At 43.8% G+C, this 57,671-nt stretch carries 51 protein-coding genes and 1 pseudogene (2 of these 52 only partly in view); 25 read left to right on the top strand and 27 right to left on the bottom strand.

Features of this window, described 5'->3' with window-relative positions; all coding sequences use genetic code 11:
• The 6 genes from CEW93_RS01635 to fumC form a co-directional block, all read right to left on the bottom strand.
• Positions 1-636, bottom strand: the beginning of a protein-coding gene (locus tag CEW93_RS01635; protein WP_089539694.1) for an FTR1 family protein. It extends 1,110 nt beyond the left edge of the window; 636 of the gene's 1,746 nt are visible here — the first part of the coding sequence; the start codon lies at positions 634-636; its stop codon lies off the left edge, out of view.
• A gap of 16 nt (positions 637-652) precedes the next feature.
• Positions 653-1,885: an iron uptake transporter deferrochelatase/peroxidase subunit gene (gene efeB / locus CEW93_RS01630; protein ID WP_089539693.1), complete on the bottom strand. Its 1,233-nt coding sequence runs from the start codon at positions 1,883-1,885 to the stop codon at positions 653-655.
• 55 nt (positions 1,886-1,940) lie between these two features.
• Entirely contained in the window at positions 1,941-2,828 is an 888-nt protein-coding gene (gene efeO / locus CEW93_RS01625; RefSeq protein WP_089539692.1) for an iron uptake system protein EfeO, read from the bottom strand.
• Positions 2,829-3,040: 212 nt separating this feature from the next.
• Positions 3,041-5,887: a lactoferrin/transferrin family TonB-dependent receptor gene (locus CEW93_RS01620; protein ID WP_089539691.1), complete on the bottom strand. Its 2,847-nt coding sequence runs from the start codon at positions 5,885-5,887 to the stop codon at positions 3,041-3,043.
• Positions 5,888-5,908: 21 nt separating this feature from the next.
• Complete coding sequence (locus CEW93_RS01615) at positions 5,909-7,738, bottom strand: transferrin-binding protein-like solute binding protein (RefSeq protein WP_186727863.1); 1,830 nt, start codon at positions 7,736-7,738, stop codon at positions 5,909-5,911.
• Between the two features lie 212 nt (positions 7,739-7,950).
• Positions 7,951-9,345 carry a class II fumarate hydratase gene (gene fumC, locus CEW93_RS01610; RefSeq protein ID WP_089539689.1) on the bottom strand — a complete coding sequence of 465 codons (1,395 nt, stop codon included), beginning with the start codon at positions 9,343-9,345 and terminating at the stop codon, positions 7,951-7,953.
• 176 nt (positions 9,346-9,521) lie between these two features.
• Here fumC and CEW93_RS01605 point away from each other — a divergent pair, with 176 nt between their 5' ends.
• Positions 9,522-10,106, top strand: a complete 585-nt coding sequence (locus tag CEW93_RS01605) for a 5-formyltetrahydrofolate cyclo-ligase (RefSeq protein WP_089539750.1) — start codon at positions 9,522-9,524, stop codon at positions 10,104-10,106.
• Between the two features lie 58 nt (positions 10,107-10,164).
• On the opposite strand, the gene CEW93_RS01600 is transcribed toward CEW93_RS01605, so the two are convergent.
• A complete protein-coding gene (locus tag CEW93_RS01600) occupies positions 10,165-11,526 on the bottom strand; it encodes a Na+/H+ antiporter family protein (protein ID WP_089539688.1) in 1,362 nt (453 codons plus the stop codon).
• A 149-nt stretch (positions 11,527-11,675) separates the two neighbouring features.
• Between CEW93_RS01600 and CEW93_RS01595 the strand changes: the two genes are divergently transcribed.
• On the top strand, positions 11,676-11,927 hold the full coding sequence (locus CEW93_RS01595) for a hypothetical protein (RefSeq protein ID WP_089539687.1): 252 nt from the start codon (positions 11,676-11,678) through the stop codon (positions 11,925-11,927).
• A gap of 139 nt (positions 11,928-12,066) precedes the next feature.
• Here the strand turns inward: CEW93_RS01595 and CEW93_RS01590 are convergent, their stop codons facing one another.
• The gene (locus CEW93_RS01590; protein WP_089539686.1) at positions 12,067-12,297 is read right to left on the bottom strand and encodes a helix-turn-helix transcriptional regulator; all 231 of its coding nucleotides are present in this window, start codon (positions 12,295-12,297) and stop codon (positions 12,067-12,069) included.
• 95 nt (positions 12,298-12,392) lie between these two features.
• Here CEW93_RS01590 and CEW93_RS01585 point away from each other — a divergent pair, with 95 nt between their 5' ends.
• The 3 genes from CEW93_RS01585 to CEW93_RS01575 all read left to right on the top strand — a co-directional run bounded on the left by CEW93_RS01585 (position 12,393) and on the right by CEW93_RS01575 (position 14,999).
• The gene (locus CEW93_RS01585) at positions 12,393-12,950 is read left to right on the top strand and encodes a hypothetical protein (RefSeq protein WP_089539685.1); all 558 of its coding nucleotides are present in this window, start codon (positions 12,393-12,395) and stop codon (positions 12,948-12,950) included.
• A gap of 93 nt (positions 12,951-13,043) precedes the next feature.
• Positions 13,044-14,135 (top strand): redox-regulated ATPase YchF, encoded by a 1,092-nt coding sequence (ychF, locus tag CEW93_RS01580; protein WP_089539684.1) that lies wholly within the window; start codon positions 13,044-13,046, stop codon positions 14,133-14,135.
• A 393-nt stretch (positions 14,136-14,528) separates the two neighbouring features.
• Complete coding sequence (locus CEW93_RS01575; protein ID WP_089539682.1) at positions 14,529-14,999, top strand: hypothetical protein; 471 nt, start codon at positions 14,529-14,531, stop codon at positions 14,997-14,999.
• Between the two features lie 113 nt (positions 15,000-15,112).
• Here CEW93_RS01575 and CEW93_RS01570 read toward each other — a convergent pair whose 3' ends face one another.
• Both CEW93_RS01570 and guaB read right to left on the bottom strand, forming a co-directional pair.
• Positions 15,113-15,322, bottom strand: coding sequence for a hypothetical protein (locus CEW93_RS01570; protein WP_089539681.1), 210 nt, complete (start codon positions 15,320-15,322; stop codon positions 15,113-15,115).
• Between the two features lie 221 nt (positions 15,323-15,543).
• Positions 15,544-17,010, bottom strand: a complete 1,467-nt coding sequence (gene guaB, locus CEW93_RS01565; RefSeq protein WP_089539680.1) for an IMP dehydrogenase — start codon at positions 17,008-17,010, stop codon at positions 15,544-15,546.
• Between the two features lie 256 nt (positions 17,011-17,266).
• Between guaB and CEW93_RS01560 the strand changes: the two genes are divergently transcribed.
• The 10 genes from CEW93_RS01560 (at position 17,267) to dapD (ending at position 25,073) form a co-directional block, all read left to right on the top strand.
• Entirely contained in the window at positions 17,267-17,719 is a 453-nt protein-coding gene (locus CEW93_RS01560; RefSeq protein ID WP_089539679.1) for an isoprenylcysteine carboxylmethyltransferase family protein, read from the top strand.
• 289 nt (positions 17,720-18,008) lie between these two features.
• Positions 18,009-18,305 carry a helix-turn-helix transcriptional regulator gene (locus CEW93_RS01555; protein WP_089539678.1) on the top strand — a complete coding sequence of 99 codons (297 nt, stop codon included), beginning with the start codon at positions 18,009-18,011 and terminating at the stop codon, positions 18,303-18,305.
• A 22-nt stretch (positions 18,306-18,327) separates the two neighbouring features.
• Positions 18,328-18,855: a rhodanese family protein gene (locus CEW93_RS01550; protein ID WP_089539677.1), complete on the top strand. Its 528-nt coding sequence runs from the start codon at positions 18,328-18,330 to the stop codon at positions 18,853-18,855.
• A gap of 8 nt (positions 18,856-18,863) precedes the next feature.
• A complete protein-coding gene (locus CEW93_RS01545; RefSeq protein WP_089539676.1) occupies positions 18,864-19,046 on the top strand; it encodes a DUF2892 domain-containing protein in 183 nt (60 codons plus the stop codon).
• Positions 19,047-19,396: 350 nt separating this feature from the next.
• Entirely contained in the window at positions 19,397-20,395 is a 999-nt protein-coding gene (locus CEW93_RS01540) for a class 1 fructose-bisphosphatase (protein ID WP_089539675.1), read from the top strand.
• Positions 20,396-20,499: 104 nt separating this feature from the next.
• Positions 20,500-21,072 (top strand): hypothetical protein, encoded by a 573-nt coding sequence (locus tag CEW93_RS01535; protein WP_089539674.1) that lies wholly within the window; start codon positions 20,500-20,502, stop codon positions 21,070-21,072.
• Positions 21,069-21,845: an RNA methyltransferase gene (locus CEW93_RS01530; RefSeq protein ID WP_089539673.1), complete on the top strand. Its 777-nt coding sequence runs from the start codon at positions 21,069-21,071 to the stop codon at positions 21,843-21,845. The genes CEW93_RS01535 and CEW93_RS01530 overlap by 4 nt, the downstream gene beginning before the upstream one ends.
• Positions 21,846-22,097: 252 nt before the next feature.
• Entirely contained in the window at positions 22,098-23,162 is a 1,065-nt protein-coding gene (gene lipA / locus CEW93_RS01525) for a lipoyl synthase (protein ID WP_089539672.1), read from the top strand.
• Between the two features lie 83 nt (positions 23,163-23,245).
• Entirely contained in the window at positions 23,246-24,178 is a 933-nt protein-coding gene (locus CEW93_RS01520; protein WP_089539671.1) for an alpha/beta fold hydrolase, read from the top strand.
• Positions 24,179-24,254: 76 nt separating this feature from the next.
• The gene (gene dapD / locus CEW93_RS01515; protein WP_089539670.1) at positions 24,255-25,073 is read left to right on the top strand and encodes a 2,3,4,5-tetrahydropyridine-2,6-dicarboxylate N-succinyltransferase; all 819 of its coding nucleotides are present in this window, start codon (positions 24,255-24,257) and stop codon (positions 25,071-25,073) included.
• A gap of 82 nt (positions 25,074-25,155) precedes the next feature.
• On the opposite strand, the gene truC is transcribed toward dapD, so the two are convergent.
• The 10 genes from truC to rsmG form a co-directional block, all read right to left on the bottom strand.
• On the bottom strand, positions 25,156-25,890 hold the full coding sequence (truC, locus tag CEW93_RS01510; RefSeq protein ID WP_089539749.1) for a tRNA pseudouridine(65) synthase TruC: 735 nt from the start codon (positions 25,888-25,890) through the stop codon (positions 25,156-25,158).
• A gap of 60 nt (positions 25,891-25,950) precedes the next feature.
• Entirely contained in the window at positions 25,951-26,964 is a 1,014-nt protein-coding gene (locus CEW93_RS01505; RefSeq protein WP_089539669.1) for a DNA polymerase III subunit delta', read from the bottom strand.
• 12 nt (positions 26,965-26,976) lie between these two features.
• Positions 26,977-27,753 carry a 3-deoxy-manno-octulosonate cytidylyltransferase gene (kdsB, locus tag CEW93_RS01500; protein ID WP_089539668.1) on the bottom strand — a complete coding sequence of 259 codons (777 nt, stop codon included), beginning with the start codon at positions 27,751-27,753 and terminating at the stop codon, positions 26,977-26,979.
• A 27-nt stretch (positions 27,754-27,780) separates the two neighbouring features.
• Positions 27,781-28,794: a tetraacyldisaccharide 4'-kinase gene (gene lpxK / locus CEW93_RS01495; RefSeq protein WP_089539667.1), complete on the bottom strand. Its 1,014-nt coding sequence runs from the start codon at positions 28,792-28,794 to the stop codon at positions 27,781-27,783.
• A complete protein-coding gene (gene msbA, locus CEW93_RS01490; protein ID WP_089539666.1) occupies positions 28,791-30,542 on the bottom strand; it encodes a lipid A export permease/ATP-binding protein MsbA in 1,752 nt (583 codons plus the stop codon). The genes lpxK and msbA overlap by 4 nt, the downstream gene beginning before the upstream one ends.
• Positions 30,542-30,967, bottom strand: coding sequence for a biopolymer transporter ExbD (locus CEW93_RS01485; protein WP_089539665.1), 426 nt, complete (start codon positions 30,965-30,967; stop codon positions 30,542-30,544). Before CEW93_RS01485 ends, msbA begins: the two co-directional genes overlap by 1 nt.
• A complete protein-coding gene (locus CEW93_RS01480) occupies positions 30,954-31,604 on the bottom strand; it encodes a MotA/TolQ/ExbB proton channel family protein (protein WP_089539664.1) in 651 nt (216 codons plus the stop codon). The genes CEW93_RS01485 and CEW93_RS01480 overlap by 14 nt, the downstream gene beginning before the upstream one ends.
• A gap of 71 nt (positions 31,605-31,675) precedes the next feature.
• The gene (locus tag CEW93_RS01475) at positions 31,676-32,614 is read right to left on the bottom strand and encodes a ParB/RepB/Spo0J family partition protein (RefSeq protein ID WP_089539663.1); all 939 of its coding nucleotides are present in this window, start codon (positions 32,612-32,614) and stop codon (positions 31,676-31,678) included.
• A 201-nt stretch (positions 32,615-32,815) separates the two neighbouring features.
• The gene (locus CEW93_RS01470) at positions 32,816-33,586 is read right to left on the bottom strand and encodes a ParA family protein (protein ID WP_089539662.1); all 771 of its coding nucleotides are present in this window, start codon (positions 33,584-33,586) and stop codon (positions 32,816-32,818) included.
• Positions 33,587-33,619: 33 nt separating this feature from the next.
• Positions 33,620-34,276: a 16S rRNA (guanine(527)-N(7))-methyltransferase RsmG gene (gene rsmG, locus CEW93_RS01465; protein WP_089539661.1), complete on the bottom strand. Its 657-nt coding sequence runs from the start codon at positions 34,274-34,276 to the stop codon at positions 33,620-33,622.
• Between the two features lie 223 nt (positions 34,277-34,499).
• Here rsmG and CEW93_RS01460 point away from each other — a divergent pair, with 223 nt between their 5' ends.
• Positions 34,500-36,887: an ATP-binding protein gene (locus tag CEW93_RS01460; RefSeq protein ID WP_089539660.1), complete on the top strand. Its 2,388-nt coding sequence runs from the start codon at positions 34,500-34,502 to the stop codon at positions 36,885-36,887.
• 359 nt (positions 36,888-37,246) lie between these two features.
• On the opposite strand, the gene CEW93_RS01455 is transcribed toward CEW93_RS01460, so the two are convergent.
• Positions 37,247-37,840: a 4'-phosphopantetheinyl transferase superfamily protein gene (locus CEW93_RS01455; protein ID WP_089539659.1), complete on the bottom strand. Its 594-nt coding sequence runs from the start codon at positions 37,838-37,840 to the stop codon at positions 37,247-37,249.
• A 152-nt stretch (positions 37,841-37,992) separates the two neighbouring features.
• Between CEW93_RS01455 and nth the strand changes: the two genes are divergently transcribed.
• Positions 37,993-38,640, top strand: a complete 648-nt coding sequence (gene nth, locus CEW93_RS01450; protein ID WP_089539747.1) for an endonuclease III — start codon at positions 37,993-37,995, stop codon at positions 38,638-38,640.
• 86 nt (positions 38,641-38,726) lie between these two features.
• On the opposite strand, the gene CEW93_RS01445 is transcribed toward nth, so the two are convergent.
• From CEW93_RS01445 to metH, 4 genes are all read right to left on the bottom strand, one after another.
• Entirely contained in the window at positions 38,727-39,395 is a 669-nt protein-coding gene (locus tag CEW93_RS01445; protein WP_089539658.1) for an SH3 domain-containing protein, read from the bottom strand.
• Positions 39,396-39,565: 170 nt separating this feature from the next.
• Positions 39,566-41,080 (bottom strand): aldehyde dehydrogenase family protein, encoded by a 1,515-nt coding sequence (locus CEW93_RS01440; RefSeq protein ID WP_089539657.1) that lies wholly within the window; start codon positions 41,078-41,080, stop codon positions 39,566-39,568.
• Positions 41,081-41,176: 96 nt separating this feature from the next.
• Positions 41,177-41,602: a surface-adhesin E family protein gene (locus CEW93_RS01435; RefSeq protein WP_089539656.1), complete on the bottom strand. Its 426-nt coding sequence runs from the start codon at positions 41,600-41,602 to the stop codon at positions 41,177-41,179.
• A gap of 68 nt (positions 41,603-41,670) precedes the next feature.
• Positions 41,671-45,450: a methionine synthase gene (metH, locus tag CEW93_RS01430; RefSeq protein WP_089539655.1), complete on the bottom strand. Its 3,780-nt coding sequence runs from the start codon at positions 45,448-45,450 to the stop codon at positions 41,671-41,673.
• 200 nt (positions 45,451-45,650) lie between these two features.
• Between metH and topA the strand changes: the two genes are divergently transcribed.
• Positions 45,651-48,302, top strand: a complete 2,652-nt coding sequence (gene topA, locus CEW93_RS01425) for a type I DNA topoisomerase (protein ID WP_089539654.1) — start codon at positions 45,651-45,653, stop codon at positions 48,300-48,302.
• Positions 48,303-48,630: 328 nt separating this feature from the next.
• On the opposite strand, the gene CEW93_RS01420 is transcribed toward topA, so the two are convergent.
• Positions 48,631-50,136: a sodium:alanine symporter family protein gene (locus tag CEW93_RS01420; RefSeq protein ID WP_089539653.1), complete on the bottom strand. Its 1,506-nt coding sequence runs from the start codon at positions 50,134-50,136 to the stop codon at positions 48,631-48,633.
• 335 nt (positions 50,137-50,471) lie between these two features.
• Here CEW93_RS01420 and CEW93_RS01415 point away from each other — a divergent pair, with 335 nt between their 5' ends.
• The 6 genes from CEW93_RS01415 to CEW93_RS01390 all read left to right on the top strand — a co-directional run bounded on the left by CEW93_RS01415 (position 50,472) and on the right by CEW93_RS01390 (position 55,272).
• Positions 50,472-51,116 carry a LemA family protein gene (locus CEW93_RS01415; RefSeq protein ID WP_089539745.1) on the top strand — a complete coding sequence of 215 codons (645 nt, stop codon included), beginning with the start codon at positions 50,472-50,474 and terminating at the stop codon, positions 51,114-51,116.
• Between the two features lie 9 nt (positions 51,117-51,125).
• The gene (locus CEW93_RS01410) at positions 51,126-52,160 is read left to right on the top strand and encodes a YgcG family protein (RefSeq protein WP_186727862.1); all 1,035 of its coding nucleotides are present in this window, start codon (positions 51,126-51,128) and stop codon (positions 52,158-52,160) included.
• Positions 52,161-52,223: 63 nt separating this feature from the next.
• On the top strand, positions 52,224-53,270 hold the full coding sequence (locus tag CEW93_RS01405; protein WP_089540930.1) for a TPM domain-containing protein: 1,047 nt from the start codon (positions 52,224-52,226) through the stop codon (positions 53,268-53,270).
• A 24-nt stretch (positions 53,271-53,294) separates the two neighbouring features.
• Positions 53,295-53,819, top strand: a complete 525-nt coding sequence (locus tag CEW93_RS01400; protein ID WP_089540932.1) for a TPM domain-containing protein — start codon at positions 53,295-53,297, stop codon at positions 53,817-53,819.
• 32 nt (positions 53,820-53,851) lie between these two features.
• Positions 53,852-54,859, top strand: coding sequence for a YgcG family protein (locus tag CEW93_RS01395; RefSeq protein WP_089540934.1), 1,008 nt, complete (start codon positions 53,852-53,854; stop codon positions 54,857-54,859).
• A gap of 20 nt (positions 54,860-54,879) precedes the next feature.
• Entirely contained in the window at positions 54,880-55,272 is a 393-nt protein-coding gene (locus CEW93_RS01390) for a hypothetical protein (RefSeq protein WP_089540936.1), read from the top strand.
• 27 nt (positions 55,273-55,299) lie between these two features.
• Here CEW93_RS01390 and trxB read toward each other — a convergent pair whose 3' ends face one another.
• Positions 55,300-56,241, bottom strand: a complete 942-nt coding sequence (gene trxB / locus CEW93_RS01385; RefSeq protein ID WP_146416624.1) for a thioredoxin-disulfide reductase — start codon at positions 56,239-56,241, stop codon at positions 55,300-55,302.
• A gap of 267 nt (positions 56,242-56,508) precedes the next feature.
• Between trxB and CEW93_RS01380 the strand changes: the two are divergent.
• Positions 56,509-57,671: pseudogene (locus CEW93_RS01380) on the top strand (DNA translocase FtsK 4TM domain-containing protein); its annotated part runs 1,501 nt beyond the window's last position; the annotation flags it as partial.

Genomic DNA, 57,671 nt, shown 5'->3' with positions numbered 1-57,671 from the left:
TTTATCCAGATTATCCTTGATACTTGTCAGATTTGGTGGCGTGCTTTCTATGCCCACTCGCATAAGTGCCATCGCCGTTTCTATTTTGCCATAATGTGCCATGCTGGTATTACGCACCACACGCTCGCCTGACACCCACGCACGATTAAAGCCATCATACGCCACTTTTAATTTGCCAATATCGCCATCTTGCTCAAAGTTATGAACCGTTTTGGTCAGCTTATCAAGAGCAGGGGTGATGTTTTTGGCAAATTTGGCACGCTTGGCAGTATAATCGGTGGGGTTTTGCTGTTTTTCCAAATCATACAAAGCCACAGACAGCACGGACAAAGTGTGATTGTTGGGGGTGGCAATGGCTTCTTTGAAGGCGGTCTGTGCTTTATCTTTTAGGGGACTATCGCCAATTTGCAAGGCGTTAAACTCATCATAAGCACTCTGCAAAAGTGGTATGGCTTCTTGTGCTTTATCTGTACGCACCTGCCCCATCGCATCAGACAGCTTGATAAAAATGGGACTAAAATTGGCTTTGGTGGTTGTAACAACAGCATCCTGAGTGTTGGTTTGTGCCCATGTGGGCGTACACACCCCCAGCCACAAACACCAAAACAGCATAAAAATTTTTATGGCAGACTTCATGGCAATCCCTTATTGGTTAGGATTCAAACAGTTTTTGCCCCAAATACTCGCCTTGTTTTATTCCACCAAAACAAGCAAACAAACCACTACCGATATGCGTGGTATATTCGGTCATCTTATCTGTATTACCAAAGGCGTTTTGAATGGCACTAAATTGCATGGGGTGTTTTTGAAAGGAGATGAACAAAAGCCCTGCGTTAAACTGCCCTGTTTTTGGGTCAATGCCACTACTGTACGAAAACGAACGGCGTAACAATTGCAAGCCCGTACGTTTGGCAATGCCAGCGTGTGTGGTCGTATCAATCACCAGATTGCCTTTATCATCGGTGGCATTAACATCAAGCTCATCAAACTCGCCTGATTGACCAATACCTGCCCCACTATCTCGGTGGCGACCAAAGGTGTCTTCTTGACCTTTTAGGCTGGTTCTGTCCCAAGTTTCAAGATGCATTTGGATAATGCGTGCCACCAAATAAGTACCATCTGCAAACCAGCCTTGATTGTCCGACCACAGCCATTTGTCGGTATCCTTTAAAGTGTCTTGGTTGGCAGTACCATCTTTGAAGGCAAATAGGTTGCGGGGGGTGTCTTTGCCATCATCAAAGGCATTAAACCCTGACTGCGACCATTTCATTGTGATTTTGTCTCGGGCTTGACGCACCAGCTGACGCACCGCATGAAACGCCACCTGTGGGTCTTCGCTACACGCTTGTATGCAAATATCACCCCCTGACAGCTCAGGACGAATTTGGTCGCGGGGAAATTTGGGCAATTCACTTAGCTCTGGTGGTTTTTTGTCTTGTAGCCCCAGTTTGTCAAAAAAAGATGGGCTGACCCCAAAAGTCAAGGTCAAACCATACGCCCCAAGGCTATCCGCTTCTCCTGTATCAATGGGGGGCACATGGGGATTGGTGTCATAGGCTTGGATATTTTCACCCTTCATCAAACGTTCTGAGTACTGTGTCCAATCTTTGAACATTTGGGCGATTTGGGCTTTGTCAGTATTATGCAAATCCACCACCAAAAAATAAATGTGCCTTTGAGCGGGCGTAACGATGCCTGACTGATGTTCACCATAAAACTCATGGCGAATGTCGGCAAAGCAGTTTTTGTTTTGTGGCGTGGGTGGTGGCGGATTTGTTTGAGCAGATTGTTTGTCGCACCCTACGACCAATGCGCCCACACCCAACGCAGACACCGCACCCATTTTGCCTAAAAATGCCCGACGGGTGTTTTTTATGTCTTTCATCACACACTCCTATGACACCAATCCAAAGACCATTTATTTAATGACAACTGATTTATTACAAAATCACGCCCATCTGTGCCAATGGCTCACCGAGTTTATTGACCGCTTCGGCAAGCTCTTTGGTGTTTTCGGCAGTCAAATCAGTATAAGGCTTATAATCCTTATCGCCCACTTTATATTTATCCAAAAGTCCATTGACATTTTTAAAGCTATCGTTGAGCGTTTTGACTAATTGGGGGTCTTTTTCTTGGATTTTTGGCGTTAAAATCTCAAAAATCTTTTGTGCCCCTTCAATATTGGCTTTAAAATCATACAAATCAGTTTTTGAAAAAATCTCTTCTTCGCCAGTGATTTTGGTGGTGGAAACTTCGTTCAGCAAATCTACCGAGCCTTGAATCATCAGCTCACCGGTTACTTCGGCGGTAGGGATTTTGGCACGCAACTCCTTGATGTCAGCGATAAGCTGGTCAGCCAACGCTTCGGTGCCTTTGGTGGTATTTTCTACCCAAAGGATTTTTTCAATGGCATGAAAACCTGTCCATTTCTCACCTTGCTCCAAGTCAGCTTCACGGTTATCAATGCGTGGGTCAAGGTCGCCAAAACTCTCAGCGATAGGCTCACTACGCTCAAAGTGCATACGCACCAAAGGATACAAGGCTTTGGCCTCATCAATTTTGCCTTCTTTTAACAGTGCGACAAACTTTTCGCTACCAGTAAGTAGCATATCAATCTCACCTTCTACCCATTTTTTATATTCGGCAGTTTCGGCAGATAAATCCACGCTGGTTTGGGCTGTATTTGCTTGTACTGTATCAGCTTTGGTGGTGTCGCTGGTTGGTGTTTTTGGGGTGTCGGTGGCTTTGTCCTCAGGTTTTTGGCAAGCACTCAAAGACAGTGCCAGTGCCAAAGCAACAAGTAGCGATTTTGGGGTGAAATTAGCCATATTTTCTCCTTTTTGTCATAAAGAAATAATAACCATTATTATAAATCATTTGGGGTAAAAATACAAAAACACGCCATCATTTTTATCATAAAAACAGCACCAAAAAGGCATTGGGTCAATGTTAATAAGATGGTTATGGCAAATCATGGTAATAAAAAATGCCAGCCGACATTTGTCATGCTAGCATTTTTATTCGTTTGGCTGTTTAATGTTTAAAACTTCATTTCAAGTGCCACACTAAAATTACGCCCCGGTGCGGCATAACGTGCCAAATTTTTGCTTTTGTCTTGATTGACGGCATTGGCAGACGACTGACGGATAGACTCCCAAGTGCTATACTTACGATTTAGGAGATTATAAGCCCCCGCACGCAAGGTAAAGTTTTGGTTGATGTTCCAAAAGCCTGTCAAATCGTAGGTGTACCAATGCTTACTGGCAACTTTGGTGGCAGCGACATCGCCACCATATCCGCCCCGTTTTTGTCCCAATAGCTCATCGGTGTTTTTAGCCTTAGAGTAGGTTGCCATCATATTAACCCCCCATTGACCATTGGGGTGGTCATAGCCCAAACCTGCCACATAGCGAGCTGGCTGCAAGGTGTCCAATAAAGGTGATGTGGTGTGCACAAACCCTGCTTTGGCAGAAGCATCTTTGACTTTGATTTTGTTATAAGCAAATGTGCTATACAAACCATCTGGCAGTTTTTCAGACACGCCGTACCAGTCAATCTTACTAATCAAGTTGATGCCATTTAGGGTGATGTCATGGACATTGTGATAACCATCATCTGTTGCTGGCTGGCTTAAATCTGGTCTGCGAGAAGCTGTCGTGATTAAGTCTTTGTATTTATTGTTAAAATGACTGACTTCCACATAACCAAACTGCCCCAAAAAGCCAATACCAATCTCTTGGTTGGTGGCTTTTTCTGGTTTTAGGTTGGAGACGTGCTGCTGCTCATGACTGATGGGGTTGCTTGAGTCAAATGAGCCACGTCTACCAAACAGCTCATAAAAGGCTGGCACACGAAAGGCATTAGAATAACGATAAGACACAGCAATATTATCAATCGGGTTGATGGTGATACCTGCATTATATGACCAGTTACCATATTTGCCTGTGCCTGTGTAGGGGTCATCTGACTTAAAATGATGTTTGTCGTAACGCACGCCCAAGCCCAGTTTGGCATATTTATTGATGTCAATGTGGTCTCTTAAAGCAACAAACTGGTTGTGCCCTGTGATGGTACGTGTACCACACAAAGCCAAACCCACACCGTCAGCTTTACAGTTATTGGTGGTAATCACTTCAATAGGCAAACGCTCATACACATCAGGGTCTTCATAAGTGCCACGACCATTTAAGCCTCGCCACTTAGCATCTGCGTTTTTGCTGATAAAATCCCCACGATACAAATTGGATTTAAAGTTATCCACGCCTGCCAATACATTGACTTTGTGAGTCATTTTGGCAACATCAAAACGCTTATCCGCCGACAACTGCCAAACGTTATGAATCTCTTCATAGGTGTTGCGATGTGAATAATAAGACGACCAAGGTTTATCAATGCTGGGCTGACAGTTTTTATCAAAATTAGGATAAGCAGAACAACGATGCTCATGCAAAAAGGTGTCCACCGAAATGTCTTGGCGGTCAAAACTCAAAGACAAGCTATCCACCAAGGCTTTGGTGTTGGGGCTGGTATATTTATAAATGGCACCATAGCGTGATTTGTCATGATGCTCATCATAATAAACACCACGTGTATAAATCGGTGTAATTCTTAGCGGATTTACATCAAGCACAATGCCTTCGTTGATGTTATTGCCCATGTATAAGCCACGAGCAAGCGAACCACGTTCGTTGTTTAATCTAAGGTCTGCCAAACTTAGATATGCTGGCTTGGTTTTGTCCTGCACGTCATATTCTTGCTTGGTACTTTCAAGCACCGCACCAAGATAATGACTGTCGGTCAAATGATAACCGCCTTTTAATAGCCAAGACTTAGACTGATATTCCATTGGGTCTGGCAAAACACGGTCATCGCCTGTATAATCTTCGCTACTTACCTGCTCAGTAATATGACTCATACTGTCATAGATTGCCTGCTCTTTTGGGGTGTAGGGTGGTTCAGTGCGAGGCGTATGACGTGTGTGTGGCTCTTGGGTGATTTCCGCTTTGGGTTTTGGTGTGCAGTTTGTCAAGGTTGGGCATTCTTCTTTTAAAATAAACCAACCTGCTCGCTTTTGTGTCTCTGGCTGACCTGAGGCATTCCAAGGGGCTGGTCTTAGCTCATATGGCGTAACAAATGCCCCTGCACGAGTGATGCTTTGAGAGATGTCCTTGACTGATTTATGAGCTTTTATCTCTTCACCCTTACGATGTGTAAACTGCATCAAGCCTTCAAACTTACCTGCCCTACCTGCCACGCCGACTGTATTGGCAAATTGTTTGTTTTTGCTGCTATAGGCACTTTTGACATCCACACCCCAGTCTTGACCGTCTTTGATGATGTCATCTGGCTCTTTGGTGCGAAAACTCACCGCCCCACCCAAAGCACCACTACCAAACTCGGCTGATGCTGAACCTTTACTTAGCTCAATGGAACGCACATTTTCGTACTCTATTTCATTGATGGCACCACCATTGGCATCTGAATGCTCAGTAATATAAGACTGGGTTTGCACCAAGCCATCTACCTGCAAGCCCACACGGTTTCTGTCCACGCCACGAATGGAATAGCCGCTACTTGCTCCACGTCCCTGCTCCACCACAGCAATACCAGGGTCATAACGCGTCAAATCTCGTATGCCCATAATCTGCTCTTTGTCAATGTCTTGGCTGTGCTTGACGATTTTGCCAAGCCCTGTTACTTCGGTGCTTTTTCGCCCCACACGTTTGGAGATGGTAACGGTCAATGCCTCTAGCTCAACATGGGGTTGGGCTTTGTTCTCTTCATCAGTCGTATCAGTTTGTGCATAGGCAGTTACGCTCAATGAAGCGGTTAAAATCGCCAAGTAGATTGTGCGCATTTGAAACTTGGCTGGCTGTTGTGTCATCATAAATCAATCCCCAAAAATAACTTACTGAGTGAGTACTTGTTTTTTTGCACCAAAGACGCCACCAATCTTATCTTTGCTTGCTTCATCGCTTTTAAAATAACCACCAAGCTCAATCGCTTCTGGCCCGTAAAAAGCCCCTGACACACTACCAAACACATGAGCAGCATCGCCTGTGGTTCTATCTAGCACAAATCCTGATGCACCACTTTCAAATTTGGCACTAAATCCATTACCACTAATCACCCCATCTTTGATGATGATAGCAGGCTTTGCGCCATTTTCTTGATACAAAGAGCCCGTTAATGTCTTGGCAGCAAAATCCACACCAAATTTTGCTCGGCTACCTGCCACACCCTGACTGGGACTGACACCACCAACCTTTTGACCTTGGGTTAAAACATTGGCTTCCCAAGTCCCCACATATTCATACTGTCCTGTGGTGAGCATTTGTGCCAGTGGCGTGCGTTCACCCGTCAAAAATAGATGGCCATCGCTTTTGCTGTCGCCTGTGCTAGTAAAATAGTTGCCAAATTTGACATAGCTTAGATTGCTACAACACGCATTGGTAACCAAACTGCTGCCATTTTTTAAATCATGGGTGTTGTGAGCAATAAACTGCTCCGCTGCATTGGCTGGTAACAATGAAAACGAGCGACCATTGATGACCAGTTTGGTGGCGTCGCCAAAGGTGTCCAAATCTCGTTTTCCAAAGCCATTTGTATTGATGGCAATTGCATCAAAAGCCCTGTCAGCTTTGGCAACATTATCGCCATCAACGTGCTTGCCATCTTTAAACTGACGCGCCCCAAACACACCAAACAGCGAATTATCATCTGTCAAAAACTTACCTGCCAGCTCTTCGGCATTAGCACCAAAAAATCCGCCTTCTAAGGTGCTTGAACTGGCACCAAAGTAAGCATCGCTAGTATTGGTTGATTTGGCGTTACCCCGAAAGCGGTTGCCATAAAGTTTGGCATCAATGTTATATCGGTCAATGCTGGTTGATGATTTGGTGGCTTTATCATATTTATTGTATTTTAAGGTGCCTGTCAGCGTTTTTTTGTCAAAATCCACTGTAAACTCACTGGTATGACTGTGTGGCTGACTGCCGTCTTTATGAATGCCTGCCTCGCGTAATCTGGCATCATTACTCACCGATTCATTATAAGAAAAAGCACTGTGATAATCCCCCGGATTGGTTGCCACCCCCTGATCCAGTTTAAATTCATCAGACTGTGGGCGAGATTTGACCACATTGGTAGCAAAATCCCAATCGCCTTTATAGGTAATCACCTGACCTATTGGCAAAGCGGTAGCAGGATTTTTACCCAAATAAAACACAATTCCATTGGGTCCACGATGGATTTGTCCATTTAAAAACACAGGTCTTGCCGTCAAATCCGCCACCCAACCTGACTTGACAAATTTCATATATTCACGATTGCGACTGGCAAAAAAACCACTTTGATGATCATGAGTACCAGAGATTTCGGCATACTCACGACCTTTTTTCGCTCTTAAACCTCTAATTTGACGTTCGGTGAGTTTATCAAACTCATCACCAATAACCACTATGTCATTGGCACTAAAAGATTTGTGCTCTTCGGCAGAATTTCTGCCTGTATCACGTTTAAGCAATGACACCTCCACCCCCAATGACGGCTCCATCATCGCATCTAGCTGCTCTTGGGTACGTGGCTCACTGGGTGCGTCTTGTAATTTTGGTTTATTATCTTGTGCTCTTGGCGGTGGCTCAACTTGGTTTAAGTCAAATCCACCTTTGTTGGAAGCACATGCCGTCATCAACACCGTTACAGCAATCGCCAAACTCGTTTTTGCAAAATTTGTCACAACAACACTCCGATAACGAATAAAAACACCAATAAAGTTGGTGTCAAGGTTAATTAAAATAATGAGATAACAAATAATAACTATTATCATTATATTAAATTTTATAAAAACCGTCAATAACTTTACTCACTAAAAACAAATCAGCAACAATAAAACATTTGTAAACAAAAAAACAAGCCCAAATTGGACTTGTTTTTATCAGCAAGTTTGCCTTATTTGGGTGATACCATCTCATTTGGTTTGACCCAGTCATCAAACTCATCGGCAGTCATCAAACCTAACTCCACCGCCACTTGTTTTAAGGTTTTGTTTTCTTTGTAGGCAGTTTTGGCGATTTTGGCGGCATTTTCATAGCCAACATGGCGATTGAGTGCCGTAACCAACATCAAAGAGTTGTGCAAAAAGTGGTCAATTTTTTCACGCACAGGCTCAATACCCACCGCACAATTGTCATTAAAGCTCACGCAAGCGTCCGCCAGCAGGCGAATGGACTGGAGCAAGTTATAGCCGATAACAGGCATAAAGACGTTGAGCTCAAAATTACCGCTTGCCCCTGCCATATTGATAGTAACGTCATTACCCATCACCTGAGCCACCACCATGGTCATCGCTTCTGACTGCGTGGGATTGACCTTACCTGGCATGATGGACGACCCCGGCTCGTTCTCTGGAATGGTCAGCTCACCCAAGCCACAGCGTGGACCACTTGCCAACCAACGCACGTCATTGGCGATTTTATTTAGGCTTGCCGCCAAAGTCTTTAACGCCCCCGAGGCAAACACTTCGGCATCACGAGCCGCCAAGGCTTCAAATTTATTGGGAGCAGTAACAAAAGGTAACCCTGTCAAATTGGCAAGCTCAGCGGCAGCTTTGACGGCATACTCAGGGTGGCTGTTAAGTCCTGTACCGACTGCCGTACCACCAAGGGGCAACTGATACAAACCCTGCAAAGCATTATCAATCCGTACCAACGCCAAATCTAGCTGTGCCACATAACCACTAAACTCTTGTCCCAACGTCAGTGGCGTGGCATCTTGTAAATGTGTCCGTCCGATTTTGACAATGTCAGCAAAGTCGGCAGATTTTGCCGCCAAAGTATCACGCAATTTTTGCACCGCAGGAATAAGCGATTGATTTATCTCGGTCGCTGCTGCCACACGAATGGCGGTGGGAAAGCTGTCATTGGTGGATTGGGCGTGATTGACATGGTCGTTGGGGTGCACAGGCTTATAAGTGCCTTTGGGGGCTCCTGCAATCTCGTTGGCTCGGTTGGCAATGACCTCGTTCATGTTCATATTAGACTGCGTGCCTGAGCCTGTCTGCCAAACAACAAGCGGAAACTCATTGCTAAGCTCGCCTTTGATGACCTCATCGCACGCCTGTACAATCAGCGTTTTTTGGTTATCATCAATACGTCCAAGACTGGCATTGGTGATGGCAGCGGCTTTTTTGACAGTTGCCATCGCACGAATCAAAGGGCGTGGCAAAGTCTCACCACCAATTTTAAAGTTTTCACGGCTACGCTGAGTTTGTGCCCCAAAATAGGCATCGCTAGGGACGGATACTTCACCCATGGTGTCTTTTTCAGTACGATAAGTTTGAGTCATGATAATTTCCTTGTATGACCTTTAAATCAATGGTTGCAAACCTTAAAATTTGCGTTAAAGTAACTCATCAAGCATAGCATGATTTTTATCATCTTTCAATGAAAACGATTATCATTTTTATAAAATGGATGTTTTCAAAAAACAATACAAACACACCGACAAGATTTCAAAATATTATGCCAACCCTAGCCCAATCTCAAAACCATACTTTACGCCAAACCATTCGCCACCAACGCAAAAAACTATCTGTAAAACAACGCCAATATCACGCATTTTTAGCCAGTTTACACTTGCCTAAACTGTTACCCCTACTACCCAAAAATGCCCTTATTGGTTTGTATTTGGATGGATTTGGTGAGCTGCCCACCGCACCGATTTTGGCGTTTTGTCAAAAGCATGATTTGACGCCCTTTTTGCCAATCACTTGCAAAGATAAGCCTTTATGGTTTGCACCTTGTTTTTATGATTTAAAAAAAACACCACTTAAACGCCACAAACTTGGCATGAAAGAACCCTTGTTAAAACAGACAATGACGGCGGATAAATTAGACTGTATCATTTGCCCATTGGTGGCAGTGGATAAATTCGGAAACAGACTGGGTATGGGGGGTGGATTTTATGACAGAACCTTTGCCAAAGCCCCCAATGTGCTCAAGGTAGGCTGGTGTTATCACTTTCAAGTGGTAGAAAAATTGATGATAAACCCTTGGGATAAGGGCGTGGATTTGCTCATCACAGAAAAAGGCGTGATGCGTTTTTGATGGCTTTTGATATAGACCATAAAAAACCCTTAACATTAAGGGTTTTTATTGATGACACTTATAGCACCAGTGAAGCCATCCACCCAAAAATGATGAGCGGTATGTTATAGTGGATAAATGTCGGTATCACGCTATCTTTGATGTGGTCGTGCTGTCCGTCCACGTTGAGTCCCATGGTTGGCCCTAGTGTAGAATCCGAAGCAGGAGAGCCAGCGTCCCCTAGCACGCCTGCGGTTGCCACCAGTGCCAATGTCGCCATTGGGCTAAATCCCATCGCCATACACAGTGGCACATAGATGGTGGCAATAATCGGCACGGTAGAAAAAGACGAACCAATTCCCATCGTAACCACCAGCCCCACAATGAGCATGGCAAGACTTGCCAGAGCTTTGTTATCACCAAACACACTGACCGCTGACGCCACCAGTGGCTGAATATGCCCTGTGGCTTTCATCACTTCGGCAAAACCTTGGGCACTAATCATGATAAAGCCAATCATCGCCATCATCTTAATGCCATCATTAAAGACATCATCTGCCTTATTCCAGCCCACCACCCCTGTTGCCATAAATATCGCAAAGCCTGCCAAAGAGCCCAAAACCAGCGAATCTGTTTTTAATTGAATGACAAACGCCGCCAAAATAGCAACAAGCGTAACGATGATTTTAAAGGTCATGTTGTTATGTTGTGTGTTGTCCGCAAGACTTTTGGTGGTGTTGTCTGCATTGACAGCGAGTGTTTTGGCGTTATCATAACTGCGTGGTTTGCGATAGCTGATAAATATCGCCACCAAAAGCCCTAGCACCATACCAAGAGCAGGTATTGCCATCGCTTTCATCACCGAAATGCCCGTGGTATCTAGCCCAGAGCTTGCCAGATTTGCCATGATGATTTCATTTAAAAATATGTCCCCAAAGCCATAAGGGATAAACATATAAGTATTGACAAGCCCAAAGGTAATCAAACAAGTAACGAGCCGTCTATCAATATGCAGCTCATTAAACACCGTCAAAAGTGGTGGAATGAGTAGCAAAATAAACGCAATATGAATGGGGATGAGGTTTTGGCTAAGGCACGCAAACAGTACAATCACCCCAAACACCAGCCATTTGATGCCACCACCTTTGGCACTTTTGACACTGGCAATCACCTTATCTGACAACGCTTTTGGCACGCCAGAATGAGCAATCGCCATGGCAAATGCCCCAAGCATGGCATAAGATAAGGCAATGCCCGCCCCACCTTTGATGCCGTTTTGAAAATGGGTCAGCACACCTGTCGCCCCATTTTCCACATCAACCAAAGGCAAGCCAGCAAGCAATCCGCCCACCACTGCTCCCACAATCAAACTAAGCACCACATGGACACGAGCCAAAGACAGCCCCACCATGATGATGACCGCTAATAATACTGCGTTCATAATTATCCCCATAAAAGTGTTTATTATAACTGACAACGCATTTACTATTGATTGGTAAATTGAAATAAACTTGTAACAAATTATCAATCTTGTCAAATCCGCCAAAAGATGACAAAATAAACAACCATTCACCATCCGTCATATCTGCCATGAAAAAATCTGCCATCGCTCTTTGTATTGCCACCCTATTGACTCACGTTAGTCATGCTAATCCTGTGCATTATCCCATTGCTCATTTTTCAGACGATTATCATGCAATGATTGAAGCAGATGGCGACACACACAAAATCCACATCTACAAAAAAGGGCAAAGCCAGCCCATCATCAGTCAAGACAGCAAGCTTAGCGACTATGATTTAATACCCTACCTACCTAATCACCGAGCAAAATTTGAGTCTTAGAATCACCCAAAACGGCAAACACACCTTTTTGGCAGGCGATAAAAACAGCCAAATTGGCAGTTTAAAAGCGGTATTTGATGCCATACACCGCCCTAAGTAGTTCAAATAAGATAAAAAATTTGACAAAATAATGTATGTTTTAAGTGGAGATGGTGAGCAATATTTCACTTGGCGAGACACCCACAGTCTCGCATAAAATAACAAATTCCAATACATCTAATTTTCTATCCCTAGCTTCAATTTTTGCAATATAAGATTGGGGTTTATTAAGTTTTTGTGCTAATTGTAGCTGGGTCAGTTTAGCTCGCTTACGCTCCCGTATTAAACAAGCAATCAAAATCTGATAACGGTCATGATAAATCGTTTTCATAACAGACAAGCTATTTTAGATAAATTGCTTGCTAGTATTATCCTAAAATAGTATAATCCCATTTTAGGATTTTTTTGACCAAATTAAGGTGCTTTATGAAAACAAAAATGATGATTTTACTCATTCTATTGCCATTAACAGCTTGTACCACCATGATGACACCGCAACAACACCAAGCTTTTGCCAGAGATTTGGCTGTGCTTAAATCTTGTGATGAAGCTGGGCTAATATCCCCAGAACTAGTGGCACAAGCTATGCACCTTTATCGTTCTCGTCTACAAAACTATAAGTACGATGAAAACATCATGAATAAATATTTTGAAAATTACGAAAAACAAATACATCAAGACTTAAAAAATTCAAATCTATGTCGCTCTTATTCATCTTATGTACATAGTGAAATTTTAGACAGACAACAAGCCCTAAGAAATACACAAGAATTCACCCAAGCACTATCCAATTTTGCCAATACCTATGCCAACAGCATGTATCAACAAGCCCAAATGTACAATAATGCAACACAAAGCATGATGTATCAAACACCGACAATCACACCCATTCAACCTGCTTACTCTATACAGCCACCACAAATCAAAACCACCTGTATGAATGTTGGTAATGGTATGTATAATTGCACAAGCAAACCTAGATAACCAGTCAATATACCAAACTTTGGCAATATCACTTAAAATCAACCAGCAAATTTGCTATAATGGTATATTTTATATATTGTTAAGGTAATCATCATGGGCTTTAATTGTGGTATCGTAGGCTTACCCAACGTTGGCAAATCCACCCTGTTTAACGCACTTACCAAAGCAGGCATTGCCGCTGAAAATTTCCCCTTTTGCACCAAAGACCCCAACACAGGCATTGTGCCTGTGCCTGACCCACGTCTAAAACAGCTTGCCGCCATTGTCAAACCTGAGCGAGTGATTCCCACCAGCATGGAGTTTGTGGACATTGCAGGACTTGTGGCAGGGGCAAGCAAAGGCGAAGGCATGGGCAATCAGTTTTTGGCAAATATTCGTGAAACGGACGCCATCGCTCATGTGGTACGCTGTTTTGATGATGACAATGTGATTCATGTGGACGGACGAGTAAACCCCCTATCTGACATTGAAACCATCAATACCGAGCTTGCCCTAGCTGACCTAGAAGCGGTGAGCCGAGCCATCACCAACTTATCCAAAAAAGCCAAAGGTGGCGACAAAGACGCCCAAGCGTGCTTGGCGGTCTTTCAAAAAATTGAGCCGTTTTTGGCAGATGGCAAACCTGCTCGCATGGCAAACTTAGATCGCGATGAGAAAAAACTCATCAAAAGCTATGGGCTGATTACCCTAAAACCTGTGATGTACATCGCCAACGTGTCAGAAGATGGCTTTGATAATAATCCCTACCTAGACCAAGTGCGTGAATTTGCCAAGGGCGAAAACGCCATTGTTGTGCCACTTTGCAATCAAATTGAAGCTGAAATCGCTCAGCTAGACGAAGAAGAAAAGGCAGAGTTTTTGGAAGGCTTGGGGTTAAGTGAAGCGGGGCTTGACCGTGTGATAAGAGCAGGCTATGAGCTGCTTAACTTACAAACCTACTTTACCGCAGGGGTCAAAGAAGTGCGAGCATGGACCGTACCTGTTGGAGCGACCGCACCAGAGGCGGCAGGGGTGATTCATACCGACTTTGAACGAGGCTTTATTCGTGCTGAGGTCATCGCTTTTGATGATTTTATTGAATATGGCGGTGAAAAAGGAGCGGCAGCGGCGGGCAAAAACCGCTTAGAAGGCAAGACCTACATCGTAGCAGACGGCGATGTCATGCATTTTCGCTTTAATGTGTGATTGACATGTAAATAACACCAATGAAAAAGCCAACACCTTAATCGCCAAACGGTTTTGGCTTTTTTAGACAGTTACCACACCGCCAAATATCACCGCCCACATAATAAAACCCCCAGCCATAAGCGGTATGACATTAATAAGCACTACCACGCTCATCAAAATGATTCTCTTGATGTCTTTTGAACAAACAGCATCCCACCAATAATACAGAGTAAATGGTAACAACACCAAAAAAACCCCAATAAAAAACATCACAAGATATATCATTTGTTATTTGCCCTTATCAGAAAATTTAATACAAGATTAGCAAGGTAAAAAGTAAAAATCTATTTTATTGTCGTATTTTTTGTTATAATATATCTTTTATCTTAATAAATCCAACGGATAACACCCATGAAAAAAATTCTATTGCCCACACTTATTGCCACTTTGATGCTAAGTGCCTGTAACAAACCTGCTGACACTCCCAGCGAGGCAAAGACTGACACACCTGTTACCACGCCCCAAACTAATAACACACCCACACCACCAGAACAACACGCCCAAGACCATGACCACGATGACAAACATGGCCATAGCCATGATGCTCACGACCACAGCCATGACCATACAGGCGACAAATACCAATGTGGCGATAAAACTGTACACATTATGGTGCATGAACACGAAGGCGAAACAGAAGCTCAACTGACCGCCGATAACGTACAGTATGACTTAGCTGAAGATGTGCAAACCAAAGGGCGTTTTACCACTGATGACAGTCTTAACGGTGATGATAAAGGCATGGCACTTACCCTAAATGGCGATACCGCCAAAATTACCACCTTAGATGATAAAGTCATTTTAGATTGCAAAAAAAGTTAACCTTAAAATACCAATCCCCCAGTTATGGGGGATTTTTTTGCAGATAATTTTTACATCATCATCGCTCATCAAATATCCGACCTTTTTAACAATTTCACCCCCTTAAAGCATTTTTATTTAATGTTTCTTAAAATCAATGTCTCATCATCAGTCTCATTATTAGGGACATCATCATAACTTTGGATTTGTGCGGTCATGTTGGCGATTTTTTCATCTGCCATTTTATTAACGACCCAAAAAACAATAAAAATCCCTACCGCCACCCATAAAATCGGTACAAACCACGCCACAGCAATCAGCAATAATAATATCAATAACAACATCATCATCTCCTTTGTCATTTGATATGATTTTGTACAGCATGACAATCATATTTTGTCAAGACTTATTGCCATAAAATTTGCAAATAATATGCCTTGATATTCAATGATGGATAATTTCGTTTGCTTATTAAGCATTTGTAACAAATCATCACAAAAGCACAGATTAAGTGCATAAAAAAGCTCACCAAGTAGGTGAGCTTTTGGTGCGTGATGGGTAAACCTTAGTTTTGGCGGTAGTTTGGGGCTTCTTTGGTAATCTGCACATCATGAACGTGCGACTCTTTCATGCCTGCTGAGGTTACTTTGACAAACTCAGTCTTGGTACGCATCTCATCAATGGTGCGACAGCCTGTATAGCCCATGCTAGAACGCAAACCGCCCACAAGCTGACCAATGATACCATTAACCGAACCTTTATAAGGCACACGCCCTTCTATCCCTTCTGGCACAAGTTTTTCTACGCCGTCTTTGGCATCTTGAAAATAACGGTCAGATGAGCCATTTTGTCCACTCATCGCCCCAAGCGACCCCATACCACGATATGCTTTATAATAACGCCCTTGATAAAGCTCCATATCGCCCGGAGCTTCTTCTGTACCCGCCAAAAGACTGCCCACCATGATACAGCTTGCCCCTGCTGATAGTGCTTTGGCAATGTCGCCACTAAAACGAATGCCCCCATCAGCAATGAGCGGAATACGCTCTTGTAAGGCACTTGCCACATTATCAATGGCACTAATCTGTGGCACACCAATGCCTGCAATGATACGGGTGGTACAAATAGAACCTGGTCCAATGCCCACTTTAACAGCGTCCGCTCCTGCGTCCATGAGTGCCAAAGCAGCATCGCCTGTGGCAATATTACCACCGATGACCTGTACATTAAAGTTTTTCTTAATCCAGTTTACTCGCTCAATCACCCCACGAGAATGACCGTGTGCTGTATCCACAATAATCACGTCCACGCCTGCATTGACCAAGGCTTCTACACGTTCTGGCGTGTCCGCTCCTGTGCCAACCGCCGCACCCACTCTTAGGCGACCTTGGCTGTCTTTGCAAGCATTTGGGTTATTTTCTGCTTTGGTAAAATCATTGACCGTAATCAACCCTTTAAGACGAAACGCATCATCAATCACCACAACCTTTTCAATGCGGTGTTCGTGCAAAAGCTTTTTGATGTTTTCAGTGGTCTCACCTTCTTTGACAGTAACCAGCTTATCCTTTGGTGTCATCACACGGCTGACAGGTTGGTCAAGATTGGTCTCAAAACGCAAATCACGGTGCGTAACAATCCCCACAACTTGACGGTTTTCATCCACCACTGGCACACCTGAAATGTGGTGTTCTTTGGTCAAACGCAGTAGCTCACCCACCGTTGCATCTGGGCCAACCGTAATGGGGTCGGCCACCGTGCCTGCTTCAAATTTTTTGACATGACGCACACGGCTTGCCTGACGCTCTATGGTCATGTTTTTGTGCAAAATCCCCATGCCACCAAGCTGAGCCATAGAAATCGCCATTTTAGCTTCGGTAACGGTATCCATCGCTGCTGAGATGATGGGAATATTTAGGTTAATGCCTGTGCTTAGGCGGGTGTGCAGGTTGGTGTCTTTTGGCAAAACTTCTGAATAAGCTGGCAAAAGTAGCACATCATCAAAAGTCAATGCGTCATATTTTATGCGTAACATGGTCGCCCCTTTGTCTTGGCAAAATTGAGTATAAAAAAACCGAAAAAGGCTAAGCAGTCATCTGCCTAGCCTTTATTGATATAAAATTTTATGGTAGTGTGTCAAAATAACACCGCTTACTGTCTAAAATTAGCGGCGTATTCTAACAAATCAAAAAAAATATTGCAAGCACTTTTAATTTTTAGCAAACCACTCCCACATTGTTTTTATGGCTGATGTGTGCGATGATATTTAAAGCAACCACCTAGGAGTAGCCATGAGATTAGCGTTAAAAATCCCACCACCCATCATTCTTGCCATCGCTGCCGTGGTGATGAGTTTGCTGGCAAAGCTTTTGCCAGTTGGCTTGTTAAACGCACCGTTTTGGCTACCGATATTGGTGGCATTGGCAGGTATTTATATTGCGATTTTGGGCGTGCAAGAGTTTCGCCGTGCCAAAACCACACTCAATCCCCTATCTCCCAATCAAACCAACCAAATCGTTCAAAGTGGCATTTTTACCAAAACACGCAATCCGATGTATCTGGGCATGGCATTGGTGCTGTGTGCATGGGCATTATGGCTTGGGGCAGTCATCACTTGGCTTGGCGTGGTGCTGTTTGTGGCTTATATCACTTATTTTCAGATTATCCCCGAAGAGCAAATTTTAAGCAAAAAATTCGGTGATGACTTTGTGGCGTATTGCCAAAAGGTTCGGCGGTGGCTATAACAACACCAAATCAAACACACAAATGCCGCCAACAAAGTTTTAACCCCATCAAACACACCTGCTTTATTGTGAATAATAGCTTAATTTTTAAGCAAAATTAACCTTCATCAAATAAATCACTCAAAAAAATCCCTTGCATTCAAGCAACTTACTCTTATAATACCCCATCAATTCATTTTCCTAATAATTTATTTATTGATAATCAATAAGTTATAGAAAATCTGCCTGACAGTCAGATTTTTTGATTGACTTTTATATTAGAAAATACTAAATTAGAGATACCTAAACTATGACACAGCCAACCTTAGAACAGCAAGCCAAACAAGCGTCCGAGTTTTTGCGAACGTTGGGTAACACACACCGCCTATTGGTGCTTTGCCTATTGATAGAGCATGGCGAGATGAGCGTGGGGCAGATTTTAGAGCATACCACACTGAGCCAGTCTGCTTTATCACAACATTTGGCAAAAATGCGAGATGAAGGCTTAATCAGCTATCGCAGACAATCACAGACATTATACTACACCTTATGCGATGACAAAGTGGCTCGTATCATCATGGTTTTAAAAGATATTTTTTGTCCATAAAAAGCCATTTAGAGAAAACCGCATGAATATCATCAAACTAAGCCCCCAAGAGACTGCTGATAAACTTGCACAAGGGGCGACACTGATTGACATTCGTAGTCCTGATGAATTTGCACGTTCACACATTCAAGGAGCAACGTGTGTGCCTGCCGAAAGTTTGAGCGACACTCACCCTGCCATTGTTGGCAAAGATGTGGTCATTTTCCACTGCCTATCAGGCATGAGAACCGCCCAAAATGCCAATAAAATCACCGCTTGTACATCAAATTGCACCGCTTATGTCTTAGATGGTGGTTTAAACGCTTGGAAAAAAGCAGGCTTGCCCATCCATACAGACCACACAAAACCCATCAGTATCATGCGTCAAGTACAGATTGTGGCAGGTTCTTTTGTGGTGCTGGGTGTGGTGTTGGGCGTATCAGTATCGCCTTGGTTTTTGGCATTGAGTGCCTTTGTGGGCACGGGACTGATGTTTGCAGGCTTGACAGGATTTTGTGGCATGGCAAAACTGCTCGCTCTTTTACCATATAATCGTACACTAAACTCATAGGAGCATATATGAAAAGCAATCTTGGCAATATTGACCGCATTTTACGCTTTGTGGTTGGGGCGTTGCTTGTGGTACTGGCATTGATGGGCGTGATTGGCGTGTGGGGATATTTGGGCGTGATATTTGTCATCACAGCATTCATCAACTTCTGCCCAATTTACCGCTTGTTGAACATCTCAACCAAAAAATAAGCAACCATCATTTAGGCTACCAATACCCCAACACCCAATAAACCATCGCACTAGCTCATCGCCACTATCTAAAACATCGTGGGGAATTTGCCAGTAGTGCATGGTTTTGGGTGTATTTTAACCACATAAGTAAACGGCACGCTCCCTATTTGGGCGAATATTTGTTGTGTTTAACCTTGCACGCTCTTGTCATGCTTGACATGATTGTTGCTTTACCACAACCACTCCTAATATAAATGTTTGCTTAAACCATTCACCAATTTGATACCCTCATTAAAAAATAAAATAACACTCACACCATCACCCATTTCATGATAAAATGATTCATTTTAATATTTATTAGGAAAATCATGACCACGCTTGCCCAATATCTACAAACCCACGCCACCGCCGAGCTTGCCAGCACCATCACCACCCTTGCCACCGCCAGCGTTTCCATTAGTCATCTTTTGGACAAAGGGGCATTGGCAGGCATTCATGGCGAAGCAGGTGGCGAAAATATCCAAGGCGAAGCGCAAAAAAAACTTGATGTCATCTCCAATGATTTACTTTTAAATGCCCTAATCCACAACCCTTATTGTGCAGGGGTCGCCAGCGAAGAGCTAGAATACATCAGCCCTGCCAACGCCGATGGCACCCTACTGGTTACCTTTGACCCGCTAGATGGCTCATCAAATATTGACATCAATATGACTGTTGGCACGATTTTTTCTATTTTACCCCACCCCAATGTTGGTCAAACTGCCAGCGAAGCTGACTTTTTACAAAAAGGTCAAAATCAGCTGTCAGCAGGTTATTTTATCTATGGCACGTCCACCATGCTCACGCTCACTTTGGGGCAAGGCGTGGCAATGTTTAGCTTTGACCCTTTGACCCAAACTTACATCCTAATTAACGACAACGTCAAAATCAGCGAACAAACAGGCGAATACGCCATCAACGCTTCCAACGAACGCTACTGGCTAAACCCCATCAAACAATACATCAGTGAGCTGGTTGCAGGCGATTTGGGCGTACGCAACAAAGACTATAATATGAGATGGGTGGCGGCGATGATTGCTGATGTGCATCGCATTTTGATTCGTGGTGGGGTGTTTATGTACCCATTTGACACCAAAATCGCAGGCAAAGCAGGCAAACTGCGTTTGATGTATGAAGCCAACCCTATGAGCTTTGTGATGGAGCAAGCAGGCGGAGCAAGCACTGATGGTGTAGAACGTATTTTGGACATACAGCCTGTCGCCATTCATCAGCGTATCCCTGTGGTGCTAGGAGCAAAAGAAGAAGTTGAATATGTCAAGGCTTTGCACGCCAAAGCAAAAATCAAGGCAGACGGCACGCCAGTTTGATAATACCAAACCTAAACATCATAACAACAACGCTCAATCTATTTAAGTGGGGCGTTGGTTGGCTTATCACTACAAACCAGCCATCAAATGTTACATCAAACGCTATGATGATAAAAGACATCATCAGCCTAAATCCCCATCAGTACGATATTGCCATCACTGCAAGTTACTATACGCTTGGACTGATGAGCAATGAATGTATGACCACCTTTACTCATCGGCTGATGGAGCGTGGTTATTATGATGACATCATGCTAGATATCATTGATGATGACCCTTTGTATCCCAACAACCAAATTGCTGAGCTATCGCCTATTTTATATGACAAACTTGGCTTTTATTTATTGTCATGGACAGAAAGTTGCTATCTTTACACCTTGGATGCTTTACTGCCCCTGCTAAGTTTACCGCCCAATGTTGATAAACTTTCACAATACTATGTCAATGATAAATTTGGCTTATATGGATATGGAGATGAAGAAACATTCGCCCAAGATGTGCTTGACAGAATTTATCAGCTAAGTTATGAACTAGAATGGCTTGATATGGAAAACCCACAAAATTTACTGCAAACAAAAAACCAATTATTATATGAATTTATACAAGACTGCCACATTTGGCTAAACAAACACCAAACGACTTTTAACGCAATTTTTCAGCGATTTACCCAGTTATGACCGTTATCACCTCCCCTACCAATCCCACCATCAAACACGTATCAGCCCTACTTACCCATCACCGTACTCGCAAAAAAAGCGGGCAAACGGTCATAGAAGGCGTGCATTTGTTAGACGCTTATTTTAAGCAAGGGCTAAGTGCTCATAAACTCTTAGTCAGCCAAAGTGCCGTCAGCCATCATGAAGTATTGCCTTTACTTAATCATACTAGCCACAAGGACGTTCTTGTCATTGCTGACACGCTCTACAAACAAATCCGCACCCTAGGTGATGGTGTGGACGTGATGGCAGTCATTGACATACCTTGCCCGACACTTAGCACCCTCAGCACAGATTGTCTGATACTAGACGGCATTCAAGACGCTGGTAATGTTGGCACACTGTTACGCACCGCCAGTGCCGTAGGCATCACCACCGTCATCACCACCCCCAACACCACTCATCTGTGGTCGCCCAAGGTATTGCGTGCAGGCATGGGGGCAAATTTTGCCTTAGACATTTATGAGCAAATCCCCCATAATGACATTTTAGACAAGGTAAAAACGCCACTGTATGCCACCAGTAGCCACACGGATAAAGTAATTTATGACCATGATTTGACACGCCCTGTGGCATGGGTGCTAGGGCATGAAGGACAAGGCGTATCTGATGTTTTTTTAAACAACGCCATACCCATCACTCTACCCCAACCCAATGGGCAAGAAAGCCTAAATGTCGGCGTGGCAGGAAGTGTGTGTTTTTATGAGATGTTGAGACAAAGAAGATATGCTTAATTATGCCATTTATTTTAATTGTTAGATGGTTTGATTTTAATAACCACAAATATAGAAAATGTCAAATCATCATGACACTAAGTATGCTCATCATAGTTTAAATATAAACACAGCCATCATTAGGCCTGTTATGATTAAAAATCAACCTTTCATCACATCACCACTCATTCGCTTTTTATCTAAAAATCATGTAAAATATCCCCATTTAAATTTAGCAATCAACATTAAAAATCTAAAATAACAAGGCACATCATGACCGTCCAAACCTATACTCCCACCGCTCGCCCTGCACCCAAAAAAGCCATACAAGGCGAAAAGTTGCGTGGCTATGACAAGGTGGCTCGCATTCCCATTAAGGTAATCCCAACCGTAGAAACCCCAAAAAAGCCTGACTGGATTCGTGTCAAACTGTCTAGCCCTGCCGAAGTAGAACGCATCAAAGGTACACTTCGCAAACAAAAACTCTATACCGTCTGCGAAGAAGCCGCCTGCCCCAACCTGCCCCAATGTTTTGGCGATGGCACAGCAACTTTTATGATTATGGGTGATATTTGTACGCGTCGTTGCCCCTTTTGTGAAGTGGCACACGGACGCCCCAACCCCTTAGATGTGGATGAGCCACGCCATACCGCCGAGACCATTTTAGGGCTTGGGCTAAAATATGCAGTCATCACCAGTGTGGATAGAGATGATTTAAAAGATGGTGGAGCAAATCACTTTGCCGATGTCATCAATGAGTCCAAAAAGTTAAGCCCAAACTGCTTGATTGAAATCTTAGTCCCGGATTTTCGTGGGCGTGAACAACTGGCACTAGATATTTTGACCAACACCGCCCCTGATGTCTTTAATCACAACATTGAAACTGTGCCACGTCTGTACAAAGCCTTTCGCCCCGGCTCTGACTATCAGCACTCCTTAAACCTACTCAAAGACTACAAAGCTCGCCGTCCTGATGTGGCGACCAAATGTGGCTTTATGGTGGGACTTGGCGAGACCGAAGAAGAAGTGTACGCCCTACTTGACGACCTAAAAGCTCATGACGTGGATATTGTTACCATCGGTCAATACCTTGCTCCAAGCAAAAGCCACGCCCCTGTGGAGCGTTATGTACATCCTGATGAATTTGCTCGCTATACCAAATATGGCAAAAAATTGGGCTTTTTTAATATTTGGGCAAATCCGATGGTGCGTTCTAGCTACTTTGCCGACCGCCAATATTATGGCGAAGACTGTCCACCACCTGTCCGCTCTGCCAAAGCCCTTGCCGCTGAAAAGCTAGAAAGAGCAGAAAAAGGCGAGAAAGCGGGGTGTTTTTAACCATTTAAACATATAGGGCGAAAAATCATCGCCCTTTTATGTTATTTCTTTTATGTTGTTTAAAGTGTCCAATATAAGCAATTATGACCCAAATTATCCTATCCTCCAACCAAGTTCATCGCCTGCACCACACTTTTTTTGTTCCCAAAGGCGATATTAAAGCGACTTTACTTATCGTGCATGGCATGAGCGAACACAGTGGGCGTTATGCTGATTTTGCTAAGTTTTTAGCAGATAATGGCATTTTGGTTGCCACCTATGACCAGCTAGGACATGGCAAAACTGTCAAAGATAAATATGAATTGGGGTTTTTTGATGAAAAACACCCCGTCCAAGCCCTGTGTAAAGATGTCATCATCATGGCAGACAAACTCAAAGAAAAATCTCACACACTGGGTGCGAGTGTGCCCCATTTTATCATGGGACATTCCATGGGGTCATTTTTGGTGCGTACAGTACTCACCCATCATGCCACCAGTTTTGCTGGGGCGATATTAATGGGAACGGCTAACAGCTTTGGGCTATTAAACCATCTGTCTTTAACCGCACTAAGCGTGATGAATCGCCTTAATCCCAAACGCCCCAACCTAAGCTTTGCTACCTTGTTAAATCACTACCTACTCACTCAACTTCGCTCGCCCATCAGTGCGTCCCCCTTTGCGTGGCTGTCTGAAAATACCGAAAACATCAAAACCTTTGAAGCTGACCCTTTATGTGGATTTGCATTTAGCAATAACGGTTTTGTTACCCTGCACGCACTCATCAAAAAAGCCACATCAAACTCATGGTATAATCACGCACCCAAAGATTTTCAAATTTTGTTGGTGAGTGGCAAAGACGACCCTGTTGGACACATGGGGCAGGATATTGATGAGCTTTACGACACACTCATCAAAGCAGGCAAGCCCACCCAAGCCCTGCTCTATCCTAACATGCGACATGAGCCATTACATGAAAGCCATAAAAACAAAGTGTATCACGACATACTAAATTGGCTTAATCATACAATTAAATAAACCAACTATAAACAATGCGGTCATTTGTGATAAAATATCACCATTTAGTTCATTTCATCACGTTATAGGAAACTTTATGTCTTTACAAAACATCATTGAACAAGCCTTTGAAAATCGTGCCAACTTTGGAGCAAGCGATTGCCCAAGCGACATTCGCTCAGCAGTAGACGAAGTGCTTGGCAAATTGGATGATGGCTCATTGCGTGTTGCCGAAAAAATTGACGGTCAATGGGTGGTACATCAATGGGTCAAAAAAGCAGTGCTCTTATCCTTTAAAATCAATGACAACAAGCCGATTGAGTCATGCGACCTAAGATTTTTTGATAAAGTAGAGACCAAATTTACCGACTGGTCAGAAGATGACTTTAAAAATGCTGGTGTGCGTGTCGTTCCCCCTGCGGTGGCTCGCAAAGGCTCGTTTATCGCCAAAAATGTGGTACTCATGCCATCTTATACCAACATTGGTGCCTATGTGGACGAAGGCACAATGGTGGACACTTGGGCGACCGTTGGCTCATGTGCTCAAATCGGCAAAAACGTTCACCTATCAGGGGGCGTGGGTATTGGTGGCGTGTTAGAACCCCTACAAGCCAATCCCACCATCATTGAAGACAACTGCTTTATTGGAGCCAGAAGCGAAATCGTAGAAGGCGTTATCGTTGAAGAAGGCTCGGTCATCTCAATGGGCGTGTATATCGGCCAGTCCACTCGCATTTATGACCGAGAAACGGGTGAAATCCACTATGGGCGTGTGCCAGCAGGCTCAGTGGTTGTACCGGGCAGCTTGCCTAGCAAAGATGGCACACACAGCCTATATGCCGCCATCATTGTCAAAAAAGTAGATGCCCAAACTCGTGCCAAAACCAGTTTAAATGAACTGCTTAGAGATGATTAACACATAATCATTGATGTGTTTTTACAAAAACCCACTTTATTTAGGTGGGTTTTTTATCTGACAAACACTTGATAACCATGACTTAACTTTTTGGCAAAACATCGCCCCACCCAAAATCTTGCACCACTTTGGTAAATACATCATCTAAGGGAGCAACCACCAAAATACGCCGACCGCTCATGTCATCAAAACCAAGACTGTGAGCATGAAGCAGTAGCCGTGATACACCTGTAAATGCCTGTACCGCTTTATTTTGGGCAGTGTCGCCATGCGTGGTATCGCCAACAATGGGGTGAAAAAGATGTGTCATGTGCCGTCTTAGTTGGTGCTTACGTCCTGTAATTGGGGTAAGTTTGACCAAACTATACCGAGATGTGGCATAACGTGGCGTAGAAACAAAAGGCATCTCACAAGTTGCCAAATTTTCAAAATCAGTGATGGCGGACTGTGGAGCTTTGTTGGTATCGGCAAATTTATCAGCGATTTTATCTGGTCTAAATTTTAAAGGATAATCTATCCGCCCACGACCAAGCAAATAACCACGCACCACTGCCAAATAGGATTTATCTGTTGTCTGTTTTTCAAACTGCATGGATAATTGCCGTGCCGCAACAGATGATTTGGCAAACAACAACACACCAGATGTCGGACGGTCCAAACGATGCACAGGATAAACATGGCAATCAAGCAAATCTCTTAATGCAGTCATCACAAAGACCGTCTCATGCTTGTCCAGCCATGAGCGATGTACCAACATACCAGCAGGTTTATTGACCGCCACCACAAACTCATCTTGATATAAGATTTGCAAAGTCATTTGATTCATTTCACAATAATAAATACCAACATTTGCCTACTTTAAACACCAAATATCAAATCATAAAACCGCCAGCTCACAAAACAGCTCATCATACGCCATTTTATCTTGAACATTTTGGGCAACCGCTTGTGCAACGTCATTTAAGACTGCTAAAAATCGCTCTACCCCATCAAGACTTAGCGGTTGGTTAATGATGAGATTTTTGACATCAATGTCAGTATGCAAACTATCAAACCCAAGCGACACTCGCACGATGTCCATCAGCATTAGCCGTGTCAAAACAATAAAATCCCGCAAATCCATCGCCTCCTGCCAATAATCGCTTGCCGCAACAGGAGAGCGTGTGCCTTTTTTTAGGGCAAGCCACGTTTTAAGCCACAGCACCCTTTTATCAAACCAAGCTGATGTCGGCACGTCCAATGCACACAATACCGCACCATCTGTCAAATTCAAAACAAGTTTGGCAAGTTTTTTATCACCAAGTTTGTCCGCCACAAAAGACAACGCCACATCATGACAAATGTGATGTAATGGCAAAGTTTGCACACGGCTTTTGATGGTTGGCAGCAGTTTGGCAGAGTTGTCGCTGATGAGCATCAAATGTACGCCTGTGCGTGGTTCTTCTAAGGTTTTTAGTAAGGCATTACCTGCCCCCAACGTCAAGCGGTCAGCATGGTCAAGCACAATCAGACGCACGCCATGACCTTTAATGTGGCTGTATTCTTGCAAAGCTCGTACATCATCTATTTTGATGGAAGATGGCTCGCCATTGTCAGCCGTTGGCAAGCCATCAAATGGCAACACCAACAAATCAGGGTGCGTGCCAGCCATCAGCCAAGTACAGCTTTTGCATACCCCACACGCCCCCTGCGTTGTCCTATCATCGCAAAGTAACCATGCCACAAATCGCCACACAAAAGCACGTTTGCCAATCCCCATCATGCCACTTGCCAGCAGTCCATGTGGCAATCTGTTGGCGTAAAATTGCCCTGTTACTTGCTCCCATGCTTGTGTTTGCCAAGGCAACAAGGGGGCAAAATAAGGCAGATTTGATGTGTCTTGGTCAGTCATTTATTAAATTTATCAAAAGCTTAAAAATTCATCTATGGGCATGGCATTTAATCTGTCCAAATCTTCTTGGGTGTCCACGCCAAGTGGTAGGGTAACTTGGGCAACATCAATGGCGATTTTTTGTCCATTTTCTAAAATACGCAACTGCTCCAAGCTCTCCAAACACTCCAATGTACCTTGTTGCCATGTGCCAAATTCTTTGAGCAATTTGACACGATAGGCATATAAACCCAAATGACGATAGGCGTTTTTAGGGGCATGACCAAGCTCGCCTTTAATGTGTCCATCTCTGTCATAAGGGATTGGACTGCGACTAAAATACAGAGCCTTTTTGTCTGCTTTGACAACTTTTACGACCGAATTTTTATTAAAATCATCATAATTATCAATCACTTCACATAGCGTTGCCATCACACAGTCATCATTATCCATCAAAAGATGTTTTACCTGCTCTAACAACACAGGTGGCACAAGTGGTTCATCACCTTGCATGTTGATGATGATGTCATCATCTGCCAAGCCCAAAAGCTGTGCCACTTCACCAAGCCTATCCGTGCCTGATGCGTGATCGCCCGTCATCACCACAGGTACGCCCGCCTGCTCACACGCCGTAAAAATCCGCTCATCATCGGTCGCCACACACACACCATCAGCAAAAGCCGCTTGCAGTGCTTTTTGTGCTGTCCATAAAATCATGGGTTTGCCATGAATGTTCAGCAAAGGCTTGGCAGGCAGACGTGTGGATTTGTAACGAGCAGGGATAATAATATGGGTTTTGGGGGTGTTCATGGGTTTTTCCTATTAGTTAAAATGACGCTAAGACGACAAAATGCCTAATTGCCTTAGCACTTTATCCATCTGTTTGTAAACACTGTCTGACAACACCGCCTTGACAGGCAGCACCCAAATATTATCAAAAATGGCGTGCTGATGATGCTTGGCAAGCTCGCTCAGTTTAACCGCGTCCTTACTGGTGGTAATCACAGGCAAATCAGACAGTGTTACTAGCTCATCAATGCCAAATTTATGATGGTCGCCAAAAGGCTTTTCTACCACATCAAAACCAAGTGTCGTCAAGGTTTGAAAAAACCGAGCAGGATAACCAATGCCACTGACGGCATAAACTTTTTGGGGTGGCAACACGCCATTGCCAAACAGTCGCTTGGGCGAACTTGGGGCTAAATGCATGAGCATGGCGTTTGGTTCGTATTGATTGGGGCGATTGTCATGATAAATCACGCTTGCTCCCATCAAGCGGTCCAATGGCTCTCGCAAAAATCCTTGGGGGAACAGTTTGCCATTACCAAAACCACGCACACCATCCACCACTATCCATTCTACATCTCGGTGTAAAGCATAATGTTGCAATCCATCGTCGCTGATAATCAGCTGTATGTCAGGATAATGTTTTATCAGCAGTTCAATCGCTTGCCCACGATTTGCCCCCACCGCCATTGGCACATTGGTGCTTTGAGTTATCAAACATGGCTCATCGCCAACCTCATCAGGCATGCTGTCTTGACCAACAAGCATGGGTTTGGGCGTATCTCGTCCATAACCACGACTAATCACACCAACTTTCACGCCTTTGTTTTGTAAATATGCCACCAAAGTGATGATTAAAGGTGTTTTACCACTGCCACCTACCGTGATGTTTCCCACCACCATGACGGGAACAGGAGCGTGGTATTTGGCAAGTTTGCCCTTATCATACAAGGCTTTACGTACACGTCCCACCATGGCATATAATGCAGATAATGGCGATAATACCACCAACATCGGCGATTGATTTTGCCAAGCACGAGTGATAATCAGCTCTAAGTTTTTCATTCGTCAAAGGTTCGCTCATACATGGTCTGGTACATACCACCCAAAGCCAACAGTTCATCATGCGTGCCACTTTCAATGATTTGCCCTTTATCCATGACAATAATACGGTCAGCGTTTTGAATGGTGGACAAACGGTGAGCAATGACCAGTGTGGTACGCCCTTTCATGATGGTTTCTAGTGCTTTTTGGATATAAAATTCAGATTCATTGTCCAAGGCAGACGTTGCTTCATCCAATATCAAAATTGGTGCGTCTTTTAATAATGCTCGTGCGATGGACAACCGTTGGCGTTGCCCACCTGATAACTGCAAACCATCTGCCCCAATAAAACTGTCATAGCCATTTGGCAATTTCATGATGAAATCATGAGCATAAGCAGATTTGCTGGCAAGCACAATCTCTTCACGGCTTTTATCAGACAGTGAGCCATAAGCAATGTTATGAGCCACAGTATCCAAAAACAGTGTAACTTGCTGATTAACCATGCTGATTTGCTCACGCAAACTTGACAGTTTAATCTTATCAATCGGCACACCATCTATCAGCACCTGGCCTTTGGTGGGTGTCAGTGTGCGAGTGAGCAGATTGACCAGCGTGGTTTTGCCAGAGCCAGAACGCCCAACCACCGCCACCGTCTCGCCCGCCTTAATATCAAGATTAAAATCGCAAATTGCTTGCACGCCACCATCATACACCAAACTGACGTTGTTAAAACTGATGTCGCCACGAATGCTGGGCGTCAGCGTGCCTGTGTCGCACTCTTCTGGGGCATCTAAAAGCTTAAAAATAGACGAACCTGCCGCCAGACCACGTTGGAGTTTTTGATTGACATCGGTGAGTGCTTTGACAGGGCGTGCCAACAGCCCTGCAGCAATCAAAAAAGACGTAAATTGCCCTGCACTCATGCTACCAAGCACTTCTGGGCGTAAAGACAGCCACACCACAAAGCACATACCCACCGCCATCAATAGCTGAATGAGTGGCGAATTGACAACAGCAAGCAAGGTGATTTTCATGCCCTTTTGTAGGTTATCAAGGCTGGCTTTGTTAAATCTGTCAGTTTCGTAAGTTTGTCCGCCATAATTTTTGACCACTTGGTAGCCTGTGATGGTCTCATTAATGATGTGGCTGACCACACCCATGCTCTCTTGAATGCCTATGGAAAGCTTAGAAAATCGTTTTGAGACGTATCGGATAATCAAAAAAATCGGTGGCACCACAATCAATAGCACCAAAGTCAATCGCCAATTGATATAAAATAAATAGCCAAACAATGCCAGCACTGTTAAACCTTCTTTTAATAATGTGGTGATGGATTCGTTGCTGCCTGCGGTAACTTGCTCCACATCAAAAATCAGTTTTGAAGAAATGGTGCCAGCAGGATTTTTTAGATAAAAATCAGATGGCAGTTTAAGCAGTTTTTCAAAGACTTGTACACGAATATGATACACCAAATTACGAGAGACGTATGCTGAGTAATACCCCCCAAGAAAAGCACCCAATCCACGCATGACAAACAGCCCAATCACTAAAAAAGGAAACCAAAACTTTTGAGTTTGGTTGTTTTGGGTGATGGCATCAATGATGATTTGAAACAGCTTAGCACCAGCAACTTCGGCTGTTGCACTTAATATCATCCCAATTACCATCAAAATCCCTGCCCACCAATAAGGCACAAGATAGCCAGATAAACGCAAAAAGACCGCCAATTTATCATTGGGGTCAAAGTTTTTTTGGTGGATAGTCATTACCTAGCTTGTCCCATTGGCACAACGGTGCTGATATTTAAATTTAAAAAGCCCATTTTACCTGCCACATCCATCACTCGTACGACATTTTGGTGGCTGGCTTCGGCATCAGCAGCGATAACAAAAAGCTGTTTGCGGTCGCTTCCTGCTTCTTTTTGGAGCATATTAATGAGTTCAGCTTCGGAATTACTGGCTAGGGCGATGCCATTGACAAGATAACTGCCATCTTTTTGAACCGCCACTTCTATCTGTTTACCTTCGTTAGTAACCGCCACACCTTCGGCTTCTGGCAAAACAATATTGATGCGACTAAAATGATTAAAGGTAGTTGCAAGCAGTAAAAATACAATCAAAAACAACAAACAGTCAATCATTGGTGTCAGATTAATCTCCAAAGGCTCAACGGTTGGTTTACGAAATCTCATCATGCACCTGCATAGGTTTTTTATTCATCAAATGATAGTCGTATAATTCTTGGACAAGCAGTCCCGCTTCGGTCTCAAATTTGGCATTAATGTCCACAATGCGTCTTTGAAAATAGCGATACGCCATCAATGCTGGAATCGCCACAAACATACCGCCTGCGGTCGTAATCAAGGCCTGTGATACGCCCGATGCAAGCATGGTGGGGTCTTGCATTGCTCCATCAGTTACCGCCAAAAAGCTAGAAATAATCCCAAGCACCGTACCAAGTAGCCCAAGCAAAGGAGCAATCGCTCCAATCGTACCAAGCATATTGATGTTTTTTTCTAGGGCATGAATTTGTACGCTGGCACGGTTTTGCATGTGCATGGTCATGCTGTCAAGACCGTGCTGACGATGTAGCAGTCCTGTTGCCAAGATGTCTCCCAAAGGCGATGAGTCTTTGACATCCAACAAGGCACTTCTGGGCAAGTCTCCTTTGCTTTTTAGATGACCAATCAGTCCTTCACGCAAACCACTAGGAGCAACTTGCTCAAATCTTAATTGTTTGGCACGCTCTATGATAATCACCAAAGCAACAATAGAACACACCACGATTGGCAGCATGAGCCACCCACCTGCCTTTACAAGCTCCCACATAATCTGTTTTCCACAATTAACATAAATAAATCATCAAATCACACAAATTTTAAGCAAAAATCATGCCAACATCACAATTCATCTTGTATGCCAAGCTGAGTTAGTAGCTCGCCAAGCTCATCATGGCTGTGAAAAAATATTTGCATACTGCCTTTGCCGTCTTTGTTTTGTTTGAGTTTGACAGTCGCCCCCAAGCGGTCAGAGAGTTTTTGGTTGAGTGTGCTGATGGCGTGGCTATCGGTGGATTTTTGTGCAACAGGTTCAGGACTTAAAATGGACTTTACTAGCTTTTCGGCATCACGCACGGTCATGTCCAAACTGATGATTTTTTTAGCGATGATGGGTTGCTGTTGGCTTGATAGTGCCAACAAAGTACGGGCATGACCCATGTCCAACTCGCCTGCTCTCATCAGTGCTTTTACGTCATCATGTAGCTGATTTAGGCGCAACAAATTACTGACGGTGGTGCGTGCTTTACCAATGATTTGAGCTATCATGCCATGACTCATGCCAAATTCGGTGTGAAATTTTTGCAAAGCTTCGGCTTGTTCTAGTACGGTCAAATCTTCACGTTGAATATTTTCAATCAGTGCCAAGGCAACCGCCACATCATCGGACAACACCCGCTCAATGGCAGGAATGCTTTCAAGCCCTGCCAGTTTGGATGCTCGCCAACGTCTCTCCCCTGCGATAATCTCATGTGTGGCGGTGGGGTTTTTACGCTCACTGTCCAGCAAAGGGCGAATCACAATGGGCTGCATGACCCCATGCTGACGAATAGAATCAGCAAGCTCGGTCAAACTTTCATCATCAATCTGTTGGCGGGGCTGATATTTGCCTGACTGCAATCTTTCAAGCTCAATATCCAACAGTACAATCTCGCCTGCTTTGTCTTTTTGGTCAATATGATGGTTGATACCCACCGTTTGCAACACTTGTTTTTCTTGGTTAATGTCGCCAACCAGTGCATCTAAACCGCGTTTTGAACCAAGTCCACGTTTTTTTGTCATGAAAAGCTACCAAATTAGGTCTAAAACTTACCTACGCCATCATTTTGCCTTGATACAAACAGCCATGTGCCAGATAAGGCTAAAATCATCAATCCAACCCACCAAGTAATAATATTTAAAATTTAGTCAAAATATCACAGTCAGGATTGGCTAAACCCATCATTTTAGCATAATTTATCACATTTATAAATGGCGACACACTTAAAGCAAGCTGGGTTGCTCGGTCTGTTTTAAGACTTCTAATGCCAATTTATGATACGCTCTTGCCCCTGCTGATGATTTTTCATACTCAAAAATGGATTTGCCAAAACTTGGGGCTTCAGCCAAGCGAATGTTGCGTGGTATGAAGGTTTTGTACAGTTTTTCACCAAAATAATTGGCAAGTTCTGCCGACACATCTTGGGTGAGTATGCTACGTCCATCATACATCGTTCGCACCACACCACGCACATGAAGTTTGGGGTTGAGTTGGGTGAGTTTGTCAATGGTCGCCATCAAATCTGCCACCCCTTCTAAGGCATAATACTCGCACTGCATGGGAATAATCACCCCATCAGTCGCCACCAAAGCATTCACCGTTAAAAGACTCAGGCTTGGGGCACAGTCCATGATGACATAATCATAATCCAACTGACTGTTTTGTAAGGTGTTTTTTAATAATATGGGTGCATCATCAGCATCAGCAAGCAGCACATCCATTCCTGCCAAATCACGATTTGCCCCCACAATGTCAAGATGCTTGGTTTTGACAATCGCCTTATCTAATGCCACGCCATCAAGCAGCACATCCGCCAGCGTGTGTGCCAAAGCGTTTTTGTCCACGCCCAAACTGGTGGTGGCATTAGCCTGAGCATCCAAATCAATCAGTAGCACCCGTTTTTTGCCAATGAGTGTCAAAGCACAAGCAAGATTTATCGCTGTGGTGGTCTTACCCACGCCACCTTTTTGATTGATGATTGCAATGATTTCCATAAAACACCTTGTATGATTTGTTTTGATAAACTGCTATTTTGTCAGATACACCACACACCGCTCATCGCCAAGCTTTGGCACACAAATGGGCTCAACACGAATGTCCCAGTTTGTCAGATTGGTCAAATCATCGCTCATTGGTGCTTTGCCTTTCATGGCATATAGCACGCCATCAGCGTTTAAATAAGGCGTTGCCAAATTGACAAAATCATCAAGACTGGCAAAGGCACGAGACGTAATCACATCAAACTGCCCTGCAAAATCTTGGATACGGCTTGCCACAGGAGTGATGTTAGGCAAAGACAACTCACCTGCCATCTGACGGATAAAACGCACTTTTTTGCCATTACTGTCAAGAGCGGTAATGTGCCAATCAGGCTTCATAATCGCAATCACCACCGCTGGCAGACCTGCCCCCGTGCCAATATCCAACACCTTGATGTCCGTTTTATCAAAAAACGGCAGCTTAGAGACAACTGCCAAACAATCCAATATGTGTTTAACAAAGGCTTCTTGTGGACTGGTGATGGCGGTAAGATTGTACGCTTTTGTCCACAGCAGAAGATTATCTAAATAGCCAAGCAACTGTGTGATTTGGGTATCACTAAACGTCAAATGCAGCTCATCAGCAAAATGTTGCAACTCATCAGCAAAACTTTTGGCGTGTGTGGAGATTTTATGATAGGTCATTTTGTATCAAGTCAATTTACAAACGCCCTATTTTATCATACTATTATCTGTTAAAATATCCCTGATTTATGCTTGATGATAAATCTGCAAATCTCACCCACCCACAAAGCACCAGTTCGCCAAATTTATGCCATGATTAACATTCAATGATGATAACAGCATGCTTATCATGTTCGCTTCATGTCAAACAGGCAATTTTTCTTTATTTTAATCAGTTTTATTTATGACCATCACACACACCAACCCACTTTCTCCCTATCGCTTGCCCCACACCGCCCTAAAACGATATACCGACACGTCCGCCCTGCCAGATACATTTGCCCCAATGCCCAATCACCTAAGTTTCGGGCAAACTCGTGCTGTTAAAGCCATACAAACCGCTTTGGACATCAAAGCAAACGGCTATCATGTCTTTGCGGTAGGCGAAAATGGGCTTGGCAAACGCACACTCATCAGTGCTTTGTTATCCAAACGAGCCAAGCACGAGCCCACACCACCTGACCTGGTCTATGTACATAATTTTGACGCTCACCGCCGTCCCATCGCTTTGACATTGCCAGCAGGGTTTGGTGCAAGTTTTGCCAAGGACATGCACCGCCTTTGGCACACACTTTATAACAAAGTCCTTACCAAATTTAACAGCCAAAGCTATCAGAACGCCATTGCCAACATCAAACAAACTGCCAAAAAACAAGAGCAAGCTTTGATGGATGACATCAACGCCACCGCCAAAGCTCACAATCTCACTTTACTACAATCCACCACACAAAACGCAGTTTTTGCCCCCATTGACGACAGCAAACCCATCAATAACAACGCCATTGATAAACTACAAAAAAAATTAACCAAAATCAACTTTATGCTTGATGAGCTAGAAGATGACGTTAATAAAAAAATAGATGAATTGCACGAAACGCTCATCATCAAAATCACCAAACCACTATTTGCTCCCATCATCAAAAAATACTGCACCAGCAAAGCTGATAAAAAAATCAAGGCATATTTGGCAGATTATGAAAATGACATCATCAGCAACATCTTATTTATCGTAGAAGATGATGAAGATTTTATGGTAAAAACGCTTGGTAATATCCCCAACCGTTATTATGTCAATGTGGTGATCAGTCATATGCCAGACACAGGCTCGCCCATCGTTTTTGAAGACATGCCCACCCACCCCAATTTACTTGGACATATTGAATACATCACACAACTTGGCACGATTTTAACCGATGCCAGCATGATACGAGCAGGGGCTTTGCATCGTGCCAATGGCGGTTATTTAATTTTAGAAGCCAGCAGTTTGCTAGAACACCCTTACGCTTGGCAAGGCTTAAAGCGAGCCCTACAATCCCAACAGCTTAGCATATCTAGCTTAGAGCAACTGCTCACACTCACAGGGTCGGTCTCCTTAGAGCCTGACAGCACACCTTTATCAGTTAAGGTCATCTTGCTTGGTGAGCCTGAGTTATATTATGAGTTATTGGAATTTGAGCCTGAATTTAATTCGCTATTTAAAATACGAGCTGATTTTCATGACACCATCATTCGCAATCACGACAGCCAGTTGTGCTTGATTGCAACCATGCAAGAGATGATTGTCAAACATCAATTACCGCCATTTGACAAAACTGCTTTTGGGGCGATATTAGATGAGTTGTCCGTGCATGCTGATGATAAAGACAAATTGGCATTACATCATGATAGGATTTTACAGCTTGTTGTGGAATCAGCAAGACAGTTTCTTATCAGCACCAATCATCACAACACCCAAAAAACAAACACTCTTCGTGTTAATCAAAGCCATGTTCAACAAGCCCTAGCCGACATCAAAGAGCGAAAAGGTTATTTAAAAGAGTTATACTGGCAAGAGATTCAAAACGGGCAACAGCTCATCAATACAGAAGGTTTTGCCATTGGACAAATCAACGCTCTGACTGTCATCAGCTATGCTGACAGTGAGTTTGGTGTGCCTACTCGTTTGACCGCACTTGTCGCCCCCAAATTTGGTGCAGGTGAAGTTTTGGACATTGAGCGAGACGTGGAGCTTGGTGGCAGCTTACACGCTAAGGGCATGCTGATTATGACAAGTTTTTTACGCTCGCTATTTAGTGAGTTTAGTGAACTAAATTTTTCAGCAAGCCTTGCTTTTGAACAAAGCTACGGACAAATTGATGGCGACAGTGCCACGTTGGCCGAATGCTGTGTGCTGCTGTCCGCCTTGGCAAATGTGCCACTGGCTCAAAATATCGCCATTACAGGCTCTATGAATCAGCTTGGTGAAGCTCAGGCGATAGGTGGTGTCAATCAAAAGATAGAAGGTTTTTTTGATGCGTGTGCAGAGCGTGGACTTAATGGCACACAAGGGGTAATTATTCCAAAAACCAACATCAGACAGCTCATGCTCCCTGATAACATCATACAAGCGGTGGCAGATGGCAAGTTTCATATTTACGCGATTGACAGCATTTATGATGCCTTATTTATTTTGACCAATCTACCCATCCACGACAAAAACAAAAAAGGCGAGTATAAAAAGAATACCTTATTTGGCAAAATTATCAGCCATTTATTGAGTTGGCAAAATGATGAAAAAGGCAAAAACTCATGACTAACAAACAAGATGAACCATATCAAGAACAATACCAAAGACATAAAAGCATGATATTTTGGGTAAGATTTAGTATTTATAGCCCATTTATTGTCATGCCATTTGTGCTGTATTTAATATAACTTGGTCTTAATGATGGTCTTGCCATGATATTGATATTTTTGTATCTTTTACTCATGGGTAAGATTATATTAATTAACAGTGTATGTCCTTTTTGTGGAGAATTTTTCTATAAGTCCCAACTTGGATATTTATTTAAAAACAGCCTGGCATTATCCGCAACACATTGTCGGCATTGCAAAGAACCAAAAACACATCAGCAAACCACAAAATAAACTTTAATTTTATACTTTGATATTTTATACATTAATAATGTCAAAAGATGGTTTTTGAAACGCCACCGTTATCACACAATCATTTATCATCAAATTTTTAAAATAAAACTTGCCAAGTTTATCATGACAGACATATCCGCCATCATCACGGATAAATATGGCATTAAGCTCATTTAAATTAAGACGAATACCCAAACCATGAGCTTTTAAGACCGCTTCTTTGATGGTCCAAAGCTTAAACCACAGATGTGTATTATAGTGAGACTTTTGCCAAAGCTGATATTCCTTATCATGAAAATAGCGTTTTGCCAATGCCATAAAATTTGGCTTTCTATGAATATTTTCTATGTCCACACCAACATCCAAAATGGTCAAACTATAAACAAGCACATAATCACTCACACAGTGCGACTGATTAAAAGCAAGTGGTGCATTGGCAATAAAAGGCTTACCAAAGGCGTGTTTGTCATAAATGGGCGTGGGCAGATTATGGGATTGACAAAAGGCAGTTAAAATCTTATGGCGATACTCACGGATGGTATCACGGTCGCTTTTGCTTACTTGTGTGATATTTTTTGATAAAATCCTGCTAAGTGGTGTATGGTGCAGATAAATCATTGGTGAACAAAATCCCAAAATTAACTTATGGTATAATAGCCCTGATTTTTTGTCTAGCCATTTTCTTGCCACTTTCCTGATAAACCACCATGACTAAAACAAAAACCAAACTTGCCATCGCCAAAACTGCCGACACGCCACCATCGCGCTCCATGAATACCACCAAACGTTTGGCGTTTTTTGAAAAATTAAGCCAGCACATCAAAGAGCCAGTTACCGAGCTAAATTATAGCTCCGATTTTGAGCTGCTCATCGCCGTCATGCTCTCTGCCCAAGCCACCGACAAAAGCGTCAATATCGCCACCGACAAGCTATTTAAAGTCGCCAACACCCCACAAGCGATTTTGGATTTGGGTCTGGAAGGTCTAAAAAGCCACATCAGCTCCATCGGTCTGTACAACTCAAAAGCTGCCAATGTCATCAAAACTTGCCAAGATTTGCTAGACAAACATGGCGGGCAAGTACCACGCACCAGAGGCGAGCTAGAAGCCTTGGCGGGCGTTGGTCGCAAAACCGCCAATGTGGTTTTAAACACTGCCTTTGGTGAGCCTGTGATGGCGGTGGATACGCATATTTTTCGGGTGGGTAATCGCACAGGACTTGCCACAGGTAAAACAGTGCTGGCGGTAGAAAATGCCTTGATGAAACGCATTCCTAACCAATTTTTGGTGGACGCTCATCATTATTTGATTTTACATGGACGTTATACTTGTATGGCACGCTCGCCAAAATGTGGCTCTTGCGTGGTCTTTGATGAATGCATGTTTAAAGATAAAGAAAAATGGGCAGAGCTATCATAACCACTTCAAACCCATCTCTCCTTTGATAAAACTTTCCACACCACACAGTAAAATCAAAAACTCATGAATGACGGCAAAGTCATCACTTAATAAGTGTATTCGTCTTGCCCTTCTTGACCGCCATAGAGATTTTCTTTTTCTGCTTGCGATAATACTTCACGATTGAGATAACCATCAAACATATAGCCCTTGATGCCATTGATGTCCACCTTGACCCAACAGCCTTCTACCCTGCCAATCACTTCACATTTACTGGTCTTGGCGGTAACTAGCACTTCATCGCCATCATCAAGCACCCCCACTTCAATACCCTTGGTTGATGGCTCGCCACGCAATGACAACTGACCATAACCTGAACTGGTTACAACTGTGGCAGGATAACGCACGATTTTTTCGGTGATTTTTTTGGGTTGGGGCTTGGGCGGAGCAGTTTGGGCTTTTTCTTCTTGGGTGCTGGCATCTCTTTGGGTGGGAGCTGGGGCTTTTTGGGCTTGATTGTTGGTCTCTTTGTTTTGCCCTTTTTGCTCTATTTCTTTTTGGAGTTCTTCTTGCTCATGCTCGGCTTGTGCTTGTTCCTTTTCGCTTTGCTCTTTGAGTGCTTTTGCCTGCATTTCGGCGGTGATACGTTTTTGTTCTTCTAACTCTTGTTGCATTTGAGCGAGCTGCTTTTTGGCTTCTGTATCTTCTTTTTGACAACCAAATAGCATGACTGATACAAGCAAACCACTTGTCATGACATAAGCAAGTTTTTTCATCACAAACCCCTTGATAATTTACATAAATTTGCTGTTACTAAATTTACTATTATTTAGGTTAATTGTATCACAAATCTATCCAAATGATGACCAATGCCATTAAATCCATCACTTTTTCACAAAAACAAAGTCCCCAAATGGAGACTTTGTTGATGTTTGGCTTGCTGTGATTAGAAAAAGCCCATCGCTTTTGGCGAATAGCTGACCAGCAAGTTTTTGGTTTGCTGATAATAGCTAAGCATCATCTTGTGATTTTCTCGTCCAATGCCTGACTTTTTGTAACCGCCAAAGGCTGCGTGTGCAGGATAAATGTGATAGCAGTTTGTCCACACACGACCTGCCTGTATGGCACGTCCTGCACGATAAGCGGTATTGACATCACGAGACCACACGCCAGCACCCAAGCCATACATGGTGTCATTAGCAATCTTCATGGCTTCGTCAAAGTCTTTAAAGGTGGTAACGGTCAGTACAGGTCCAAAGATTTCATCACGGAACACCTGCATGTCGTTAGTGCCTTTAAAGACGGTTGGCTCAATATAAAATCCGCCATCGGTATTTTCTTTGCGTTCGCCACCACCTGTCAATAGCGTTGCTCCTTCGCCCTTGCCGATGTCAATATAACGCAAGATTTTTTCTTGCTGTTCGGTGGACGCCTGAGCCCCAATCATCGTCTCGGTGTCTAATGGATGTCCTGTTTTGATGTTTTTGACACGCTCAATGGCTTTTACCAAGAACTTATCAGCAATGCTCTCATGCACCAAAGCACGAGATGGGCAAGTGCACACTTCGCCTTGGTTGAGGGCAAACATAGCAAAGCCTTCCAATGCCTTATCCAAAAACTCATCGTCTTTGTCCATCACATCAGCAAAGAAAATGTTGGGCGATTTACCACCAAGCTCCAAAGTTACAGGAATGATGTTTTCGGTGGCGTACTGCATGATGTACTGACCGACTTCGGTTGAGCCAGTAAAGGCAATCTTGGCAATGCGTGGGTTGGTAGCAAGCGGCTTACCCACTTTTAGACCATCGCCATTGACGATATTTAGCACGCCTGCTGGCAACAAATCTTCAATCAACTCAACCAATACCAAAATACTCACAGGTGTCTGCTCGGCAGGTTTTAGCACGATACAGTTACCAGCGGCAAGGGCTGGGGCGATTTTCCAAGCCGCCATCAAAATGGGGAAGTTCCAAGGGATAATCTGTCCCACCACACCAAGTGGCTCATTAAAATGATAAGCGACAGTGTCATCATCAATCGGAGAAATACCGCCTTCTTGGACACGGATACAGCCTGCAAAATAGCGAAAATGGTCAATCGCCAAAGGAATGTCCGCCGCCAAGGTTTCACGCACAGGCTTACCGTTTTCCCACGTCTCAGCCACCGCCAAAAGCTCTAAATTTTGCTCCAAACGGTCAGCGATTTTTAATAATAGATTGGAACGCTCAGTTGGTGATGACTTATTCCATGTTGGAGCAGCAGCATGAGCAGCATCTAAGGCAAGCTCAATGTCTTCTGCTGTTGAATCTGCGACTTTAGCAAAGGCTTTACCATCAACAGGTGAAATGTCATCAAAATACTCACCTTTAACAGGGGCAACCCATTTGCCACCGATAAAGTTGTCGTATTGGGCTTTAAAATTAACTTTTGCACCTTCGGTATTGGGATTGGCATAACGCATGATACTCTCCTTGGTCATGAGCTAATAAAAAGGTGTCTGACAAATCACATCAGACATCTATACCATACATGAAATTTAAGCACTTTGCAAGGGGTTTTACCAGCCAAACTGTGAGCAGGCATAGTTTAGCTGAGTCTCCCCCACGCTCTGTGGGATAACTCTCTGCATCTTGACTTGATAATCGAGGATTGAGCCAGAAAGTTTTACCTGCCCTGTTTGGGTGTAAGACACCCTTTGTTTTGTCCCAAAAGAGCGTGTTGCACAGTCATATACTACCAAAGACTTAGAATACTCACCTATGTACATCTGCATATCAACATCATTTTGATAAAAAACAAACGTCTCCCACGCTTCCACTTTTTTATGTCCGACTTTGCTCATATATTTGGGCGACATATAAATATGGACTGTGTTACTAGTGGATACATGTTGCCAGCCTGTTAAATCTGGCATAGCATAGGCTATCGGTGCTGACATGACAAAGGTAATATACAAGGATTTTTTAAACACACTTTTAAACATAATAGCTCCTTAGCTTATCAATTATCATATAAAAATCATATCATAATGTGCAAAAATCATTCCCAAGTTCACAAATTCGGAGCCAGCCACTTCTCTGCTGTCTTTATATCCCAACCCTTACGTTTGGCATAGTCTTCTAGTTGGTCAGGACTGATTTTACCAATATTAAAATAGGTGCTGTCAGGGTGGCTATAATAAAAGCCCGACACGCTAGACGGCGGCCACATCGCATAGCTTTCGGTCAGATAAGTACCGATTGCCTTTGTGGTGTCTAGCCAATCAAACAATTTGCCTTTTTCGGTGTGTTCTGGACAGGCAGGGTAGCCGGGGGCAGGACGAATGCCCACATATTTTTCTTTAATAAGCTCTTCGTTGGTTAAATTTTCATCTACTTGATAGCCCCAAATTTCTTTACGAATCATCTCGTGGAGCTTTTCGGCAAAACTTTCGGCAAATCTATCACACACCGCTTGCACCATAATCGCACTATAATCATCGCCTTTTGCCTTATAGTCGTTGGCAAGCTCTTCTGCCCCAAAGATGGAGACGGTAAATCCGCCCAAATAATCATTGCCATTTGGTGAGATAAAGTCCGCCAAACTATAATTTGGCTTACCGCTATTTTTGTCAGACTGCTGACGCAGGTGTTCAAAGTGAAAGGCTTCATTGCCTTCTTCATCATACACCACCACTGTATCAGAAGCGATACGTTTGGCAGGGGCAAGGCGGATAACGGCTTTGGCGGTTACGCTTTTTTCTTTGATAAACTTATCTATCATCGCTTTGGCATTGGCAAATAAGTCTTTGGCTTCTTGACCGACCACGTCATCATCAAAAATTTTGGGATATTTGCCCACCAATCCCCAAGAAATAAAAAACGGTGTCCAGTCAATATAAGGCAATAAATTTTCTAAGGGATAATCATCAAAGACAATCTGACCAAGTCTGTTTGGTGTAGGTGGCGTGTAGTTTTCCCAATCAAATTTAAAACCCTGCTCTATTGACTGGGCGTAGGTGAGTTTGGGGGCTTTGGGTTTGCGATTGGCTAGGCGTTCACGCACGGCGGCGTATTCAGCTCGGGTTTCGTCAATAAAGGCTTGGCGTTTTTCTTTGGATAATAAAGTCGTTACCACACCCACCGAACGGCTGGCGTCTGTTACATAAATCACCGCATCATTTTGGTATTGTGGTTCAATTTTTACCGCCGTATGAGCTTTTGATGTGGTCGCCCCACCAATCATTAAGGGCAGATTCATGCCACGCTCTTGCATTTGTTTGGCGACATAAACCATCTCATCAAGGCTTGGGGTAATAAGACCTGACAGCCCAATCACGTCCACGTTTTCGGCTATGGCGGTGTCTAGGATTTTTTCGCATGGCACCATCACGCCCAAATCAATCACTTCATAGCCATTACAGCCAAGCACCACGCCAACAATGTTTTTGCCAATGTCATGCACATCACCTTTGACGGTTGCCATCAAAACCTTGCCTTTGGACTCGCCTTCGGTTTTTTCAGCTTCAATATAAGGTTGTAGCCATGCCACCGCTTGTTTCATGACCCGAGCGGATTTGACCACTTGTGGTAAAAATAGCTTACCTTCACCAAACAAATCACCCACCACATTCATGCCGTCCATGAGTGGTCCTTCAATCACGTCAAGCGGACGGGGATATTTGAGCCGAGCTTCTTCGGTGTCAGTGTCAATAAAGGTGGTAATGCCTTTGACCAAGGCATATTCAATGCGTTTTTCTACGGGCAACTCTCGCCATGCCAAATCCTGCGAGCCATCTTTTTTCTTGCCACCTGCTTGATAGCTTTCGGCAACTTCCATCAAATGTTCGGTGGCTTCTTGTCCTGTGTCGCCTTGATTGCGATTTAAAATCACATCTTCAATGGCATCACGGGCATTTTTGGGAATGTCGTCATACAGTTCAAGCATAGCAGGATTGACAATGCCCATCGTCATGCCCGCTTTGATGGCGTGATACAAAAACACCGCATGAATGGCTTCACGAATGGGGTTGCCACGAAAACTAAACGACACGTTAGACACGCCACCTGAGACCATGGCATTGGGCAGATTATCGGTTATCCATTTGGTGGCATTGATAAAATCCACACCATAATTGTTATGCTCTTCAATACCTGTCGCCACCGCAAAAATATTGGGGTCAAAGATGATGTCTTCTGATGGAAAACCCACATCGTTTACCAAAATGTCATAAGAGCGTTTACAAATTTCAATCTTACGGCTTTCAGTGTCGGCTTGTCCGACTTCATCAAACGCCATGACGATAATCGCCGCCCCATAACGCTGACACAGGCGAGCCTTCTCTACAAACTCGTCATAGCCTTCTTTTAAAGAAATGGAATTGACCACCGCTTTGCCTTGGGTGCGTTTTAGCCCTTCTTCCAAAATGTCCCATTTTGACGAATCAATCATCAGTGGCACACGGCTAATATCTGGCTCACTGGCGATTAAATTAACAAAGTGAATCATCGCTTGCTTGCTGTCAAGCATGCCTTCGTCCATGTTAATATCAACAATTTGAGCCCCACCTTCTACTTGATTGCGAGCCACGTCTAAGGCTTCGGCGTATTTTTCTTCTTTAATCAGTCGCAAAAATTTTTTAGAACCGGTAACGTTGGTGCGTTCACCAACATTGACAAACAAACTATCACGAGTAATATTAAAGGCTTCTAGCCCTGACAGTCGGCAGGCTGGGGGAATATCAGGGATTTTGCGTGGTGGATAATTTTCAACCACTTGCTTGATGGCGGCGATATGCTCTGGCGTGGTACCACAACAGCCCCCCACGATATTTAAAATGCCTGATTTGGCAAAGCCTTCAAGCATACCAGATGTTTGCTCGGCGGTTTCATCATATTCACCAAACTCATTGGGCAGACCTGCATTAGGGTGAGCCGACACAAACACATCAGCGATGTCTGAGAGCGTTTGAATGTGCGGTTTTAGAGCGTCTGCCCCCAAGGCACAGTTAAAGCCCACAGACAGCGGTTTGGCATGGCGAATGGAATTATAAAAGGCTTCGGCAGTTTGTCCTGACAACGTCCGCCCTGATGCGTCAGTAATTGTGCCACTAATCATGATGGGAAGTTCAAAGCCGATGTCTTCAAACACCCCTGTTACGGCAAAAATGGCGGCTTTGGCGTTTAGGGTATCAAACACTGTTTCAATCAAAATAATGTCCACGCCCCCTTCAATGAGTGCCAAGGTGCTTTCGGTGTAATTATCCACCAACTCATCAAAGGTAACATTACGAAAAGCAGGGTCATTGACATCAGGCGAGATAGAGCAAGTGCGAGATGTCGGGCCTAGCACCCCTGCAACAAATCTGGGTTTTTCTGGCTCTTGTTGGCTGATTTCATCGGCAACACTGCGAGCAAGTTGGGCGGCGGTTTTGTTGATTTCATACACCAAATCTTGCATGCCATAATCCGCCATAGAGATTTGCGTGCCATTAAAACTGTTGGTTTCAATGATGTCCGCCCCAGCAAGCAAATAACTTTTGTGGATATTTTGGATAATCTGTGGCTGAGTTAAGACAAGCAAGTCATTATTGCCCTTGACTTCTTGGGTGATACTGGCAAACCGCTCACCCCGATAATCGGCTTCTTGAAGTTTATAATTTTGGATTTCTGTTCCCATTGCCCCATCTAGGATTAAAATTCGCTCTTTTAGCAGGGCAGTCAAACGCGCTTTGGCGGTGATTTGGCAGTCTTTACAAGGGAAGTTGGTTGGTGGCGTTAAGCGAAAATTAGCAGGGTTGTGTGGCTGGTGCGTGGTGGGCTTATCGGTGGTGTGGCAACAGGTTTGGCTCATGGTGGTCTTGATTAAAATAAAAATGGACTATTATAGCACTTTTATGGTGTTTTCACTAATATTTGCTCTAAGGCAATGTGTTTATGTCGTCATCTTTGCTGTTATCAGCTTACCAATTTTGTAAAAAACCATTGACAAAATGCGTGTTACGCCATATAACTATAAAAAAGATAAATAACAAAACAAAGTACAGGTAACTCATGGCACTCCCCAAAAAACCTAGCACTGGCGACAAAACCACCACCAAGACAACAACTGATAACACCCCTCATCTGGCCAAAGGCAAATCTTTGGTCATTGTGGAGTCGCCTGCCAAAGCCAAAACCATCAACAAATATTTGGGGAGTGGCTACATTGTCCGTTCTAGTGTGGGTCATGTCAGAGATTTGCCTGTATCAGGCTCAGGACGTGCCACAAAAGCTGATGAAACAGGACTTAGCCGTGAACAAAAAGCCCAAAATGCCCTAGTGCGACGTATGGGGGTTGACCCTGAGCATGATTGGGTGGCACAGTATGAGATTTTACCAAGCAAAACCAAAGTCATCAAAGAGTTAAAAGCCCTAGCCAAAGACGCCGACACCATTTATTTGGCAACCGACCTTGACCGTGAAGGAGAGGCCATTGCGTGGCATTTAAAAGAAGTCATTGGTGGTGATGACAGCAAATACCGCCGTGTGGTGTTTAACGAAATCACCAAAAACGCCATTACCGAAGCCTTTAATCACCCCGACACACTCAACATGGATAGGGTAAACGCTCAGCAAGCACGGCGTTTTTTGGACCGTGTGGTGGGCTTTATGGTGTCGCCCCTTTTATGGGCAAAAGTGGCTCGTGGTTTGTCAGCAGGGCGTGTGCAAAGCGTGGCAACACGTTTGGTGGTGGAAAGAGAACGAGAAATTCGTGCTTTTGTGCCAAAAGAGTATTGGCAAATTCATAGCGACACCCACCATGAAAAATATAATGAAATCATACGCTTAGAAGCAGTTAAACAAAACGGCAAAGAGCTATCTTTAAAAAACGAAAGCCAAACCTTGCAAGTGGTGGCAGTGTTAAAAAACCACCCCTTTATCGTCAGCGAACGAGACGAAAAACCCACCCAATCCAAACCATCCGCCCCATTTATCACCTCCACTTTACAGCAAGCTGCCAGCACTCGCTTAGGCTTTAATGTCAAAAAAACCATGCTCCTTGCTCAGCGACTATACGAAGCAGGTTATATCACCTATATGCGTACTGACAGTACCTTTTTAAGTGCTGATGCCATTGGGGCGGTGCGTGGGTTTATTGATGGTCAGTATGGGCAAGCGTATTTACCCACCAAGCCCAACGTCTATGGCAACAAACAAAATGCCCAAGAAGCTCACGAAGCCATTCGTCCTTCTGATGTACATATTTTATCAACACAATTAAAAGACATGGAGCGAGATGCTCAAAGGCTTTATGAGCTGATTTGGCGACAGTTTGTGGCGTGTCAGATGACCCCTGCCAAATACCAATCAGCAACGTTGAGCGTGCAATGTGCCGATGTGGAATTAAAAGCCAAAGGGCGAGTGATGGTGTTTGATGGCTACACCAAAGTGCTGCCCCCTGCCAAAACAGACGATGTGATGCTGCCTGATGTCAAAGTGGGCGATACTTTGGCGGTGGACAGTATCGAGCCAAGTCAGCATTTTACCAAGCCCCCTGCCAGATACACCGAAGCCAGCCTTGTCAAAGAGCTAGAAAAGCGGGGCATTGGGCGACCATCCACCTATGCGTCCATCATCTCCACCATTCAAGAGCGTGGTTATGTCAAGACCGAAAACAAACGCTTATTTGCCGAAAAAATGGGTGATATCGTTACTGACCGTTTGATAGGCAGTTTTCCGGATTTGATGGATTATACGTTTACGGCTCATTTAGAAGACAAACTAGATGATGTGGCACAAGGGCAAAGCAGCTGGAAAGCGGTGCTGGATAATTTTTATGGTGATTTTAAAGGCAAATTAGAAACCGCCAAAACCAAAGACGGCATGAAACCCAATGACCCAACCGATGTGCCTGATGTGGCGTGTGATTTATGTGGTCGCCCCATGCAGATTCGCACAGGGGGCACGGGCGTGTTTTTGGGTTGTACAGGCTACAACCTGCCCCCCAAAGAACGTTGCAAAGGCACCAAAAATTTAATGCCCGTAGAAGCCTTTGCCAGTCAAACGCTAGATGATGAAACAGACGAAATCACCGCTTTGCTCACCAAAAAACGCTGTCCTAAATGCAACACCGCCATGGACGGCTATATCGTGGATGGCGGCTTAAAACTGCACGTGTGTGGCAATAATCCTGATTGTGATGGTTATGTCTTAGAAAAAGGCGTGTTTGAAACCAAACAAGACACGGACGTACCCACCATTGATTGCGACAAATGCGATGGCAAAATGGCACTTAAAACAGGACGCTTTGGGGCGTATTTTGCTTGCAACAACTGTGATAATACCCGTAAAGTACTCAAAAACGGCGAAGCAGCACCGCCACGCATGACGCCGATTGCCATGCCACATCTTCGCTCTGCCAAGTTTGACGACCATTATATTTTGCGTGAAGGGGCGGCAGGTTTGTTTTTAGCAGCATCTAAATTCCCCAAAGTGCGTGAAACTCGTCCACCAAAGGTGAGCGAATTAAAAGGCGTTCAAGATGAGCTTGACCCCAAATTTCACTATCTTTTGACTGCCCCAGAGACGGATAATGAGGGCAATCCAACCATCGTGCGTTGGTCTAGAAAGCTAGGCGAGCAGTATATTGGCTCAGAAAAAGATGGCAAGATGACCAAATTTGCCTTGATGTGGCGACATGGGGCGTGGGTCAATGACAAATAGTCCAGATATTAATCTTACTAAGCTGTACACCATTGAAGCAGAATTAAAATATGGGGAACTGCCCCTGTATTTGCAAGATGGCTTTTTAGGTATGACTGACAAGATTTAAATGGCAATGCCATTTATTTGTCAGATGATGCCCCTTATGTTGATGATGACTTCACAACTTGTCAATTTGTTGGCATTAAAGGCAGATTGACAAAGAAATGTGTTTTTATTAAAACTCATGATTTGGCAGTTTGGCTAAAAGATAGCTTGCAAAAAATTAACATCATCTTGATTTGATTGCAAAAAAACACCGCCATTAAAGCGGTGTTTTTTATGGGAATTACTGCTTATCACGCAATTTTTCTTCCCAGAAGGTTGCGTTTTTGATACCAAGTTTCACAGGGTCAAAGGTGTAATTTTTTACGCCTGCTTTACGCTGTTCTTCGTAGTCCTTTAAGGCTCTCATGGTAGGTCTGGCAGCAAAGAACATCACCAAAATACCAATGATGTTTAGCCAAGCGGTCATACCCACGCCCACATCGCCCAAATTCCAAATATAACCAGCACTATTTAAACTGCCATAGGCAACCAATAAAATGATGGTAACTTTGGGAATCCATGCACACAGTTTTTGGGTGCTGGTACTCATTTTGCGAGTCAGATAAGCAATGTTCACTTCGGCAATATAATAGTACGCCAAAATGGTCGTAAAGGCAAAGAAGAAAATGGCAATGGCGATAAAGTAGTTACCAAAACCACCAAAGGTCGCTTCTAATGCCATTTGGGTAAAGGCAGGTGTGCCAATGTCCGCCATTAACGCTTCTTGACCACCAATAAATTCTTTGGTTTTTTCATTTTGAACCGCATAAGTGCCCATGGTTAAAATCATAAAGGCGGTCGCTGAACACACAAGCAAAGTATCCACATAAACAGAGAACGCTTGCACCAGACCTTGCTGAGCTGGGTGCTGTACTTCTGCTGCTCCTGCATGGTGTGGACCTGTGCCTTGACCTGCTTCATTAGAATACACGCCACGTTTTACACCCCAGCCAATCGCAGCTCCAAGCCCTGCCATCGGATTAAAAATATCGCTCATGATAAGACCGAACACCGCAGGTACTTTATCCAAATTCATCAGCATGATAAGCAAAGCAAGAATGATGTAGCCTACCGCCATAAATGGCACAATAAACTCCGCCACACGAGCAATACGCTTAATACCACCAAAAATAATCGCTGCCAACGCAATGACAATCACCGCCATGATGACGACACGAAAGCTACCAACTTCGGCACCCAAAAAGTTCATCATACTGCCTTCACCTGTGATGCGAGTGGCGGCACTGACCACGCCGTTAGCCTGTACGCCCGGCAAGAAAATCCCGCACGAGATGACCGCTGCAATGGCAAAAATGACCGCATACCATTTTTGACCCAAACCTTTTTCAAAATAGTAAGCAGGACCACCACGATACTGACCTGTGATGGGGTCTTTTTCTTTATAAATTTGTGCCATAGTGGATTCAGCATAAGCCGTAGAAGCCCCCAAAAATGCCACCACCCACATCCAAAACACCGCTGACGGTCCACCAAAACCAATCGCTGCCGCCACACCTGCAATGTTACCCACACCCACGCGGTTGGCTAGTGCCACCACAAATGCCTGAAATGATGAGATGCCTTCGGCACTTTTTGTGCCACTAAACATCAATCTAATCATCTCACCCAAAAGTCGCACTTGTACAAAGCGGGTCAAAATTGAATAAAACAGCCCTGCACCCAAGCACAAATAAATCAGGGCAGGACTCCAAATAATACCATTTAACTCATTAATAAAACTTTCCATCATAATTCCTTGATTGGATTAAAATTGGATACATAAACAATGGCTTGGCTTAAAATCATATAAACAACAAATACGCCATTAGGTGTACCAATTTGCCATAATTTAGCAACAATTTCTAGCTTTTTTTTGTTAAAAATTACAATTTTTCTACATAACATCATGATTGCGTGGTGGCTTTGTTTATTTTGGCTTCATCAAACAATCTGGCATTTGTGGGCGGTTTTTTATGTTTTTTCAAATTACTTGCCGTATTTTGTTATGCTTATGTAAATGAGCTTGTAATTTTACCCAAAAATCGTCATCATAAACTCATCAACAATTTTAAGAGAGCCATCATGAATACCCCAAAAAAACTCAGTTTAGCCCTGCTTCTTGCCAGCTCTTTATCATTAACAGGCTGTGGCTACAACAACCTACAAGCCCTAGATGAAGACACCAACGCCAAATGGTCAGAAGTGCTCAATCAATACCAACGCCGTGCCGACCTTGTGCCAAACTTAGTGGCGGTGGTAGAACGCTACGCCCAGCACGAAAAAGAAGTACTGACCGAGGTTGCCCAGGCTCGCTCTCGTGTTGGTAGCATTCAGCTTACCCCAGAGACGCTCAATGACCCTGTTGCCATGAAACAGTACCAAGAAGCCCAAGCAGGCATGACGTCCGCCCTATCACGACTGATGATGGTTTCAGAAAACTACCCACAGCTTAAAGCAGATGCCATGTTCCAAGACTTGCAAGCTCAACTAGAAGGCACTGAAAACCGCATTACGGTTGCTCGCAACAACTACATCCAAAGCGTGCAAGGCTACAACACCACCGTGCGTCAGTTTCCCACCAACCTGACCGCCAAAGTGTTTGGCATGAGTCCAAAAGCCAACTTTACCGTAGAAAACGAAAAAGCCGTCAGTACCGCCCCAACAGTTAATTTTGGCAATAATTCAGGTTCAGCAACCGCCAATTCAGGCTCGGCAACTGCTCAATAAAGGTAACTTATGAATACTGTCCGCTCTTTGTTTGTCTCTTTTGCCCTAAAAAGTTTGTTGGTCTTATGGATGAGCATTGGGGGTGTGGCAGTTTATGCCAGTGCGACCGCCACCGCCGAAGATTTGATTGTGCTGTCTGAGCTAAGCAAAGCCCAAGCAACTGCTACCGCCCAAGCCCAAACAGACAACACAACAGCACAAGCCACCACATCAAACCGCCCTGCCATCGCTTCGGATAAACTTATCCTAAATAGTCCCATCATTGATGAAGCTTATGTTTTGACAGCTAGCGAAAAGACTCACCTAGAAGCCCAACTACGCAAGATTTATGATGACAATCTTGCTCAAATGGCAATCGTCATCGTACCAACCACCAACGGCGTACCAATTTTTGATTACGCCTTAGCGACCGCCGAGCGTTGGGGCTTGGGCAAAAAAGACACAGACGAAGGTATTTTGATGCTTGTTGCCATCAATGACCGCCAAATCTACACCGTAACAGGCTATGGCGTAGAAGGTGTGTTGCCTGATGCCTTTTTAAAACGTATTACTCGTGAAGACATCAAACCATCTTTTCAAAGCGGTCAATACGCCCAAGGATTATCCGCAGGCATCGCTCGTATTGATGAACGCCTAAGGGCTGACCCTGACACGCTTGCTCGTGCTGACGAAGCTCAAAATATGGACGAAGAACAAGCAGGAATTTTAGGAATGCCCTTTATCATTGCGTTTGTTATTGGGTCATTTTTGACGACAATGTTTGGGCGTTTTATCGGTTCAAGTCTTGGGGCGACAGGTTTTGTGATACTCTCTGTCATCATGGGGGTAAGTTTTGTACCCTCCTTGGTCATTGCCTTTGTTTTGTGGATACTGCTGTTGATGGGGGGCATCAATCTGTTGGGCGGTGGGCGTGGCGTATTCATCGGCGGTGGTGGCGGTGGCGGTTTTGGTGGCTCATCTGGGGGTGGATTTGGCGGTTCATCAGGTGGATTTAGTGGCGGTGGTGGCGGTTTTGGTGGGGGCGGTGCAGGCGACTCTTGGTAGTCATCACCATCTTGAAGCAAAGTATTTGTTTTTCATGGAACAATCCATTAAACAAGGCTACTTATGAACACACATACTCATCATGATTGGCACTTGACTAGATATGTTGTTAGCACCTTTTTGGTGCTGTGTTTGGCAATTTTTTGTGTCAGCAGTAGAGCAGATGATGGTTATGCCAGCTATGATGTTGCCAAAAAACAGTCTGTCTTGACCGATGAGATTGTCAAGCCTGATACCACGCTTGACCTTGATGATTTACATTCAAATCATACCATCATAGACGAGTCAAATTGGCTCAATATTGGTGAAGTCAAATATCTTGACAAACGTTTAGTAGAGCTGTATCACAAGCACCACATCCACACCACAATCCTACTGATTAGCAAAAAAGACGAGCAAGCACTGACCGACGCTCAACAATTTGTCAAACAGTGGCAAGCCAAAGATACCACGCACCAAGAGCTACTTGTCGCCATATTTTTTGATAATACCCATCATAAGCATACCCAAAACGCCATTTTTACACACAACTTAGAACATCTTTTACCCAAAGAAACCAAACACCGAATTACCCAAGATATGTCCTACTATTCTCGTAGTCATCATTATTTTGATGGCATAGACTGGGCATTAGACAGCGTGGTTGAGCTGTTAGAAGATAACATGTTGGGCTATAAGCAAATCGCTGACAAGGCTGAGTATGATTTTGGTCAGCTATTTAGTTTTGTATTGGTGTGGACACTTGTTGCGATTGTTGCCATTTTGGTCATCAGTCAATCTGTCAATGTTTATTTGGCAAAATGGTTGGGTCAAAAAAACAGTTATGGGTTGTCCGTTTTGTTGGTGCTGGTGCTTTTTGCTGGTATTGGTTATCGTGGCTGGCTAAAAATGGGTTGGTATGGCGTCATGATTGGCGTGCCTTTGGTATGGCTAGCATGTAGCAAGCTGAATTCAAAACCCCTGCTTATCCTAAACAAAGAAGAGCTTGAAGAAATTGAACGTAGCCGAGTTGGCGGTGGCGGTGGTTATGGTGATAGCGGTGGCGGTGATAGCAGTTATAGTGGTGGTGGTGGCGATTTTGGTGGTGGTGGTGCTGGCGACTCTTGGTAATTTTCAAACATTTAGGAAAACTCTATGCAAAAAGTATCCAATTCTAGCTCAAAAAGCCTAACTCGTTTACTACGACATACCTTTTGTATGCCAATCTTATTTAACCGCTGGCTCAACAAAGATGTCAAAGCCGAACTAACCGCCAAAATCGCCCAAGCCGAAAAAGGACATAACGGTGAGATTGTGCTGGTGATTGAAAACCACCTGCCACTCAATCAAGCCTATCATATCGGCTGTCGTGAACGTGCCATCAGGGTATTTAGCCATTATAAAGTTTGGGATACTGAACATAATACCGGCATTTTGATTTATCTTAATTTGCGTGAACGCAACTTACAAATCATCGCTGACCGTGGTATCAACCAAAAAGTCTCCCCAGACACTTGGCAAAATTTATGTCAAGAGACGCTTGTTTATTTTAAAAAACAAGAAATGCAAACAGGATTAATCACACTCATTGATGCTGCCAGCCAAATTTTAAAAACCCATTATCCAAGTGCTGACCCCCAAGGCAACGAACTGGATAACACGGTGATTGTCTTAAAATAAACCGCAACATTTTCACCAAACCAAGGTGGCTTATGCAAGTACTGACCAACCATCGTCTTTTTGTCAGATATGCATTTTTGGCATTACTCATGTTGTGTGCCTTATTTTTTGGTGCATTAAACGCCCATGCCGATTTTATCCCTCCCGATGAACTCACCCTAAACCGCCCTGTCATTGATGAAGCAGGTGTGCTAAGCCCAAGTGAGCGTGAACACCTTGAACAACGCCTACTCAAAATACATCAATCAGGTGTCATGCAAGCAGCGGTGGTGATTGTGCCCACCACAGGCGATATGTCCACGTTTAATTACGGCATGGCAGTTGCCAAACGTTGGCGATTAGGCGATAAAGACAAAGACAATGGCTTGGTGATGCTGATTGCTACCAAGGACCGCACAAACTACATACTTGTAGGATATGGGCTAGAAGGTAATTTACCAGATGCTGCCCTAAAACGCATTTTGCGAGAACATGTGCGACCCGCCTTTAAAAAAGGCAATTATGCCAAAGGCATTGAAGTAGCTTTTGATAAGATTGAAAGCCGATTAGAGATTGACCCACAAATGCTGGCAAAAATGGATAAAACTGAAAAAGAAAAAAATCTACTACGCCGAAAATCAAGAATAACAATCATAGAATATTTGATAGGCGGGGGAGCAATGAACATTATGATAGGCTGGCTTATCTATCGTATCAGTACAAAATATCTAAATAGCACCATCGCGACAGTGATATATCTGTTTGTTGGCGGTGCGATGTTTGTTTATGCAGTGTATAAGGGCTGGATGTTAGGCGACTGGCTGTGGATGATATTGGGCGTACCTGTGTTTGGCTTTGCCTTTTATTTTGGCAGAGATTATGCCATAGAATATGACAAAAAGCGTGATACCAATGAGATTTGGGATACAGAAGATAAAGCAGAGTTTTATGACAGCACATCACGATATGACGATTATCCATACGATGACTACCGATATGACGATGACCAAATGTACAACAATCCAGACACCAAGCAAGGACATGGTGATGGCAACTGGTAAAATGATTTAAAGGAGTGATGATGAGTGCATTGTTTTGGCTGATTGGTTTGGTGCTGTTGGTGGTGGTGCTGTTTTTGTTGGCTTTATTAAAACCCATCAAAACTGGCAAATCTGTCAGCAAAACCACCCCAACCCCATCTATATCGCCAATATCACCAGCACTGCAACAGCTTTTGGATCATCTGGCAAATTTGTTGCCCGAATTTACGCTCAATGCCAAATCAGGTCAGCAGCAGCGTATCATCGTCAGTCGCAAACATGTGCAATGTGCGATTGTTGTTCTGTCCAATCACACCGCTCAGCGCCTGATGGGGCAAACACTCATCATTGACACCAACCATCATTTTGGTGAACTGCCACGCATTGCCCAAGACATTCGTCAGCATTTTGATAACATTTATCAGGCTGATTAAGTTTGGGCAAAGGTGGGGTAATAAGCCTTAGACTAAGTTATCCAAATATTTTTCAGCATCAAGGGCCGCCATACAGCCCGTGCCTGCTGAGGTGATGGCTTGGCGATAAACGTGGTCAGCCACATCACCACAAGCAAACACACCATCAATACTGGTGGCAGTGGCATTGCCTTCTAGACCGCTTTTTACCACAATATAGCCATCTTTCATGGCAAGCTGACCATCAAAAATTGCCGTATTTGGCTTATGCCCAATCGCCACAAACACACCCATCACATCAAGCTGTTTGCTTGTGCCGTCTGCGTTTTCAATCACCACGCCCGTAACACCCATCTCATCACCAAGCACTTGTTTGACGGTGCTGTTCCACTCTATGCTGACCGTACCTGCTTTGACCTTATCAAAGAGCTGGTCTTGCATGATTTTTTCTGCACGCAAATTATCTCGGCGATGAACCAAGGTAACATGACTGGCGATGTTGGATAAATACAAGGCTTCTTCTACCGCTGTATTGCCACCGCCTATGACAACAACCTTTTGATTTTTATAAAAAAATCCATCACAAGTAGCACACGCTGAAACACCACGCCCCATAAACTTGCTTTCACTTTCCAAACCAAGGTATTGAGCGGTTGCCCCTGTGGCAATAATCAAAGCATCACAAGTGTACTCACCGCCATCGCCTGTCAGCTTAAAGGGTCGGTTTTGCAAATCGGCAGTATGAATGTGGTCATAAATGAGCTGAGTGCCAAACCGCTCGGCATGAACTTTCATGTTTTCCATCAGCTCATTGCCTGTCAGCCCTTCGTGTCCGCCTGTCCAGTTGTCAATCTCGGTGGTGGTGGTCAGCTGTCCGCCCACTTGCAAGCCTGTGATGATAATCGGTTTTAAGTTGGCACGAGCAGCATAAACTGCCGCCGAATACCCTGCCGGCCCTGAGCCTAAAATGATGAGTTTGTGGTGTGTCATGGCAAAATTCCAATCATAAAATAATTAAAAATAAATCCGACTTATATTTAGGACTATTTTTATAAAATACAAGCTAAAATTTACAAAAGACACAATAATACTATATAATATAAACCTTTAACTAATCGTCGCCCTTATCCTTACTTTTATCGGTCAGATGAGTCTTTTTTGATGAAAAACCTGCTCAAACATGCCACCATCACCAAATTTATTGGCAAAATGCCCACCGTCAAACAGCTATTTTTTACAGGGTTAGGTGCATTACTATTAACGTTTTTATTTTTATCATTGCTGTCTTATAATGTCAATGACCCTGCATGGTCGCACGTTGGACAAAGCGACACCACCACCAACATCATGGGGCAACTTGGGGCGTGGGTGGCAGATATTTTACGAGTATTTTTCGGGTTGGGGGCATGGTGGCTCATCATTGCTTTGTGCTTTGAGATGATACGTCTGTGGTGGAAACATGAGACGATGGCGTGGCAACTAAGTGCGATTGCTCATATTTTTTTGTTGATATTTATTAGTGGCTTATTAGCCAGTTGGGGAGCAACCACGGACAATGCCACCGCTCTTTGGTTTGGTGGCGTGGTAGGGCATGAGCTTCATGGGGGCTTGGTGGCACTGTTTGGTTCAGCACTGGCTTTATTGTTTTTGTGCGTGCTTATTGCAATTGTGGCAAGTTTGACCTTAAATGTGCCTTATAAAAAGTTCTTTTTTAACAAAAACAAAACTCCACAAACCCCTAATGACACTCAAACAAACACCAAAACAGACGACGCTCCCAAAGACAGCAAAGATAAGGGGCTGTTTAATACCATTATTCCAAAAAAATCCGAAACGCCAACACCTGATACCGTCCCCACTGAAAGTTTGGGCGATTTTTTACAGCATTCAGGGCTAAGGGATAAAGTACTGTCTCACCATTTATCATCACTCCAAGACAAAATCCAAAACGACCAAGACGACACCAACCAACAACAAACGGCAGACGATGACACCATTCACGCCAGCACAAATAACATCCCTGTTCAGCCGACAAAACACAGCGATAAAAGCTATATTGACAGTCATGGCATGGGGGTAACTACTGTACATACCAACGTCAAAATCCAGCACGCCAATAACTTTGATGACCACTCAAACAAAGACCAAACGCCAAAGGCAACTGTCCAAGAGCACAGCACAAAACCCAACACCATCAGCCAAGATGATGACAAATCAGTTTTAACTCATGCCAACCCATCTGCCAAAGTGGCAACCCCCCATTTGCATGATGACACAAACACACAATACAACGATAACACATCTCAGCAAACCCACACACAAGACGGATTTTTTGCAGATGATGACACAGCAAATAATAAGATAAGCGATACTCCTGCACAATCTTTTGAGCCTGACACCGCCAAAAACAAAAAATCTCA

Source organism: Moraxella sp. VT-16-12, assembly GCF_002224245.2.
Lineage (GTDB): Bacteria > Pseudomonadota > Gammaproteobacteria > Pseudomonadales > Moraxellaceae > Moraxella.
Note: the sequence above shows the minus strand (reverse complement) of the source record. Positions and strands in the feature narration are given on the sequence as shown.

Coding starts and splice junctions, on each gene's coding strand:
- guaB (WP_089539680.1), bottom strand. CDS start 17,010: ATGTTACGCATAAAATATGACGCATTGACTTTTGATGATGTGCTACTT.
- trxB (WP_146416624.1), bottom strand. CDS start 56,241: ATGACACACCACAAACTCATCATTTTAGGCTCAGGGCCGGCAGGGTAT.
- CEW93_RS01445 (WP_089539658.1), bottom strand. CDS start 39,395: ATGAAAAAACTTGCTTATGTCATGACAAGTGGTTTGCTTGTATCAGTC.
- CEW93_RS01530 (WP_089539673.1), top strand. CDS start 21,069: ATGACCGTTATCACCTCCCCTACCAATCCCACCATCAAACACGTATCA.
- efeB (WP_089539693.1), bottom strand. CDS start 1,885: ATGAAAGACATAAAAAACACCCGTCGGGCATTTTTAGGCAAAATGGGT.
- CEW93_RS01560 (WP_089539679.1), top strand. CDS start 17,267: ATGAGATTAGCGTTAAAAATCCCACCACCCATCATTCTTGCCATCGCT.
- CEW93_RS01470 (WP_089539662.1), bottom strand. CDS start 33,586: ATGGAAATCATTGCAATCATCAATCAAAAAGGTGGCGTGGGTAAGACC.
- CEW93_RS01545 (WP_089539676.1), top strand. CDS start 18,864: ATGAAAAGCAATCTTGGCAATATTGACCGCATTTTACGCTTTGTGGTT.
- CEW93_RS01620 (WP_089539691.1), bottom strand. CDS start 5,887: ATGATGACACAACAGCCAGCCAAGTTTCAAATGCGCACAATCTACTTG.
- CEW93_RS01480 (WP_089539664.1), bottom strand. CDS start 31,604: ATGTGGGAGCTTGTAAAGGCAGGTGGGTGGCTCATGCTGCCAATCGTG.
- fumC (WP_089539689.1), bottom strand. CDS start 9,345: ATGACTCAAACTTATCGTACTGAAAAAGACACCATGGGTGAAGTATCC.
- CEW93_RS01555 (WP_089539678.1), top strand. CDS start 18,009: ATGACACAGCCAACCTTAGAACAGCAAGCCAAACAAGCGTCCGAGTTT.
- CEW93_RS01415 (WP_089539745.1), top strand. CDS start 50,472: ATGAATACCCCAAAAAAACTCAGTTTAGCCCTGCTTCTTGCCAGCTCT.
- CEW93_RS01440 (WP_089539657.1), bottom strand. CDS start 41,080: ATGCGTTATGCCAATCCCAATACCGAAGGTGCAAAAGTTAATTTTAAA.
- rsmG (WP_089539661.1), bottom strand. CDS start 34,276: ATGACCTATCATAAAATCTCCACACACGCCAAAAGTTTTGCTGATGAG.
- CEW93_RS01535 (WP_089539674.1), top strand. CDS start 20,500: ATGATGATAAAAGACATCATCAGCCTAAATCCCCATCAGTACGATATT.
- CEW93_RS01590 (WP_089539686.1), bottom strand. CDS start 12,297: ATGAAAACGATTTATCATGACCGTTATCAGATTTTGATTGCTTGTTTA.
- CEW93_RS01505 (WP_089539669.1), bottom strand. CDS start 26,964: ATGACTGACCAAGACACATCAAATCTGCCTTATTTTGCCCCCTTGTTG.
- CEW93_RS01460 (WP_089539660.1), top strand. CDS start 34,500: ATGACCATCACACACACCAACCCACTTTCTCCCTATCGCTTGCCCCAC.
- truC (WP_089539749.1), bottom strand. CDS start 25,890: ATGACTTTGCAAATCTTATATCAAGATGAGTTTGTGGTGGCGGTCAAT.
- CEW93_RS01600 (WP_089539688.1), bottom strand. CDS start 11,526: ATGAACGCAGTATTATTAGCGGTCATCATCATGGTGGGGCTGTCTTTG.
- nth (WP_089539747.1), top strand. CDS start 37,993: ATGAATACCACCAAACGTTTGGCGTTTTTTGAAAAATTAAGCCAGCAC.
- CEW93_RS01575 (WP_089539682.1), top strand. CDS start 14,529: ATGAAAAAAATTCTATTGCCCACACTTATTGCCACTTTGATGCTAAGT.
- efeO (WP_089539692.1), bottom strand. CDS start 2,828: ATGGCTAATTTCACCCCAAAATCGCTACTTGTTGCTTTGGCACTGGCA.
- CEW93_RS01410 (WP_186727862.1), top strand. CDS start 51,126: ATGAATACTGTCCGCTCTTTGTTTGTCTCTTTTGCCCTAAAAAGTTTG.
- CEW93_RS01485 (WP_089539665.1), bottom strand. CDS start 30,967: ATGAGATTTCGTAAACCAACCGTTGAGCCTTTGGAGATTAATCTGACA.
- CEW93_RS01420 (WP_089539653.1), bottom strand. CDS start 50,136: ATGGAAAGTTTTATTAATGAGTTAAATGGTATTATTTGGAGTCCTGCC.
- CEW93_RS01520 (WP_089539671.1), top strand. CDS start 23,246: ATGACCCAAATTATCCTATCCTCCAACCAAGTTCATCGCCTGCACCAC.
- CEW93_RS01540 (WP_089539675.1), top strand. CDS start 19,397: ATGACCACGCTTGCCCAATATCTACAAACCCACGCCACCGCCGAGCTT.
- dapD (WP_089539670.1), top strand. CDS start 24,255: ATGTCTTTACAAAACATCATTGAACAAGCCTTTGAAAATCGTGCCAAC.
- lpxK (WP_089539667.1), bottom strand. CDS start 28,794: ATGAAAAACTTAGAGCTGATTATCACTCGTGCTTGGCAAAATCAATCG.
- CEW93_RS01405 (WP_089540930.1), top strand. CDS start 52,224: ATGAACACACATACTCATCATGATTGGCACTTGACTAGATATGTTGTT.
- CEW93_RS01400 (WP_089540932.1), top strand. CDS start 53,295: ATGCAAAAAGTATCCAATTCTAGCTCAAAAAGCCTAACTCGTTTACTA.
- CEW93_RS01585 (WP_089539685.1), top strand. CDS start 12,393: ATGAAAACAAAAATGATGATTTTACTCATTCTATTGCCATTAACAGCT.
- CEW93_RS01595 (WP_089539687.1), top strand. CDS start 11,676: ATGAAAAAATCTGCCATCGCTCTTTGTATTGCCACCCTATTGACTCAC.
- topA (WP_089539654.1), top strand. CDS start 45,651: ATGGCACTCCCCAAAAAACCTAGCACTGGCGACAAAACCACCACCAAG.
- CEW93_RS01395 (WP_089540934.1), top strand. CDS start 53,852: ATGCAAGTACTGACCAACCATCGTCTTTTTGTCAGATATGCATTTTTG.
- metH (WP_089539655.1), bottom strand. CDS start 45,450: ATGAGCCAAACCTGTTGCCACACCACCGATAAGCCCACCACGCACCAG.
- CEW93_RS01475 (WP_089539663.1), bottom strand. CDS start 32,614: ATGACAAAAAAACGTGGACTTGGTTCAAAACGCGGTTTAGATGCACTG.
- kdsB (WP_089539668.1), bottom strand. CDS start 27,753: ATGAACACCCCCAAAACCCATATTATTATCCCTGCTCGTTACAAATCC.
- CEW93_RS01570 (WP_089539681.1), bottom strand. CDS start 15,322: ATGTTGTTATTGATATTATTATTGCTGATTGCTGTGGCGTGGTTTGTA.
- lipA (WP_089539672.1), top strand. CDS start 22,098: ATGACCGTCCAAACCTATACTCCCACCGCTCGCCCTGCACCCAAAAAA.
- CEW93_RS01455 (WP_089539659.1), bottom strand. CDS start 37,840: ATGATTTATCTGCACCATACACCACTTAGCAGGATTTTATCAAAAAAT.
- CEW93_RS01550 (WP_089539677.1), top strand. CDS start 18,328: ATGAATATCATCAAACTAAGCCCCCAAGAGACTGCTGATAAACTTGCA.
- ychF (WP_089539684.1), top strand. CDS start 13,044: ATGGGCTTTAATTGTGGTATCGTAGGCTTACCCAACGTTGGCAAATCC.
- CEW93_RS01605 (WP_089539750.1), top strand. CDS start 9,522: ATGCCAACCCTAGCCCAATCTCAAAACCATACTTTACGCCAAACCATT.
- CEW93_RS01435 (WP_089539656.1), bottom strand. CDS start 41,602: ATGTTTAAAAGTGTGTTTAAAAAATCCTTGTATATTACCTTTGTCATG.
- msbA (WP_089539666.1), bottom strand. CDS start 30,542: ATGACTATCCACCAAAAAAACTTTGACCCCAATGATAAATTGGCGGTC.
- CEW93_RS01390 (WP_089540936.1), top strand. CDS start 54,880: ATGAGTGCATTGTTTTGGCTGATTGGTTTGGTGCTGTTGGTGGTGGTG.